Origin of the sequence: Achromobacter spanius (genome assembly GCF_039673305.1) — a bacterium.
Classification (GTDB): Bacteria; Pseudomonadota; Gammaproteobacteria; order Burkholderiales; family Burkholderiaceae_B; genus Achromobacter; species Achromobacter spanius_F.
Genome location: NZ_JBDJLJ010000008.1, coordinates 114,113 through 167,825, shown reverse-complemented (window position 1 = coordinate 167,825; position 53,713 = coordinate 114,113). Strand labels below are relative to the sequence as shown.

The following is a 53,713-nucleotide window of genomic DNA, read 5'->3' as shown; positions in this document are numbered from 1 at the left end:
CGGCATGGGCGTCGGGCGCCAGGCCGCGCCCGCGCGGGACGCCGGATCTTTCTATCCAACGATCCAAGATGGTCGAGATTCCCCATGTGCAAGCAACACGAATTCCTACGCATGTCCTGCCTGGCCGCCGCCATGGCCGCCTCGTTCTCCGCCTGGGCGCAGTCCGCGCCTGACGGCGTCGCCACGCTGGACCCCGTGGTGATCACGGGCGTCGCGCCCAGCGCGCCGCTGACCTTCACGACCGATCCGAAGCTGCCGCGCCAGCCGCTGCCGGCCAGCGACGGCACCGACTACCTGAAGACCATCCCGGGCTTCTCGGCGATACGCAACGGCGGCACCAACGGCGATCCGGTGCTGCGCGGCATGTTCGGCTCGCGCCTGAACATCCTGACCAACGGCACGTCCATGCCCGGCGCCTGCCCGGCGCGCATGGACGCGCCCAGCTCCTATATTTCGCCGGAGAATTTCGACCAGCTCACCGTCATCAAGGGACCGCAGACCGTGCTGTGGGGGCCCGGCGCGTCGGCCGGCACGATCCGCTTCGACCGCGACACCCCCCAGTTCACCGAGGCCGGCGTGCGTTTTGACGGCAGCCTGGTCGGCGGCTCGTTCGGACGCAACGACCAGACGGCGGACCTGACCGTGGGCAACGAAAAGGTCTATACGCGGGTCACGGCCAACCACTCCCATTCGCAGGACTACAAGGACGGCGACGGCAACACCGTGCCCTCGCGCTGGGACAAATGGAACGCGGACGTGACGCTGGGCTTCACGCCCGACGCGGACACGCTGTACGAACTGACCGCCGGCACCGGCGACGGCGAGGCCCGCTATGCCGGCCGCGGCATGGACGGCTCGCAGTTCAAACGCGAAAGCTTCGGCCTGCGCTTTGAAAAGCGCAACATCGGCACGGTACTGGACAGGGTGGAGGCTCAGCTCTACTACAACTATGCCGATCACGTCATGGACAACTACACGCTGCGCGCGCCGGATCCGTCCAGCGCCATGTCGATGGCCATGGCCGCCGACGTGGACCGCGCCACCTGGGGCGGTCGCGTCGCCGGCACCTGGACGCTGTCGCAGGACCTCAGCCTGGTCACGGGGCTGGACTTCCAGCAGAGCCGCCACCGTTCGCGCAGCGGAACGGACACCATGTCGTATCGCAGCGAGCCCTGGGTCAAGGACGCCGACTTCTCCAATACCGGCGTCTTCGGCGAGCTGACCTGGCGCGCCGCGGCCGACAGCCGCGTCATCGGCGGAGCACGCGTGGATTGGGCTTCGGCCAAGGATTTCCGCCAGACCACCAGCGGCATGATGATGCCCATGCCCAATCCCACCGCCAACGAGCGCCGTAGCGATACGCTGCCCAGCGGTTTCCTGCGCTACGAGAAGGACCTGGATTCGCTGCCCGCCACGGTCTACATCGGCCTGGGCCACGTCGAGCGCTTTCCGGACTACTGGGAACTGTTCTCGCCCGACAGCGGACCCGCCGGATCGGTCAACGCCTTTCAGGGGGTCAAGCCGGAAAAGACCACGCAGCTCGACTTCGGGGCGCAGTACAAGACGGAAACCCTGGACGCGTGGTTCTCGGGCTACGCGGGCTACGTGAACGACTTCATCCTGTTCAGCTACACGTCGGGTGGAATGATGGGCCCGTCGTCGCAGGCCACCAACGTCGACGCCCGCATATTCGGCGGCGAACTGGGCGCGTCCTACGCCGTGGCGCGGAACTGGAAGCTGGGCGCCACGCTGGCGTACGCCTGGGGTCAGAACCGCAGCGACGGCCGCGCGTTGCCGCAGATCCCGCCGCTGGAAGCCAAGCTCAGCGCGGCCTATGACGACGGCACCTGGTCAGCGGGGGCCTTGTGGCGGATCGTCGCGCCGCAAAAGCGCTATGCGCTGAACGAAGGCAACGTCGTCGGCAAGGACTTCGGCCCCAGCGCGGGGTTCGGGGTCTTTTCCGTCAACGCGGGCTATGCCGTGAGCCAGCAGGTCAAGCTGTCGCTGGGCGTGGACAACCTGTTCGACAAGACCTACAGCGAACACCTGAACCTGGCCGGCAACGCCGGGTTCGGCTATCCCGCGAATACGGCCGTCAACGAACCGGGGCGCAGCGTGTGGGCTCGCGTCAGCATCAAATACTGACGCGACCCGCCCAGTGTGCCGCCCATGGAGCCGTCCGCCCATGGGAAAGCACATCGGGCACGCTACTTGCTCAGTCCATGGCGCATCGCCTTTCATTGTCCTCTGGAGAAGCGTCATGGAAGACTTCAAATACACGTTCGTCCCCGGCACCACCACCGTCCTGAGCAGCGCGGAACGCCGGGCGCAGCGCACCCTGGCGGCGGCCGAGCAACTGCTGCACCCGGAAAGGGCGACGCCCGTGTCCATGTCGTCGGTGGAGGCCGAGCTTGTCAGCTACGTCAAGCAAGCCTATCGGCCGCGCGCCGCCTGGTAGGCGCTGCGCGGACTGACGGGAACGGGGCGCCTGCGGCACAAAGGGCGGCCCCGTCCGCGGTTCATTCCCGCGGTTTATTCGATCGGCGCCCGCATCACCAGGGCGGTGATCGTGTGGTTCTTCCAGAACATCTGGTGTATCCGGGGCAGCAGCGCCTGCAATTCGGATTCGGTCACGGCGTTGAACGTCACCAGCACCGCCGGCCGCGCGCCTTCGCTGGGCACGCGCCGGATGGCGTCCAGTTCCGGAAAGCCGTACTTGTGCAGGAACATCCGGATATCGTCGTCGGACGTGCTGTCTTCCACATGATTGATCAGCAGGGCAGCCATTGCCGGTCTCCGCAAGTCAGAATTTCTCGGGCACGTACCTGAACGGGTGGTCCGGCTCGACGTAGCCCTTGGGTTTCTGCCGCTTGGGCAGCTTGATCTTGTCGTGGGGCAAGTCGGTGTAGGGAATGCGCTCGAGCAAGTGGCTGATGATATTGAGCCGCACGCGCCGTTTGTTGTCCGAACGCGCGACGAACCAGGGCGCCGCCGCCGTGTCCGACGCCTTGAACATGTCGTCCCGCGCGCGCGAATAGTCGTACCAGCGGCTGTACGAATCCAGGTCCATCTTCGTCAGCTTCCAGATCTTGCGCTCGTCGTTGATGCGCGCCTGCAGGCGGCGGGTCTGCTCCTGTTCGCTGACTTCCAGCCAATACTTGAACAGCAGGATGCCGGAATCGATCATGACCCGTTCGAAGAGGGGCACGCCTCTCAGGAAGGTTTCCACCTGCTCGTCGGTGCAAAAGCCCATGACCCGCTCCACGCCGGCGCGGTTGTACCAGCTGCGGTCGAAGATGACGACTTCGCCCGCCGCCGGCAGGTGCGGCATGTAGCGCTGCAGGTACATCTGGGACTTTTCGCGCTCGGTGGGAGCGGGCAGGGCCACCACCCGGAAAATCCGCGGGCTGACGCGTTCGGTGATCGCCTTGATGGTGCCGCCTTTGCCGGCGCCGTCGCGGCCTTCGAAGACGATGCAGACCTTGGCGCCCGTATGAACGACCCACTGCTGCAGCTTGACCAGTTCCACGTGCAGTTGAGCCAGCTCTTCTTCGTAATCTTTCCTGGAAGGGCCGGCCTGCGCCGTCGGTTCGGGTTGATCCTTGTCCTGCTTCTTTTTGGCCATCGTCGCGCTCCCGAAGGTGTTGCACGAGTGAAACGCATCATGATGCGGTTCGTTTGAATATATTGCCGATTCGCGCCGCCGGGTAGACCCGTTACGTGTGGAATTACGGGGACGTACCGCGCTGCGCCATAGCGGAAATACCGAAATGCAAGATGGGCGGGCACGACGCTTGCTGAACGCGTCGACGGCCGCGGTCCCGCAGACCGCCAGCGAACTCAGGGTGACAGCCATGCAACCTTCCTCTCCCAATCCGCCCGCGACTTCCGGGGAGCCCGGGTCAGCGCCCGGATCGCCGCCCGACACCGCCCGGCCCCTGCCGGCCAAGGACGGGTCCGCGCCCGTCAAGCCGTCGGACGCCAGTGACAACACGCAGGGCAACGAGGTCCACGACGAAGACCTGGAGCCCACCGACGCCACCGATGAAGACAACGACTCGGACAGCGCCGGGCGCCATTCCTGAACCGCCACGGGAGAGAACCATGATGGAAAAGACCGCAACACTGGGCTGGGCCGTCCTGCTGGGCGTCCTGTCGAACGTATCCTCGGTGTCCGCCCAGGGGGCGCCGCAGTCCGTGACCGAAGTCCGTGTCGACGTCGCGAAGGTGGACGCGGGGTATCGCGCGTCGAAGATCAGCGGCGCGACGGTCTACAACGGCAAGAAAGAAAAGATCGGCACGGTCGACGACCTGATCCTGGGTCCGCCGGACTGGGTGCCCTATGCCGTCCTGTCGGTGGGCGGCTTGCTGGGCGTGGGCAACCATCTTGTGACCGTGCCGTTGTCGAAGATTCAGGTCGCTGGCGACCAATTCGTCCTGCCCGACGCGACCAAGGACACGCTCAAGGCGCTGCCGGAATTCAAGTACATGAAGTAGCCCGACGGCGACGCGCCCCAAATCGGCCCCACCTTGCAGGAGCCCGTATGAAGAAGGATGATGACTTGCCCCGTTCCGGATCCCGCTCCCCGTCGCTGGCGCGCCAGCTCAAGGACATCGACGACCGCCGTCCCGATTTCCCCGGCGAGCACATCATCGTATTCGGCGTGGGCGTGCTGCTCATGCTGGCCGGCATGCGCAGCCGCACCGTGCTGCGCCGGACGCTCATCACGGCCGCCGGCACCGCGCTGGTGGGCCGCGCCGCCAGCGGCACCGGCGGCATTGCCAAAGTCGCGCGCGTCGTCAAGCGGCTGGGTTGACGGCGTGCACAGGAGCCTGCCATGGCATCGAGAACCATCTGGAAAGGCGCGATTTCGTTCGGCCTCGTCCACATTCCGGTAGGCCTGCACACGGCCACGACGGAGTCGGGCGTGGACTTCGACTGGCTGGACAAGCGGTCGATGGATCCGGTGGGCTACAAGCGCATCAACAAGCGCACCGGCAAGGAAATCGACAAGGACAACATCGTCAAGGGCGTGGAATATGAAGACGGCCAGTACGTCATCATTTCCCCCGAAGAGATTGCCGACGCCTACCCGAGGACGACGCAGACCATCGAAATCCAGCAGTTCGTCGATGCGGCGGGCGTGTCGTTCGTGTACCTGGAGCGTCCGTACTACGTGGCGCCCATCAACAAAGGCCAGAAGGTGTACGCCTTGTTGCGCGACACGTTGGCCAAGACGGGCAAGATCGGCATCGCCAAGGTGGTGATCCAGACCAAGCAGCACCTGGCGGCGCTGATTCCGTCGGGCGACGTGCTGGTGCTGAACCTGATGCGCTGGGGCGACGAGGTCAAGTCGCTGGAGGGCCTGGACCTGCCCAAGGCGGGAGCCAAGGGCATGAGCCCCAGCGCCAGCGAATTGAAGATGGCGAAGATGCTCGTCGAAGACATGTCCGGCGAATGGGATCCCGAACAGTACAAGGACGAGTTCAAGGCCGCCGTGATGAGTCTGGTGGAGAAAAAGGCCCGCGCCGGCAAGACCGAGACCGTCATCGAGCCGCAAGAGGAATCTCCCGCGTACGCCGACAACGTCATCGACCTGACCGAATTGCTGCAGCGCAGCCTGAAGGGCGGCAGGTCGGCCGCGGCGCCCAAGTCGACGGCTTCCGCCGCCAGGAAGACAGCTGCCCGCAAGGCCCCGGGCAGCAAGGCGCCCGCGAAGGCGGCGAAGTCCGGGGCCAGGCCGGCGGGCAAGACAGCGGCCAAGGCAGCGGCGAAAGCTCGCAAGGCGGCCTGACCATGGCCGATACGCTGAAGAAATATCGCGAGAAGCGGGATTTCAAGGTGACGTCGGAACCGGCCGGCGGCGGCGAGGCCAACGCGGACGCCCGCACGTTCGTCATCCAGAAGCACTGGGCCAGCCGGCTCCATTACGATTTCCGTCTGGAACTGGATGGCGCCATGAAGAGCTGGGCGGTGCCCAAGGGTCCCAGCTACGACCCCGCCGTCAAGCGCATGGCCGTCCAGGTCGAGGACCACCCCATTGCCTACAACCAGTTCGAGGGGCAGATACCCGAAGGCCAGTACGGCGCGGGCAAGGTCGTCATCTGGGACGAGGGCCGGTGGGCGCCGGTCGGCGATCCGCGCAAGGGCTATCGCGCCGGCCACCTGAAATTCGACCTGCAGGGGATGAAGATGCAGGGAAGGTGGGCGCTGATCCGGCTCAAGGGCAAGGAAACGGAAAAGCAGCCGCCGTGGCTGCTGATCAAGGACCGCGACGAGTACGCCCGGGCCGAGCGCGAATTCAGCGTGGTGGACGAAATGCCCGACAGCGTCGTGCCGCTGCGGGGGGAGGGCACGCGCGCAGGCAAGGGCAAAGCCAGGCCCCAACGCGCGCGCAAGGCCCAACCGGGCACCGACCAGGCCGCGCTGCCCGGCGTGGCCGCGGAACTGCCCGCCATGCTCACGCCCCAGCTGGCCACCCGGGTGGCCGGCGGGCCGCGGCACGCCGAGGACTGGCTGTACGAGATGAAATTCGACGGCTATCGGCTGATGGTGCGCATCGACGGCGCCGACGTGCGGGTCTACACCCGCAATGGGCACGACTGGAGCGCGAAACTGCCCCACCTGGCCGAGGCCTTCCGCGGCCTGCCCGCGAAATGGGCCTGGGTCGACGGCGAAATCGTCATGCTGGACCGCGACGGCATTCCCAATTTCCAGGCGCTGCAGAATGCCTTCGACGGCCAGCGCACCCAGGACATCATCTTCTATGCGTTCGACCTGCCGTTCATCGGCGGCAGGGATTTGCGGCAGGAACCGCTGCGCGTGCGCCGGGCGCTGCTCAAGCAATTGATGGACACGTCGAAGGACGATCACCTGCGCTATAGCGAGTCGCTCGACGCGCCGCCGGGCGACCTGGTGGCGTCCGCCTGCAAGATGGGCCTGGAAGGCATTATGGCCAAGCGCCTGTCCTCGGCCTATGTGTCGCGCCGGGCGGATACCTGGGTCAAGGTCAAATGCGCCCGGCGCCAGGAGTTCGCCATCGTCGGTTACACCGCGCCCAAGGGCGCGCGCGCGGGCCTGGGCGCGCTGCTGCTGGCCGTCAACGAGCCGGACGGCACGCTGCGGTATGCGGGCAAGGTCGGCACGGGATTCGACGACCAGACCTTGATATCCCTGCAGGCGCGCCTGGCGCGCATCGAGACGGATGAAAAGCCGGTTGCCGGCGGGGCGGGGGGATCAGGGGTGCATTGGGTCAAGCCCGAACTGATCGCCGAAGTCTCGTTCGGCGAATGGACCGGCGGCGGCCATATCCGGCATTCGGTCTTCCGCGGGTTGCGGCAGGACAAGCCGGTAAGGGCGATTTCTCGGGAGAAGGCCGTGCCGGTAAAGGATATCGAAGGCGGCGACAGCGCCAGCAAGCCCGCTGCGGCGAAGCGGGCATCGCCTGCGGGCGCCAGGTCCGGCAAGACCGGCAAGCTCACCCACCCGGACCGCGTCATCGATCCGTCCACGAAACTCACCAAACTGGACCTGGCCCGTTACTACGGGCTGATCGCGCCTCTGCTGCTCGAGCACCTGAAGGGCCGCCCCGTGTCATTCCTGCGGGCGCCGGCAGGCATCCAGGGCGAGTTCTTCTTCCAGAAGCACCTGGAGGCGGCCATGCCGGGCGTGAAGGCGCTGCCCGCAAGGCTGGACCCGGACCATCCACCGCTGCTGGAAGTGCCCACGCAGGAAGCCATCATGTCCGCCGTCCAGATGAACGTCGTGGAATTCCACACCTGGAACGCGGTCAAGACGTCCATCGGCAAGCCGGACCGCATGCTGTTCGACCTGGACCCGGGCGAGGGCGTGGACTGGGCCACCATGCAGCAGGCCGCGCACCTGCTGCATGTGCTGCTGCAGGAGATCGGCCTGCGGGCCTGGCTCAAGACCAGTGGCGGCAAAGGGCTGCACGTTGTGGTGCCGCTGCGCCGGCAATACGGCTGGGACGCGGTGAAGGGATTTTCCCACGCCATCGTCCAGCACCTGGCCCGCACGCTGCCGCAGATCTTCGTGGCCAAGAGCGGGCCGAAGAATCGGGTCGGAAAGATCTTTGCCGACTACCTGCGCAACGGGTTCGGCGCCACGACCGTGGCGGCCTGGTCGGCGCGCGCCCGTCCCGGGCTGGGCGTGTCGGTGCCCGTGGCCTGGGACGAACTGGACAAGATCAAGGGCGGCGCGCATTGGACGATCAGCGATATCCATGCGCGCCTGGATACCGGCAACACGCCCTGGGACGACTATGCGCCGCAGGCGGCGGGCCGCGCGATGGCGGCGATGGAGTTCGAGCCGTAAGCGCACAGGCCCGCGAAACGCGGCGCGCGGCGGGGCGGCAATTGCACTTTGTTGCATCCGGGCAGCGGCGCGTAGGCAAAATGCCTTGAATGTCCCCACGGCGCAGCAGGGTTTCCCACAGGAGGCTTCCGATGCCAGCCAACGCCACCCGCACAGGAATCATGGACAGCCCCGAAGGCTACGGCATCGTCAGCCGCACCCTGCATTGGCTGATGGCCGCACTGCTGCTGTGGCAGTTCGCCAGCGCGGCCGCCCGGCAGTTCATGCCCGACACGCCGGTCGAGGATTTCTTCTGGTTCTCCCATACCTCGCTGGGTTTCCTGCTGTTCATCCTGGTGCTGGTGCGCGGCGCCTGGGCGCTGGCCAACGCGCGCCGAAGGCCGAACAGCGGCCTGGCGGCGCGTTGCGGCCATGTGGTGCTCTATCTGCTGATGCTGGCGATCCCGACCCTGGGCCTGTTGCGCGCGTACGGCAGGGGGCGCGGCTACTCCCCATTCGGCATCGAGCTGTTCGCTCCCAGGGACCGGGAGATCGACAGCCTGGTCCAGCTGGCGAATTCGTGGCACGGCTTGTTGGGATGGACGCTGATCGTGCTGGCGGCCGGCCATGTCTGTATGGCGTTCCTGCACCGCAAGCCGAACGGACAGCGCGTCCTGTCCTATATGACCAAAGGACAATGACGGACCGGCGGCCGTGCCGGCCCGCACTGGAGGGGCTCATGCAGCGGGAAGAACTCTTGGCCATGATGATCTCGGTTTCCGCGCCTGCTCCCAAGCTGGACGAATGGGACCGGGTGCTGTCGATCTACGCCGGCTACCTGGAGGGCGTGGCGTCCAAGCTGTCCGAAAGGGAGTTGGGCAACTTCATCGGCGCGGGCGCCATGTTCTACCGGACGCTGTGCCAGGCCGACGCCTATCGGCGGGAAGCGGTCTGGGGCGGACGCAAGAAAGACGGCTAGCCTGGCGCCGGTCCGGGGTGCCCGGCGGCGGCGCCATCGGGAAAAATTTACCAGCGAGGGTGGAAATCGCGCGCGCCGCCAGGCGCCCGCCCGACCACGCGGGTACGGCGCTTGCTGCGGCCAGCTGAGTCGCCCGCAAGGCGCGAACGCTTCGCGCCAGGGATCGCCAGCCAGAAGGACAGCCATGCTACGCAGACGGGTAAGGAAGCCGACCGGGAGGCACGAGGCCTCCCAGGCGCCTGCGCTGGCCGCCGGCGCAGACCTTGCCGCCCAGTCCTTGCCTCAGGGTGGGGGGCCGGCCGCCGAGGCCAGGGAGGGTCACGCCATCTGGGCGATCGGCGACGTGCATGGCTGCTGCCAGTCGCTGGACGCGCTGCTGGCCAGCGCCGAGATCGCGGACGATCCTGACTGCAGGCTGTGGTTCGTGGGGGATCTGGTCAACCGGGGGCCGTCGTCGGCCGACACCCTGCGGCGCGTCATGGCGCTGGGCGACCGCGCCACCGTCGTGCTCGGCAACCACGACCTGCGCGCGCTGGCCATCGCTGCGGGCTGCCAGCGGCGGAGCCCGAACGACACCATGCTCGACCTGTTCGACGCGCCCGACGCCGGCCAGCTCCTGGACTGGCTGCGGACCCGGCCGCTGATGCATGTTCACGGCCGTCACGTCCTGGTGCATGCGGGGGTGTTTCCCGGCTGGAACGTGCCGGCGGCACTGGCCTGGGCCGGCGAGGTGGAAGCCCTGTTGCGGGGCAGCCAATGGCGACGTCACATGCGAACCCTGTGGGGGCCGGCGCCGCTGGCATGGAGCGCAAAGCTGGACAGAGAAAGACGCCTGCGCTTCATCGTCAGCGCGTTCACGCAGATGAGGCTGTGCACGCGCCGCGCCTCCCTGGCGCCCGGCGCCAAGTCGGTGCCGGGCCGTTGGCCGCGCGAGACGGTGCCCTGGTTCGACCTGCCGCGCCGCACGGCCGGCGACAGGACCATCCTGTTCGGCCATTGGGCGACATTGGGCCTGCTGGTGCGGGCGGACGCGGTCTGCCTGGATACGGGGTGCGTCACAGGCGGTCCGCTGACGGCGTACAGGCTGTCCGACCGCAAACTGCTGCAGGTCGCGCGCGAGGCGCTTGCCCAGGTTGCATGAGCGCCTAGGCCAACAGCCGGTAAGCCAGGCCCAGGATGAACAGCAGGGCGGTGCCTATCGCCCAGAACGCCAGCGACAGCCAGGCGCTCAGGGGAACCGGCGCCTGCGGGCCGGGGGCGGGCGGCCGTTCCCGCACGCCGGGCAGCAGGTCTTCGTTGGCCGCGCAAGGGAAGGGGGGCAAGGCCCGGCTTGCGAGATTGCCGGCGGTAGCCTGCGGCGCCCCGAAGGACACCATGATGTTGCCGACTGAGGTCGGCGAGGGAAGGGGGTCCGGCGAGCTCATGGCGAGCCTCCGCGATCGAGGACTACGTAAGGAAAGGGCGAGATGGCCACAGCAAGCCGCGTGCCCGCGCCGTGGACACTCGCCCAGGCGGGGGCGCGGCGCCGCTTCCCCTGATCCCGTCAAACACTTACGATACCGGCAGGCGCCAAGCGGTTTCCGCCGCGCTTGCCCGAATCGACTGGAACGTGACGGCCGCAATTCAAACACGGAGCATTCATGAGCGATTACCCCGATACTCTTCTTTTGATCGATAACGAATGGCGCGAGGCCCGCGGCGGCGCTCGCATCGATGTAGTGAACCCCGCCTCCGGCCAGAAGATCGGCCAGGTGGCCAGCGCCAGCCGCGAGGACCTGGACCTTGCACTGGCGGCGGCCCAACGCGGTTTCGAAACCTGGCGCGACGTGTCGGCCCATGAGCGCTGCGCCATCATGCGCAAGGCCGCCGCGCTGCTGCGCGAACGCGCCGACTCCGTCGCGCGCCTGCTGACGCAGGAACAGGGCAAGCCGCTGTTCGAAGCCCGCGGCGAAGTCCTCGCCGGCGCCGACATCATCGACTGGTTCGGCAACGAAGCCCTGCGCGTCTACGGCCGCATCGTGCCGTCGCGCAATCCGGCCGCCCAGCAACTGGTCATCAAGGAGCCGGTCGGCCCCGTCGCGGCGTTCACGCCGTGGAACTTCCCGGTCAACCAGATCGTGCGCAAGCTGGGCGCGGCCCTGGCCACGGGCTGCTCCTTCCTGGTGAAGGCGCCCGAGGAAACCCCGGCTTCCCCCGCCGCGCTGCTCAACTGCTTCGTCGACGCCGGCATCCCCAAGGGCGTCCTGGGCCTGGTCTTTGGTTCGCCGGCCGAAATCTCCAGCTACCTGATTCCGCATCCGGTGATCCGCAAGGTCACCTTCACGGGCTCCACGCCGGTGGGCAAGGAACTGGCCGCGCTGGCCGGGCGCCACATGAAGCGCGTCACGATGGAACTGGGCGGCCACGCCCCGGTCATCATCGCCGAAGACGCCGATGTCGAACTGGCTGTCAAGGCCTCGGGCGGCGCCAAGTTCCGCAACGCGGGCCAGGTCTGCATCTCGCCCACGCGCTTCCTGGTGCACAAGAACGTCAAGGCCGCCTTCGAGCAGGCGTTCGTGGCCCACGCGGAAAAGCTCAAGCTGGGCGACGGCCTGACCGAAGGCACGACGCTGGGCCCCCTGGCCAATGACCGCCGCCTGGCGGCCATGGACAAGATCGTCAAGAACGCCAGCGAAAAGGGCGCCCGCCTGGCCACCGGCGGCAAGCGCATCGGCGGCGCGGGCAATTTCTTCGCCCCGACCATCCTGACCGACGTGCCGCTCGAAGCCGACATCTTCAACGAAGAACCGTTCGGCCCGATCGCCGCGATCCGCAGCTTCGACACGCTGGACGAGGCCATCCGCGAAGCCAACCGCCTGCCGTTCGGGCTGGCCGCGTATGCGTTCACCCGCTCGATCAAGACGGTGCAGGAACTGACGCGCCGCCTGGAAGTGGGCATGCTGTGGGTCAACCAGCCCGCCACGCCGTCGGCGGAGCTGCCCTTCGGCGGCGTGAAGGACTCCGGCTACGGGTCCGAAGGCGGCCCCGAGGCGCTCGAGGCCTACCTCGTCACCAAGGCGGTATCAGTCGTCGGCGTGTAAACGCCGGATCGGCGCGCCCCGGGTCCGCCGCAGGCGGATCCGGCGGACTGCCTCGATGGGTTCCCGGGGCGCACGCCGCCGTTGCAAAATGCGTGGAAGCGCAGCAGCGTGCGTGCGGCGCGCGGCAATGCGGCCCCGGTAATCTGCTTTGAAGCGCCCGTCGGGGCGTCGAATTGATAAGGGTGCTTACGCACCGTTGCCTGTCCCTGCCGCAAGGCTTGGGTAATGTCTGTTTGATATGTCTAACCCGGAGATAGACGCATCAATGCATTCCTCGCCGTCCTACAAAACGATTGCCCAGGCCCAATCCCGCTCACACCGTTCGCTGACCTGGCTGCAGGAGCGCAAGCAGTTCGTCAAGGCGCTGCTGTCCAACCCCGCCGCGATCGGGGCGGTGGCGCCCTCGGGCGCGGCGCTGGCGGCCGCCATCACCGAATCGATCGAGCCCAAGTCGGGCAAAGTCCTTGAATTGGGCTGCGGCACCGGGGTCTTCACGCGCGAAATGCTGCGCAAGGGCGTGGCGCCGTCCAGCCTGGTCCTGGTCGAGCAGGATTCCGAGATGAGCTCCAGCCTGCGCAGCCAGTTTCCAGAGGCGGCGGTGCTGCAGGTGTCGGCGCAGGACCTGTCCCGCGACAGCCACCCCGAGCTGCACGGCATCGACGCCGCCATCTGTGGGCTGCCCCTCAGGAACATGAGCGGGGCGCACCACCACAAGCTGCTCACCGCCGTGTTCGAGGCCATGCGCCCGGGCGGATCCATGCACTTCTTCACGTACGGCGTGCGTTGTCCCATTTCCGCGGGCGTGCTCGAGGATTGCGGCCTGTTTGCGCGGCGTGTGCGCTTCGTCCCGCTCAACCTGCCGCCCGCGTCCGTCTACAGCCTAAGCCGCCAGCCCTGACCTGGCGCAGCCGCGCCGGCGAACATGGCCGGGCAGGGCGCCAGCCTCGGCCTGCGAATTAAGGTAAGGATCTGTTGCCGCCAAATCCGGCGTGGCCGTTCACGCGCAGAATGAAAAGCGGCCTTCGAGGCGACACCTGGTGCAAGCGCGATCAGATCTGCGCGCTGCCGCGCCGGCGTCGCATCGCGGCTCCCGCATCCCTCCAGTTCGCCGGCCATCCGATTTCCTCACGTGCATACGGCGTCAGCCGGGCCGGCGCCCGCGGGTGTGTTTTTCCTGATTCAGGTTTTGCTGCATCCATTTCCGGAGAGCATCGTGAAGAGAAGAACATTCCTGACCACCGGCGCCAGCGCGGTCGCCGCCCTGTCCACCCAATCGGCGTTTTCCCAGTCTCCGCCCGTGCCGGGGCAGCCCCTGGCCCCGGTCGACCTGGCGGCCGCCGCGGCGCGCGTGCGCGCCCAGTTCCTCAAGGATTTTGACCCGGCCTACATCGAGAACGTCATCATCCCCCATTTCCTGGTCAGCGTTTACCAAGGCGAGCGTCCCGTGCTGCCCATGATCGACGTCAGCCTCACCAAGGAAAACGCCTTGCCGAACGATCTGTGGGGCTTGCTCAGCAAGACCTGGCGGCCCGCCCCGCAGGATGGCGTCACCGTCTTTCTGCAGGGGCTGGAAAAGCGCGGCCCCGACAATCTGCGCAAGCGGATCTACATGTCCGCCGTCACGCCCGACCTGTACCGGAGCCAGTACGGCGACAAGATCACGGCCTTCTTCGACAAGCTGCTGGGCGACGCAAACGCGGGCAAGCCCTTGATGCGCCCCTACCTGGAAGGCTATTGGGACCTGTACTGGGACCTGCACCTCGGGGTGAAGAACGAGGGCATCCCCGACCGGGTGCGGGTTATTGGAGAGGCGTTCAACACGGTGCTTGCGTACCGCGATCCGACGCAGCGCATCGTCTACGAGAACTACATGACGGTGCGTACGCACCTGGATTTCCTGAAGACCTGGATCGACCAGAAGCTGGCTGACATTGCGTCAGGCAAGATCCCGAATCCCGAAAAGACGTTTGCCTGGTACTGGATGAAGAACGGCGAAGAGAGCGAGCATTTCAGCCACAAGGACGTGGTGTTCGAGTGCTTCCATAATTTCGTCGCGTTCAGCCAATGGGGCAATACGCTCTACAACGTCATGCTCAAGCTGAGCCGCGACGCGGGGGACGCCGACACCAAAGCCTGGTTCAAGAAGACCATGCAGGGCAATTACGACGACGGCAAGGACGCCGCCTTCACGCCGCTGGAGCGCTTCGTCATGGAGCTGTTCCGCACCATATCGCCCAACGGCGGCAGCATCTCGGCGCTGGAGGAAACCCGGCCGCCGCGTTTTGAACGGCACGGCTACATCGTCAGCCCGCATACGTCGACCAGCAAGGACCCGGTGCAGTGGAAGAACCCGGAAGCCTTCGATCCCTCCCGCTACGAGACCGCGCCGACCAGCCAGAATGTCGACCAGGCCCATATCGAAAAAATCGGCCTGGCCAGCTGTCCTTTCCATCCGACCGCCTTTGCCGTGAAGGACGGTCGCAAGGCCGAAATGCGCAACAGCGCCTTCGGCACGGTGTTCGGGGTGGCGGACGGCAAGCCCATGCCCGTGTGCGACTATGCCGGGTTCGCGCCGTTCGGTTTCGGCTACCGGCGCTGCCCCGGCGAACAGCTCACCATCCATGCGATCGAGGATTTCCTGCGCAAGGTGTGGAAGGACAAGATCGAATTCGTGAAGCTGGATATCGTCAATCCGGAGCCGCTGCCCATCGGACCGACCACGGTGATCGGCGACAACGTGGGCTTCGTCAGGGCGGGCTGACCGGCGCAGCCCGCCGCGGTTCGTCCGGGTACCGGCAGGCTTGCGGCCTGCCGGCACCGGCGCATTGGGCAAACGCGCGGTCAGCTCAGGAAGGTGAGCATGCCGTTGCTCAGGTCGTACATCGAGCCGACGATCTTGATTTTCCCTTCCTTTTCCAGGCCGGCAAGGATGGGGCTGTTCTTGCGGATGGCCTCTACCGTCTGCAGGACGTTGGTCCTGGCCACGGCATCGACGAACGCCGCGTTCTTGCCGCTGCGTTCGCCCGAATACTTGGTGGCGTCAACCGCGGGCTTGATTACGTCCAGCAGGCCGGTCAGGTGACCCAGCTGCACGTTGTCGATCGCGCCGGCTACCGCGCCGCAAGCGGTGTGGCCCATCACGAGCACCACCTTGGCGCCCGCCGCGGCGCAGGCGAACTCCATGCTGCCCAGCAGATCATTGTTGGAAATGTTTCCGGCGATCCGGCCGTTGAAGGTATCGCCGATGCCCGTGTCCAGGATGATCTCCGCCGGCGCGCGGGAATCGATGCAGCTCAGGATCACGGCCGCGGGGAATTGCCCCGACGCGCTGGACCGCTTCTGCGCCAGGTAGTCGTGCTTTTGCGGCTTGCCCGCGCGAAAGCGGGCGTTGCCTTTCTTCATCATGTCGATGACCTGATCCGGGGTCATTGCGTCCCGCTGCGCCCGGGTCAGCGACGCAGCGGTGGCGTCTTGCGGCGCCAGCGCCACGCCCGCCATCACCGCGGCCGTTCCCGCGCCCACGCCAGCCTTCAACCACGTCCGGCGCGCCGGATCATGAGGGTGCCCTGCCATGCAACAATCCTTGATCGCTTCCATGAAGTGTCCCCTAAATGCAGCCCACAAAGACAGACCGCGGGGCGCGGCTGTTCAGTTCCGGGCCAGCCATGTGCGACTGATTTATGGCGCATACATTCTGTTCCTGTTCGCCAAGCCAAACAATATTTCCGTGTGAAACGGCGGGGAGGCGGGGAGGGGCCGCCCGCAAGCGGCCCTGATTTCCTTGTATTCCCGCCGGATGAGTGGCATAGTTTTTTCGCACGATACGGCCCCGGCGGTTCCAGGGGCGATCCAGCCAACAGTTATACGAAAGGTGCCCCATGAGATACCTGTACATCGTATTGATTGTGTTGCTAACGGCCGTCGTACTTTCGTTCAAGATCCAGAACTTCGATTCCGTCACGCTGTCGCTCTGGACTTCCACCGTCACATTGCCGGCCTCGGTCCTGGTCATCGGCGTGTACATACTGGGAATGTTCACGGGCGGATTCCTCCTCAGCCTGTTGCGTTCCGCATTCCGCGGCGCCGCCAATCGCGCCACGTAGCGATTCCCGAAAGATTCGACCCAGCAAGTCGCCGCTCGCGCCGCTTCCAGGCGCGGACGCGTACCAAGGAGCAATCTCGAATGAAAAGGCTATCCCTAGTTCTCACCACATGCCTGCTGGCCGGCTGCGCCGGGACCGTCGCCACCAAGAACGACCTGGCAACCTACGGAACGCCTCCCAGCGAGGACGACCTCTACCAGTACATGTCGTCGCTGCGCGACACCTTGCCTCCCACGCGCTATGTCAGCTACCGCGACAAGGGCTATGCGGACTCCGTCAAGAAGGGAACCTATACCGGTGAAGACGGAAAGCCGGCGGCCGGCTGGATCTACGCCTTCGAGGTCGCCGGCTACGACCAGGTCGGGCCCGGGCAGCCGCAGTGGACCGCGCGGCGCGTCGTGTTCTTCAATGGCCGCGCGATCGGCGGCTTCGACGGGAATGGGAATTTCATGCGCAGCGGCGCGCAGCCGCCGGCCTCGACCGCGCCCGCGGCCACGCCGGCGCAGCCCCGCTAAGCCCGGATTCATCCACATTCTGTCGTACCGGAGAACGAATCATGCACAAGCATCAACAGGCAAAGCGAAGCCCCCTGAGCGTAGCCGCCGCTGGCGCCATTCTTGGGCTGGCGACCATCCTGGCGGGCTGCGCCAATCCGTCGGCCTCATCGCGCGTCTACACCTTTGACCAGGCGCAGCGCGCGCAGACGGTGACGCTGGGATATGTCGTCGGCGTGCGGCCGGTGACCATCCAGGCCGCCCAGACCTCGGGCCTGGGCGTCATGGCCGGCGGCGCACTGGGCGCGGTTACCGGCAGCGCCATCGGCGGCGGATCCGGCCGTCGGATCACGACCGTGGGCGGCGCGGTGGGCGGCGCGATGGCCGGCAATGCGATCGAGAACGCCAGCGCCCGCCGCGCGGGCCTGGAGCTCACCGTGCGCCTGGACAGCGGGGACCTGCGCGTCATCACGCAGGAAGCGGACGTGCCCCTTTCCACGGGCCAGCGTGTGCAGATCGTGACGCAGGGCGGCGTGAGCCGGGTGGTGGGCATCTGACAGGCCGGCCTAGACGCCCCGGTTCACCGCGACGCGGAGGCCGGGGCCAAAATCGGCGGCGGGTTCCCGCATGGAAAACTGGATGCGCAACCCGTGAATGTGCGCGATACGGCGGGCAATGGAGACCCCGAGGCCGCTGCCGGGCTCCTCGTTGCCCGCTGCCCGCACGAATCTTTCCCCGAGTCTGGGCAGGATCTCGGGCGATATTCCCGGACCCTCATCGTCCACGATGATCTGCGAGGCCGTGAACGTGATGCGGACGCGAGAGTTGCGCGGACCGTAACGGATTGCATTATCCAATAGGTTCTTCAGCATGATGGTCAGCGCCGTTTCGTCGCCTGCCATCGGCAGCGGCAATTCGCCCGGCCCGGGCCATTCGACGGCGATGTCTATATCCCGCCGGTTCGCGATCCAGACGCAATCGCCCACCGCTTGCTCGGCCACGGTCCGCCAGTCGACGGTCCTGTCGAAACCGCTGTGGTTCGTGCTGTCCAGGCGGGCCATCGTCAGCAACTGCGATACCAGACGGTCCAGTCGCTCCATGCTGCGCGTGACGCTTGTCTGAGCAACCCGCCGCTGAGCCAGGTCTTCCGTGCGCTGCACCACGTCCCATTGGGCCTGCAGGGCCGCCAGCGGCGTCCGCAGTTCGTGCGCCGCATCGGCGGTGAGACGGCGCTCCTGATCGATCAGCGCCGCGACGCGCGTCAGCAGGCCATTCATCGCTCCAACGAGGACGCGAAGTTCACCGGGCACCTCCGAAATTTCCAACAGTGTTGCGTCGTCCGGCTTGCGTCGCTCCAGCTGCTGCGATAAGTCGCGAACCGGCCGTATTGCCCGACGAACAGCAAAGATCAGCAGGCCGATCAGCACTGGAAGCGCCACCAGCCAGGGCAGGATCTGGCTCGCGATGTAGGCGATGACCAGGTCATGGCGCTCACCGATGCGCTGTCCCACGGCGATACGTGTCTGGCCGGATGAATCGTTCAGATAGACCAGCCGCCAGGGCTGGCCATCGACGGTGCTTTCGGAGAATCCCTCGCGCCCGTCGCCACGCGGGAACTGCTGCGCTTCCGGGTCCAGCACCAGTGGCGGATCGTCGCCGCGCCAGATCGCGACGGACAGGTCACCCAGGCCAACGTCGCCGGAGTCGGCCGGGGCCGGCGCGCGGGCGGGTATGGGCGCCGATGTTGCCGAGGGCGGTATCAGCCCCGCGATGGCAATTGTCTGCTGGGCCAACCGCAGCATGTCGGTGTCGTAGAGCTCGTTGATCTCGTGGGAGGCTCGCCAGTAGGTACCGGCTATGGCGATCAGCCACGCCAATGGTGCGGCAACAAGCACGGCGACGATCAGCCTGCGTTGCAAGGTCATGGATCGACGTCCACCTGACCCAGTGCGTACCCGGATCCCCGCACGGTGCGGACGATCTTGGGGTGGATTTTCTTGCGCAAATGGTGCACGAACACTTCGAGCGCATTGCTTTCCAGATCCGCGTCCCAATCGTAGAGCTTGTCGCGAATGAAATCGCGCGTGAGGACGCGATTGGGATGCGTGAGGAACAGTTCCAGCAGCAAGGCTTCCCGTGTTGTCAGGTCCACCTTTTGTCCCTTCCAGCGCACCTCGTGCAGCGCGGGCTGGTAGTCGAGGTCGCCGTGGCTCCATACTGGTTCGGGCTTGCCCGCCACACGCCGAGTCACCGCACGCAGGCGGGCTGCCAGTTCGTCCAGTGTGATCGGCTTGATCAGGTAGTCGTCCGCGCCCGCGTCCAACCCGGCGATGCGGCTGTCAACGGCCTCGCGCGCCGTCAGTATGACGACGGGCACGGTTCGCCCACCGTTGCGCCACCGCGTCAGCAGCGCCACGCCGTCTTCTCCGGGCAGCCCCAGGTCCAGCACGACCGCGTCGTAGTGCACCATGGCGATTGCCTGATCTCCGTCCGCGCCATTTGAAAACCAGTCGACCGCATAGCCCAGCAGCCGCAAGCCGGATTTCAGGCCATCGCCGATCAGCGGGTCGTCTTCAATGATGAGAATTCTCATTTGATGCCTTTGCACTGCACTCGACGGAGATTAGCACCGCCTGGCGATTAATTTGTCATTAATGTTCGTTGCCTAATCTGCGCCCCATCATTTGGAAACCGACGGTCCCGAGATGGAAGCCAGCATGGCGTTTATCAAGTTTTCGCTCGATGCAGCAAAGCAATCGATCCCTTCGCCGCTACAGGCAACGCCCTCGACGCTGCATATCCACTCGTCGGACGATCCCCTGCGCGCCGAAGTGGAGTCCTATATCCGGCAACGCTATCAGCAGCGCTTCGGCGCAAAGCTGAACGAATGGCTGCCCACGCTGGTAAGCGTGCGCAAGAATGGAGAAATCCTTGCTGCCGCGGGATACAGGGGCGCTGAAGCGCCCCTGTATCTCGAGCGGTATCTCGCCGCGCCCATCGAACAGTATCTCCACGATCAGGGCGCGCCGGTGGCGCGCAGCCTGATCGTGGAGGCGGGGCAATTCGCGGCGGTGCGGCCTGGGGCGGGACGGCTGCTCGTGCCCATGCTGGCCCGCCATTTGCACCAGCTGGGATTCCGCTGGGCGGTGAGCACCCTGACGCGCGAACTGCATCACATGTTCGCCCGAATGGGCATGGCGCACCAACCCATTTCCGCCGCCACGGCGCGACACCTGAACGAGCAGGAGCGCCAGGCCTGGGGCAACTATTACGCCCATGCGCCACAGGTCTTCGCCGGCCGCCTCCAGACCATCGTTGAGCGGTTTCGGGAGCTCGATGCATGAATACCGATGATTTCATGTCGCTGCTGCGGGATCCTCTGCGGGCGGGCAGTCTTGCAGTTCAGGGCGCTTCGGGGTCATTGGACTACCCGGGCCTGATGGAACGGGTCGATGCGTGCGCCGGACGCCTGGCCGCCCAAGGGGCGCGGGTATTCGCATCGGTCCTCGATAACGGCGCCGATTGGATCGTCCACGATCTGGCGTGCCTGCAGGGCAGGGTGGTCCACGTGCCGCTGCCGCTGTTCTTCACGCCGGCGCAGTGGTGCGGCGCCATCGAAGCCGCGGGCGTGAATGTGGTCGCGGGGCTCGCCTCCATGCTGCCCATGCTGCGTCCGGCCGGATTTGAGCTTGTGGACGTGTCGCCCGGCATGCCGGCGCTGTTCCGACGGCCGGACCCCGACTTGCCATTGCCCGCGGGCACATCAAAGATAACTTTTACGTCCGGATCCACGGGCGCGCCGAAGGGCGTATGCCTCGGCGCGCGAGAAATGCTCGCGGTAGCACGCGGCCTGGCCTCGGTCACGAGTCCGCTCGGCATACGCCGGCATTTCACCGCCTTGCCGCTGGCGGTTCTGCTGGAGAACATTGCGGGCATGTACGCGCCCTTGATGGAAGGCGCCACAATGGTGACCCATCCCTTGGCGGAAACCGGCCTGCAGGGATCATCCCGTTTCGATCCCGGCAAATTCAGTGCCGCGCTTTCCGGATCGCAGGCGCAGAGCGCCATCGTGCTGCCGCAGATGCTGCGCGCCTACTCGTCATGGCTGAGGGCGACGGGCGGGCACGCGCCGGATAGTCTGCGACTGATGGCCGTGGGTGGCGCGGCCGTGGGCAACGAGTTGCTTGCCGACGCGCGGGCGCTCGGGCTGCCTGTCTACGAAGGGTACGGGCTGTCGGAAGGCTGTTCGGTCCAGACGCTGAATCTGCCCGGCGCGGATTGCCCGGGTTCGGCCGGCCGCCCGCTGCCGCACGCGCGGTTGCGCATCGCCGCGGACGGCGAAATCGAGATTGCCGGCAGCCTGGCCCTCGGCTACCTCGGGCAGCAGCCCGCACGCGAGCGCTGGCTGCCGACGGGAGACCTCGGCAGTGTGGACGACCGGGGGTTCCTGCATGTTCAAGGCCGCAAGAAGAACCTCTTGATCACCGGATTCGGGCGCAACGTGTCGCCGGAATGGATAGAGCTCCGCCTGGCAAGCCAGCCGGCAATCGCACATACCGTCGTGCTGGGCGAGGGCCAGGGCGAACTGGGCGCCGTGATCTGGCCGCAGCCCGGGGCCAGCGAAGCCGCGATCCGCGCCGCCATTGATCAAGCGAACCGCGCGCTGCCCGACTATGCGCGCATAGGGCCCTGGATGCGCGCGCGGGCCGACTTCACGGTGACGAGCGGCCTTGCCACCGCCAATGGCCGTCCGCGCCGCGCCGCGGTCGCCGCCATGCATGCCGACCTCTTTCCGCGCAATTGCGCGCAACCGACGCCATAGACCAATCATGACTTTCTTCGAACAATTGCTGGACCAAACGCGACAAGGCCGCGAATCGCTGGTGGCCATTCCCATCATCCAGGAATGCCTCCGCGGCAGTGTGTCATTGCCCGCCTACATCGCCTTTCTGCGCGAGGCATATCACCATGTCAGCCACACGGTTCCCCTGATGCATGCCTGTCGCGCGCGCATTCCCGCCCGCCTGGGCTGGATGCTGCAGGCGATCGACGAGTACATCGACGAGGAAACGGGGCATGACGGCTGGATACTGAATGACCTGCGCGCGCTTGGCCAGGAACCGGAAGCCATCCGCCGGGCGGGACCGGGCCCCGAGACCGAGGTCATGGTGGCCTACGCCTATGACACGATCGCCCGCCGCAATCCGCTGGGATTTTTCGGCATGGTGCATGTGCTTGAGGGCACGAGCGTCACGCTCGCCTTGAACGCGGCGGACCAGATCCAGCGGGCTCTTGCACTGCCGGCGTCCGCATTCAGCTATCTACGTTCGCATGGCACGCTGGACCAGGAACACACCGCGCATTTCGCCGACCTGATGAACCGTCTCGACAATGCCGATGACCAGGCCGCGGTGATTCATTCGGCGAACATGTTCTACCGGCTCTATGGCGCGATTTTCCGCGCCTTGCCACGTGCGACGGCGCAATCGGAGGACGCATGAGCCCAAGAGACGCATCCGTCGTATTGACAGGCGCCGCGGGCGGCCTGGGCAGCGCGATCGCCCGCCGACTGTTTGACGAAGGTGCCTGCCTGCTGCTGGTCGGCCGCAATTCCGGGCCGCTCCTGGCCCTGGCCAGATCCCTGAACGGTGCGGCGCGCGACCGCTCGCGGGTGGACGCCCTGGTCGTGGATGTGACCAAGGACGAGGGGCGTCGCGCGATCGTCGACGCCGCCGCCGCCCGCAATGCCAATGTACTGATCAACAATGCGGCAGTCGCCGCGTTCGGGCCGGCGCAGGATCTCCGGTCGGAAGAGGCGCGCCGCGTTGCGGAGACCAATATCGTGGCGCCCATGATGTTGATTGCGGGGATGCTGCCGCTGCTTCATGCCCGGGAACGCGCCCAGATCCTGAACATCGGGTCGACGCTGGGCAGCCTGGGCGTCCCCGGATTCTCGGTGTACGGGGCGAGCAAGGCGGCGCTTCGGATCTATACGGAAGCGCTGCGCCGGGAGCTTGCCGGCTCGACCGTTCGCGTGCAGTACTACGCGCCCAGGGCGATCGACACACCTTTCAATTCGCAGCAGGTGCAAGCCTTCAACCGCGCGACGGGTTCGGCCAGCGACTCGCCGGAAGCGGTGGCGCACTGCATTTCGCGCATGCTGCAAAGCAAGTCGCGCCAACGCCACGCCGGCCGGGTCGAAGCGATCGCGGCGCGTCTTAACGGCGTGTGCCCCGAGTGGCTCGACGGCGCCTTCGGCAAGCACCGCCGCGCATTGACATCCTTGAAATCTCCTTCAGGAGCCTCCTCATGAATCTGACTACGCTTTTCCGCGCAACCGTTGCCGGCCTGCTGGCAGGCATGGCGCTGTCCAGTTCCGCGGTCGCCGCCGCGCCCGCGGCCGATCTCGACCAGGGGATACACGCATTGCAGAATGACTGGGCGACCATCCAGTACACGGTGCCCGCCGACAAGCGCGCCGCGCGATTCGAAGCGCTATCGCAGCAGGCGCATGAACTGACGGAGCGATATGCGGGCCGGGCGGAGCCGCATATATGGGAAGGCATCATCCTGAGCTCATGGGCGGGGGCCAAAGGGGGCTTGGGCGCGCTGGGCCTAGCCAAGCAGGCAAAGGCGGAGTACGAGACGGCGATAGGAATCGACAGCAAGGCGCTTGGCGGGTCAGCCCTGAACAGCCTGGGCGTGCTGTATTACAAAGTGCCGGGCTGGCCCGTTGGATTTGGAGACAACAAGAAAGCCGAGGCGCTGTTGCAGCAGGCTCTGGCGGTGAACCCGGACGGCATCGACCCCAACTTTTTCTACGCGGATTACCTGGTATACCGGAATCGCAAGGCAGAGGCCGTCCCGTATCTTGAAAAGGCCTTGAAGGCGCCGCCGCGTCCCGGACGCGAAGTTGCCGACGAAGGCCGGCGGGCGGAAGCCCGGGCGTTGCTGGAAAAGGCCAGGTAGACCAGCGTCCCGACCGCGCAAGACGTCAAATTCAACGCTGGCCGACGTCGCTGCCCGGTTCGGGCCGTTGCGTAGCCGGATCGCCCCTTCACCCGCAGCTCATTTGCCGCAGGGCTTGCACGTTGCGGATCTCCAGCTGCCTGCGTTTCACCTTCACCAAGGACGCGCCTTGCAGGCGCGCGAGCACCCGGCAGACGGTTTCCACCTTCATTCCCAGGTGGTTGGCGATGTCCTCTCGGGTCATTTTCAGGGTGAATACCACGGGGGAATAGCCATTCGCGGACATCTGGTCGGAAATCCCGATCAGGAAGTCGGCGACGCGCTCTTCGGTTTTCATGCATCCCAGGATCAGCGACAACCGGCGGTATTGGTCGATATCGTGCGCGATAAGCCTGTTGAACTGCTGGGCGCAGGCAAAGTCGTCACGGCATTTACGCATGATGTCGCTGAAAGGCAGGATGCAGACCATAGAATCTTCCAGTGCGATGGCATCGCAGCGATGCGTGCCGGTTTCGATGGCATCCAGCCCCAGCAACGCCCCGGCCGCGGGAAACGCCATGATTTGCTCCAGCCCCGCGCGATTCGTGACCCGTATCTTCACGGAGCCGGAATGCAACTCATACAGGTTCAGCAATGGGTCGCCGGCGCGGTAGACGCATTCTCCCCGATGGATACGCCGGCGACAGCGGACGGCGCTGGAAACCGGAGACGAAAAACCATCGCCGGTGGAATGGCAAAAGCGCGCGAGGATGCACCGTTCGCAGTCGCGCGGCAGGGCCGCCGGCAGGGGCCGCGCATTGGAAAAGACAATGGGTGAGTCCATGGCCGCGCCTCACTGGATTGGAAATGCGGGAAAGACGCCACAGACAGGGAGCGTATCGCTCTTGCCGGGTTAAGCGTAGTATCGGATGCGCCGGCGGCTATGGCTATCAGCAGGGATCGCCAGTTTTTGCCGGCCGATGCTTACGCGCGTAGGAATATTCCTACGTCTTCCATCAAGGGCCGGATGTGTCCTGATCGTCGATGAGGCGATGCCTGATTGCGTAGCGCACCAGATCGGCCTGGTTTCGAAGATTCAACTTGACCAGTATCCGGCTCTTGTAGGTGCTGACGGTTTTGACGCTCACGAACAGCAGCCGCGCGATGTCCGAATTGCTCAGGCCCGAGGCAAGATGCCGGAAGACCGACAGTTCCCGATCCGACAGAAGCAGGTGGGGCAGCGCGGCCCCATCGCCATAGCGCTCGAAAGCGATGCTCTCCGCCAACGATTGGCTCAGGTAGCGCCCGCCGGCGGCGACCTTGCGTACCGCCTGAACCAGTTCCTCGGCGGCGCTGTCCTTGGTCAGGTAGCCCGCCGCGCCGGCTTTGATCGCCTGGACGGCGTATTGCTGTTCGCCGTGCATTGTCAGGACCAATATCGGCACCGCCGGATAAGCGCCTTTTATCTGCCGGATCAGGTCTACGCCATCCCGGCCAGGCATGGACATGTCCAGCACCAGGAGGTCCCAATTCCGTTCGCCCAGCAGTTTCAGCGCTTCGCTGCCGTTTCCCGCTTCGCCCTGAACGGAAATGTCCCCCGCCTGCTCGAGCAGGCGCCGCAGGCCTTCGCGCAGCAGCGTGTGGTCATCCGCCAGCATGACGGTGATCATGAGGCCTCCCATTGCGAGGCGGATTGCTGGGCGGGCATCCCCACGTCCAGACGGAACCCGCCTTTCTTGCGGGTATTGATTGTCACTTCGCCGCCAAGCAGCCTGACCCGCTCGCGTATCCCTTGAAGGCCGAGGGACATGGGCAGCTTCTTGGCCAGGCTTTCCGGCGTGGCGCCCACGCCATTGTCCTGCACCGTGAGCTGGCAGCGCGACGCGTCGCAGACAAGCCGGACGTGAACCTTCGTCGCCTGGGCATGCTTGGCAATATTGGTCAGCGCTTCCTGGACGACGCGAAAAAGGGTGGTGGCCACCTGCTTGTTCGGCTCGGCCGGCCCGATTTTTATCTCCGCATCGGTGTCGATGCCGTATCGGGACACGAAGTTGGCGACCAGCCACTCGACGGCGGCGGCCAGGCCCAAGTCGTCGAGCATGACTGGCCGCAGATCGGAAGCGATACGACGCAGGGACGCAAACGTGCCCTTGATGAGAAGGCGCATCGCCCGCACGCGATCCCGCGCATTGGCGTCATTCGGCCCAAGGCCTGCATCCAGCTGTGACAGCTCCATCGTCAATGCAGTCAGGCTCTGGCCCAGGTCATCGTGCAGTTCGCGGGCAATGTGTTTTTTTTCCTGTTCGCGCACATGCAGCAAGGCATTGGACAGTCGGGTGAGTTCATCGCGCGAGGCGCGCAGAGCCTGGTCGATGCGTTGGCGTTCGGTGATGTCGCGCAGGAAGACGGACAGGAACGCGCCCGATTCCGTACGCGCCTGCGAAATCGAGGCTTCCATCGGGAACTCCTCTCCGTTGGAGCGAAGTCCCCACAGCGGCGCGCCCATGCCCATCTGGCGATCGGACAAGCCCGTTTCCATGAAACGCCTGACGTGTTTCACATGGACCGCGCGGAAACGCGCGGGGATAAGGATATCCAGGCTGGCCCCGATGGCCTGCCCGGCGTCATACAGGAAGACGCGCTCCGCCGCGGCGTTGAACATCACGATGCGCTGAAGCTCGTTGATCGTGATGATCGGCTCGGTCGCGGACTGGATGATATCGAGCAGCGGAGGCGCGCTGGGCGAGTGCTTCATCGCAGGAGACAGGGTGTTTCCCGTTATGCCGGAACAGGTGCTCGGCCCATTGCAACACACATTTCCGCACCGGGCGACCGCTGCGTGCCGGGGTGCGTCAGAAGCACTAGTGCGTTCGGCGGTGCGTCACCGCTTTTCCGATGCGCGCGCGTCAGTCCATCGAGGAAAGCATGGGATCGTTCGCTGCGTCCATGCCCCCGGCAGCGAGGGTCTGGTCCCGGAAACGGCACAGGGACGCGTCGCACTCTTCGGCCAGCACATCGTATTGCTTCAGCAGCAGGATCGATCTGGGCTTGGCGCCCGCGATGGCCGCAACGTCGTCGACAGCGCGAAAGCCGCCATAGCCCGACATGACGCAAATGACCGAATACGCCTTGATCAACCGGCCCTGCGCAAGCAGGAATGACCGCATGGGAGCGGCCAGCGACCGCATCCACACTGGCGCGATCAGGACGAGGTGGTCGAATTGGTCCAGGGAAGGGCCATCAAAGCGGAAGTCCGGGTTGCGCTTGAATAGACAGTCGACGACGCACCGAAGATCGCCGATCAGCCCGATCCGCGGCGCGGCATCCCGCACTTCATGGACCGGCCATCCGCTTATCGATGCCAGGCGCTGGGCCACCGTCCGCCCCGTGCCGGTGCGGGAATAGAAAACAATGCCGATCCGCATGGCGATGCCTCCTGGCCGCGGCTGCAGCCTCAAGATTCCTGGGCGAGCAGGGCCCGCAGAATGTCGCGCCTGCTGACCACGCCGACCAGCTTGCCTTGGCGGGTGACAGGCACGCGCTTGATGCTCCGTTTGAGCAGCACATCGGCGATTTCGGCCAGGTCGGCCGATTCATCCACCGTGATCGCGGGACTGCTCATCACGGCCGCAGCCGTCTGCTCGCCCAGTTGCAGGCTATGGAGAAATTCCAGGTTCAGCGCTTCGCCCTCGGCCAGCAGCGACAGCCAATGATCCATTTTTTTCTGGTGCGCGCTGTCCTGGCGGCGCACCAGATCCCCTTCGCTGACCACTCCGATCAGTGCGCCGTCGTCACCCGCCACCATGACCGCGCTGATGTTCTGGTTCAACATGGCATGCATAATCTGGGAAACCGGAGTTCTGGCGGATACGCAATAGGGAGCCGCGGTCATGAGGTCGCGCGCATTCATGGCAATTCTCCAGGGTGGCGGGGCGTACCCCGGCGTGTGTATTCGTTCGTCCTATGGTGATCTCCCGGACAATGGCGATCTTGATTTTGGTCAAGCAAGAACGCGGCGGCTGCGCCGAACGCCGACGGAGCGTGCGAACCTGCCGGCAATGAGAGTCAGCGGAGAAAATCCATGGCAACGAAGCTGCGAGTTCACTTTTTGGGCGCCGCCGGCACGGTCACCGGCTCACGCCACCTGCTCGAAGCCGGCGGGCGGCTGATTCTGCTGGATTGCGGGCTGTTCCAGGGCGTGAAGGCGCTGAGGCTGCGCAACTGGGCGCCATTTCCCGTCGCGCCCTCGAAAATCGAGGCCGTGGTGCTGTCGCATGCCCACCTCGACCATTCGGGCTATCTGCCCAGGCTCGTCCGGGAAGGTTTCACGGGCCCGATCTACTGTTCCGAGGCCACATCCGACCTGTGCCGGCTGTTGTTGCTGGACAGCGCCCATCTTCAGGAAGCCGACGCGGACTACATGAACCGGCACGGCCTGTCGCGGCATCGGCCCGCGCTGCCGCTCTACACCGTGGCCGATGCGCATCGGGCTATCGCCGCCTTGCGGCCGATCCCGTTCGAAACGTCGACCGAGCTGCCGGCAGGCTTGCGATTCCGGCTCGTCCGAGCCGGGCACATCTTGGGCGCCGCCATCATCGCGGTGGAACACGAGGGGGGACGCCTCGTGTTTTCGGGTGATCTTGGCCGCTACGACGACCCGCTGATGCCGCCGCCCGAGCCCGTGGCGGATGCGGATTACCTGATCGTCGAATCCACCTACGGCAACCGTCGCCATAGTACGGAGAGCGTTTTGGACGCGCTGGCCGCCATCATCCGCCGCACCGTCAAGCGCGGCGGGACCATCGTCATCCCTTCATTTGCGGTCGGCCGCGCGCAGTTGCTGCTGTTTCACCTCTGGCGACTCAAGCAGGCGGGGCGCATCTCCCGCGATCTGCCGATATACCTGGACAGCCCGATGGCCAGCGGCGCAGTCGAGGTCTACCTGCGGCACAGCGCCGACCAGCGGCTTGCGGGCGCGGATGCGAAGGCCGCGTATGGCGTGGCCTCCTGCGTGAGCGACGTGGAACAGTCCAAGGCGCTGGACCGGTCACCCATGCCCAAGATCATCCTGTCCGCGAGCGGAATGGCGACGGGCGGGCGCGTCATCCACCATCTGAAGCACTACGTCGCCGATCCGCGCAACACCGTCCTGTTCGCCGGGTTCCAGGCGGTGGGAACCCGGGGCGCCGCGATGCTGGACGGCGCCAGGGCGGTCAAGATCCATGGTGAATACGTCCCTGTGCGCGCCGAGGTGGATAACCTGTCCATGTTGTCGGCGCACGCCGACGCCGACGAGATACTGCGGTGGCTGGGCGGTTTCTCCAGGGCGCCCAGGCAGACGTTCATCGTGCATGGAGAACCTGGCGCGGCCGATGCCCTGCGCCTGCGCATCAAAGACGAGCTTGGCTGGCGCTGTCATGCGGTGGAGCCGGCGGAGACGGCGGATCTGGATTGAACGCAGGCGTCGCGCGCTGGGGTTTGCGCCCGGCCCAGATCCCAAGCCGCACGTTTTGCCATGCCGGCCTCGCCGGGGGACAGCTTGCTAGTTGATGACGACGACGGGAATGTGGACGGTCTGCAGCACTTTCAGGACTACGGACCCGAGCAGCAGGCTGCCCGCCGCGCCGAGCCCCCGGGATCCCATGACGATGTGATCGAACTTCTGTTCGGCGGCATATGCAGTCAACGTCGCCGCCACAGGCCCCACGCGTAGCGCGGTTTGGTATGTCAGGCCGGCCTTGTCCAACGCAATCCTGGCCTGCGCAAGGGCGGCCTTCGCCTCGTCCTCGTAGTAATCCTGGATCATTTCCTTCGAGATAAAGGCATGCACCGTCCCTGAAACAATGGGCAGTTGCACATTCAGGAGATGGATCGAGCAGGGACCGGATTCCCGAACCTGATCAATTACGTAGTTCACTGCGCGCAGGGCGTTGGCAGATCCGTCGATGGGTATGAGCACGTTTTTCACGATGGTCTCCAGGTTGGGATGTCCGGATAGCACAGCCAGGGCTGGCGGGACTCCATCATGACGCGGACGCCCCCGCGGCAATTGACCGCCGTCAATTTCGGGGCGCATTTCGCAGGTCCGTTGAGGGAGAGACTCGGCCCCCGCCGTGCCAGGCGCAGCGCAAAGCGTTCAGCCTGCCGTCGTCCCCGTTTTTGGATTGACTATGGTCAATATCGGGGCGACGCAACCGCGCAAGATGGCAACGAGGGCGCGCTCGCCGCCACGCCCACGTACCTGCGGCCTCGGGAGATCACGATGTTTCGTCGAATCGCCGTCCACCTGGACCATGGAGCCGACTGCCAGCGCCGACTCGACTTCTGCCTGCGCATCGCCAAGGCGCATGACGCCCACCTGACCGGGATTTTCGCGAGTTACGTCTCGCCAGGGTACTTCCATGATGAGGCGGGGCTCTGGGTCCAGGCCATGGACAAGGCTGTCCTGGTTCACGAGAAGGCCCGCAGCGCCGTCCAGACGGCATTCAGCCAGGCCGCTCAGGATGCCGGCGTGGCTGCATCCTGGCGCCAGGGCGAGGAGGGCACGCCCGCGGAATGCGCGTCCGGGTATGCGCGCCATTCGGACGTGCTCGTCGTCAGCCAGCAAAACAGGCACGATCCTCAGGCCGCCATAGGGAACGATTTTGTCGAGCAGGTCCTGCTGTCGACCGGACGCCCGGTCATCGTTCTGCCGACCTCCGGCACCTTTCATTCACTTGGCGACCGGGTGCTGTACTGCTGGGATCGCGGGCGGGAATCCGCGCGCGCTCTCGCCGACGCGGCGCCGCTGCTGCGCAATGCCGCCGCGCTGCGGGTACTGAGCCTGGACGAGGGGCGGGAGGCGAAGGGCGACTGTGGGATTCCCTTCGAGGACTTGGCCGCATATTGCAGTTGCCACGGCTTTCCGCTGCCCGTGCATGAGGCCCGGGACACGCGCGATATCGACATCGGCGACGCGATCCTGACATCGGCGGCGGATTTCGCGGCTGACCTGATCGTCATGGGGGCCTATGGGCACAGCCGCATGCGCCAGCTGGTCATGGGCGGCGCCACGCGCTCGCTGCTTGCCGCCATGACCGTGCCGGTCCTGTTTTCTCATTAGGCGCGCTCGGCACCCTGGGCCCGGGAGGGAGCATGTATCACCGCATCCTCGTTGCCGTCGACAGCAGCCACGCGTCCGACCGCGCACTGGCCGAAGCCATTGAGAATGCCAGGGCTCCGGGCGCCAGGCTGCTCATCGTGCATGTACTGGAGGACGTGCCGGGCGCCATTGCCGCCAACCCCTATGCGGACGATTACGTCCGGGGGCTGCGGGAGCATATGAAACGGGCCGGCGCAACATTGCTGGAGCGCGCCCGCGCCCGGGCAGCGGCCGCGGGCGTTCAGGCGGAGACCCTATTCCATGACGAGGGGGCATTGCCGGTTCCCGCGCGGATCGTCCAGTCGGCCCTGGACTGGGAGGCGGATCTGATCGTCATGGGCACGCATGGGCATCACGGCGTCAAGCGGGCGATGCTGGGCAGCAGCGCCGAAGGTGTCGTGCGGAGCGCTCCCGTCCCCATATTGCTGGTCCGAACGCCATGAAAGCCATGGTGCTGCGGGAGCCGGGTTCGCCCCTGGTACTGGAAACCCTCCCTACGCCCGAGCCGGGCGCTGGGCAGGTCCTGTTGCGGGTACTGGCCTGCGCAGTCTGCCGCACCGACCTGCATGTTGTCGACGGCGAACTGCCCAACCTTGCCTGCCCCGTCATTCCGGGCCATGAAGTCGCGGGCATCGTGCAGGCGGTGGGACCGGGGGTCGACGCAGCATGGCTCGGCCGCCGTGCTGGAGCAGCCTGGTTGGCGCGAACCTGCGGTCATTGCGAGTTCTGCCTGTCCGGCAGTGAAAATCTGTGCGGCGACGCGCTGTTCAACGGATACACGCGGGATGGCGGCTTTGCGTCCCACATGCTTGCGGACGCGGACTATTTGTTCGCGTTGCCGCAAAAGGCGGCTGCGGCGCAGGTGGCGCCGTGGCTCTGCGCCGGCCTGATAGGCTGGCGGGCGTTGCGCGCGGCGGGAAGCGCGCGGCGACTGGGAATTTACGGCTTCGGATCGGCGGCGCAACTCGTGACCCAGGTGTGCCGGCGGCAGCAGAGGGAAGTCTATGCCTTTACGCGGCGCGGCGACGGTCCGGCACAACGCCACGCCCTTGCGCTGGGCGCGATCTGGGCGGGCAATAGTGATGAGCCCGCGCCCGAGCCGCTGGATGGCGCCGTCATCTTTGCCCCCGTCGGCGGGTTGGTTCCAAATGCGCTGCAGGCCGTGCGCCGGGGAGGCAGGGTGGTCTGCGCCGGCATTCACATGTCGGACATACCGGCGTTTCCGTATCGCCTGCTCTGGGGCGAGCGATCGCTGTCCTCAGTCGCCAACCTGACGCGCGAAGATGGCAGGGAGTTCCTGGGCAGCGCGCAAGCCTGGAACCTGCACACCGATATCTGCACATATCGCCTTGAAGACGCGAACCTCGCGCTGGACGACTTGCGCGAGGGCCGCCTACAGGCGACGGCCGTCCTGCTTCCTTGAAACAATGGCGCATGGCCGAGCGGCGCCCGGTATTGCCAAAGCCATCAGCAAGGCATAACGCACCGGGGAATACATAGCCCGCGCCGCCGCCAGGCGACGGCACGCTAGGACGTGCCTTTGGGGGACCGCACGAGCAGGACGGGCACGGATGCGCCGCGCATGATCCCCTCCGCGCTGCTACCCAGGACCAGCCGGCGCGCGCCCCGTCGGCCATGCGTGCCGATGACGATCAGATCCGCTTTCCAGGCGTCCGCCTCGTCGAGCACGCGCTGCTGCACGGTGCGATCCAGGTTCTCGTACAGCGCGTAGTCCGCCTCGATGCCTGCTGCCCGGACGGTTTCCTGGGCGGATTCCAGCAACTTTTTCCCATTGGCGCGCATCAGGTCCAATAGTTCGCCGGCGTGATAGCTGTAGGCGTCCACGGTCAGCGCGAACGACAGCTCATCAATGACGTGTATCAGGCGCAACCGGCCTTGCGTGAGTCCGGCGATTCGTATCGCCTCTTTCAGTCCGACTTGGGAGGTTTCGCTACCGTCGATGGGAACAAGGATTCGGTTGTACATGCTGATCTCCGGAAGAGGGGCGTGCAGCCAGTATCGATCTCCATGGACATCCAATATTGATTCCGGTCAATTTGCGAGTCTGCTGATCCAGAGTGTGCGGTCGATGGCTGCCCGCGGGCGGCAGGGCCTGCCGCTTGCGATGTCCCCATGCAGGACGGGTCTCTTAAGATTCGCTTCATCCTGTCGCGTATAGTCTGCGCATGCGCATCCTGTTGGCCGAAGACGATGAATCCCTGGGCGAGTCGATCGCGTCCTGGCTGGTGCTGGACGGCTACGTCGTCGACCGCGTCGCCCGCGGCGACCTGGCCGAGACGGCCCTTGTCACGCACGACTACCACTGCGTCCTGATCGACCGCGGCCTGCCCGGGCTCACGGGCGACGAGCTGCTGCGCCGGCTGCGAGCGCGGCGCGACAACGTGCCGGCAATCATGATCACCGCGCGCGACGCCGTGCCCGACCGCATCGAAGGCCTGGACCTGGGCGCCGACGACTACCTGGTCAAGCCGTTCGACCTTGAAGAGCTCTCGGCGCGCATACGCGCCGCGGTGCGCCGGCGCGACGGCCATGCGGAACCCGCGCTCAGCCACGGCGGCGTGACGCTGGACGTGGCGGCCAAGCAGGTTCGCTTCCACGGCGTGCCGGTCGAACTCACCGCCCATGAATTCGCCATCCTGCATGCCCTGATCCGGCGGCCCGGCCACATCGTGTCGCGCGCCCAGCTTGAAGAAGCGCTCTACGGCTGGGGCGACGAAGTCGAAAGCAACACGATCGAAGTGCACATCTACAACCTGCGGCGCAAGCTGGCATCCGACCTGATCAAGACAGTCCGGCGCCAGGGCTACCGCCTGGCGGACTGACATGCGCTGGCGCAGGAAATCCCGGCCGCAACATGGCTATTCGCTGCGCCGCCGCCTGGTATCGACCACGCTGGGCTCCAGCATCCTGGTGGGGCTGGTCAGCACCCTCATCGTGCTGGCGATCGCCCGCAAAGAGGTCAATGACGCCTACGACGACTGGCTGAAAGAGGGCGCCCGGCTTGTGCTGGCCCTGGGCGAAGGCAGCATCGGCCGCGATTCGGGCGAGGGGAAGCCCGGCGATGCGCAGCCGTCGCTACGGCTGGATTACCAGCTTGTCTCGCGCAGCGGCCAAGTGCTGCTGCGCGGCGAAGACGCGCCCAAGCGGCCCTTCGTCGACCCGGACCGCCGCGGCGACCGCTATTACGACGTGCGCGCCGACGGCGAAGACTGGCGCGTCTACGTCCGCCATCACGACACGCTGGGCTTTTCGGCGCAGGTGGGGCAAGAACTCGACGACCGCACCGATCTGATCTGGGACATGCTGGAATCGCTGGCCTGGCCGCTGGTCGGCCTGTGGGTCCTGCTGGGACTGATCAACTGGCTCCTGATCTGGCGGTTGCTCAAGCCGCTGGAACGCATGGCGCGCGGCATCGAAGCCAAATCGCCCGCCGACCTGTCGCCGGTGGCCGACGACAGCCAGGCTTACGAGGTCCGGTCGGTCGTGGCGGCCCTGAACCGGTTGCTGGGGCGGCTGGACCGCGCGCTCGAAGGCGAACGCCGGTTCACCGCCGATGCCGCCCACGAACTGCGCACGCCGCTTGCCGCGCTGGCCTCTCGCATACAGGTCCTGCAACGCAGCCATCCGGCCGAGCAGGCGCCGGCGCTTGCGGCGCAGCTGCAGCGCCTGCGCGCCGACATGATGCGCGCGACCGCCCTGGTCGAAAACCTGTTGCAGCTTGCGCGCCTGGATCCGCAGTCCGCCGACGCCTTGCCCCGCGAACGCATTGCCGCGCAGGCCTTGCTGCAGGATGCCGCCGATGCCTGCGCGCAGGGCGCTGCGGCGCGGGGCGCGACCATCACGGTGGACGTGCGCGAGCCCGAGCTGTATGGCAACCGCGACGCGCTGTTCACGGCGTTGCGCAACCTGATCCACAACGCGATCAGCTACGGCCGCAGGAACGGGCAGGTGCTCGTGGCCGCGGAACGGATCGGCCAGCACGTGGCGCTGAGCGTGAGCGACGACGGCGACGGGGTGAGTCCGGCTGACCTCGAGCGCCTGACGCAGCGTTTCTTCCGGGTGCTGGGAAGCGATGTGCCCGGAAACGGCCTGGGATTGTCCATCGTGGCGCGCGTGGCCGAAGTGCACCGGGCCGAGCTGCGCTTCGGCCCGGGCCTGAACGGCCGCGGGCTTGGCGTGACGCTGCTGCTGCCCGCCGAGGGCGTGCGCTGACTGCGCTTGCGAAAGCCTGGCCCGCAGGACTAAGGTCCTCTTCATGTTCGGGTCGTCAAATAGGGCTGTGTTCAACAATCAAGCGCATCCCGCGCAAGGAGTCCCCTCATGAGCCAGATCTCGCGTCGCTCCCCCTTCACCCGCACCTTCCTGGCCGGCGCCGCGCTAGCGGCCGCCCTGGCCGCGGGCGCCGTCCACGCCCAGGGCTACACCGGCCCCAGCACCGGCGCACCGGCGTCGCAAGGCTACAGCGGCCCCAGCACGGTCGCCGTCACGACGGTCAAGGAGCTGCTGGCCAACGGGCGCGACGACCAGAACGCCATCCTGCGCGGGCGCATCGTCTCGCACGACGGCGACGACCACTACACGTTCGACGACGGCACCGGCCAGATCCGCGTCGAGATCGACAACGACGACTTTCCGGCCGGCCAGAAGGTCGACGACAAGACCCAGGTCGAACTGCGCGGCGAACTCGACCGCGACCGCAAGGGCGTGGAATTTGACGTCGACAGCGTGCGCGTGATGTAAGCGGGCAGGCCTGCCGCCGCGGCGCGCCAGCGCCTGCGGGCGGATCGGTGCCGGCAGCGCGTAAGGCGGGGCGCCGGGAAGAGGGGGGCCGCCTGGGCAGGCGGCGGGCGCCGGTCCCCGGGCGGCCCGCCGTCAGATGCGTTATCTTGTCGGACTGGCGAATGGGTTTGCCGCGGCCGAACTTGTGCTGCGCGGAATTGCCCCCATATTCACCAGGGCGCCTGGATTTTGTACCAGCGCCACGCCAGTTGCCTTCCCGGCAACCCGAACCGCTACCGGATGCCTGTTTGTCGTGAACCCCGTAATTCCTCCCGTTGCCGCCCAGTTGCCAGAAGCCTCCATTCGCGCCACCGTCCGGCTGCCCATCCGCCTTGTCGACGGTTCCGAGGCGCTAGCACTCGCCTATAGCTTTCACGGGCTGGCCGATGGCCGCGATCACCTGGCGCTCCGGTTCGGGCAGCCGGGCGCCAGGCCGCTGGTGCGCCTGCATTCCGAGTGCCTGACCGGCGATGTCTTCGGTTCGTTGCGCTGCGACTGCGGCCCGCAGCTGGAGGAAGCCTTGCGCCTGATGAGCCAGGAGGGCGGCTATCTGCTGTACCTGCGCCAGGAGGGCCGCGGCATCGGCCTGTACCCCAAGCTGGACGCCTACCAGCTGCAGGAACAGGGCCACGACACCTATTCGGCCAATCTGGAGCTAGGCCACGGCCTGGACGACCGCGACTACACGCCGGCCGCCCAGATGCTCAGGGCGCTGGGCGTCGAGGACCTCGAACTCCTGACGAACAATCCTGACAAGCAGACGCAACTGGAGCGCATGGGCATCCGCGTCAGCGGCTGCCGTTTGACCGGCGTTTTTCCCAACGCGCACAACAAGGCCTATCTGCGAGCCAAGGCGGAGCGTACCCAGCATCGGATCGAACTAGGAGAAATCGAAGATTGACGGCGAAGCCATTCAGGGCTGTCCTGAAGGCTTTCCTTGTGTACCTGGCGGGAACCCCTTGTGCAAGGCGAGAATCTCTGTATTGCCATCGGTGAATGCCGGATGGCGCAATCGCACTAAAGGATCATGCCCCGGCACGATATGGTCCGGAGACTCAGCAAACTTCAGCAGGGTTTCGTAGCCTGCCAGCATCTCGGCCACGTTCAGAACAATGGGAAATGGCGCGTCCAGCCTCATGTTGTCGTAATAGTGGCTGGCGTCGGAGGCCAGCACGATCCAGCCGCGCTCAGTATGCACACGCACGGCCTGAAGCCCCTGCGTGTGGCCTCCGATGTGCAGTAATTGCAGGCCCGGCGCGATCTCATCGTGCCCGTGATAGAACGCAACACGCTTGTCGTACACCCCACGCACGACATCGACCACGTCTTCAACCGCGTAGGCATGACGCAGCATGTCGAAACGCATGTTGCAGCCGCAGGCGTACTGCAACTCGCTCTCCTGCAGATGCAGCCGCGCCTGGGGCAGTTTTCGGATGTTGCCGGCGTGATCGTAGTGCAGGTGCGTGACGATGACGTCCCGGACGTCTTCAGGATTGATGCTCAACATCTTCAGCGCTTCGATCGGACAGCGCAGGAATTCGCGCCCGCGAGCTTGCGCCGCGGCCGCGTTGAATCCGGTGTCGACGAGCCATACGCGTTGCCCGCTTCTGATGACCCACACGAAATAATCCATCGGCATCGGACCGTCGTGAGGGTCCGGAGGGGTGATGAAGTTCTGCGTACGGTGTCTGGCCACGGTGGCATAACGCAATGCGTAGACTTCGTGGTTGGGCAGGTTCATGTGGCTTCCCTGTCTTTGCGTATCAGTTCGAGTTCTGGCTTCAGGTAGTGCATGAGGCGCTGCGGGTTCTCGACCATCGGAAAGTGCCCCAGATCGGGCATGGCGCTGAAGCGCGCGCCCGGAATGAGCGCCGCGACGCGTTGCGAGTCATCGGGACTTGCCGAGTAATCGTAGGCGCCTGTCAGCAGCGATACCTGGAACTTGCTGGCATTCAGACCGCTCAAGTGCGCGGCGGCGTCGAAGTCCTCGCTGTAGAACCAGAGATCGTTGGCGTAGACGCCAAAGCCGCCTTGCGCGTATATCCAGGCCGCTTCGCGGCGGGCGTCCAGCGTAGACGCGGGACCCATCAGCCCGCGTACATAGGCGGGATTGTGCGCGGCCTGGTTGACCTCGGGATGGCACAGCATGGGAGAACGTCGGCCGGTCGCTTTGTAGGGCGCCTCAAGCGCCACGACGCCGGCAACTTCCGAAGGACGTTGCGCGGCAATGACCAACGCCATTGCCGCGCCCATTGAACAGCCGAGCAGAACGGCGGGTTCACCCGCCAATTGGCGCATGACGGCCAGGCAGATGCGGAGATAGCTTTCCCGGCTGAGACCGGCGTCAATCCAGGCCTGGCCGGGCAGGGGCATGCTGCGGCCGTGGCCTGGCATGTCAAACGCGATCATGCGCCATTGCCGGCACAAATCCGCATCCGCCATCAAGGCGTGATACTGGCGCGAGTCGGCGCCTGCCGTGTGCAGCATGAGCAGCGGCGGGCCGTCATCCGGGCCGCTGGTTTCATAGTAAATGGACGCTTGCGTAGTCTGGAGGTCGAGCGTGGCGTAATTGCCGGAGATAACACTGCGGTCCAGCAAAGGAGAAGGCGTGAGCGCCACCTGGCCACGGAAAATCTCAAAGAGCCGTTCCAGTGCGTGCAAGGCTTGGGCAACGGCTAACGTGTCTCCCTTGACCTGCATGCCTTGGGCGTAACGTTGGGCTGCGGTGAAAGAGTGGTAGCCGACCGGGGGACTGGACTCCAGCAACCTGCGCCATGTGTCGGGAGGCGCCGTAATGACGATGCACTGCGCAGGCGTGGCAGGCCGACCGCTCCAGGCCATGATCCTTGCGTCCTGATCGGAGCCGGACTGCAGCCAGATGGCGCATTGCAGGCCCCTGGCGGCCGCCTGGAATTCGCTATCCTGATGCGCCAGGTCCACCCTGGCTCTCAGTTCCTGAACGATCATTTTCACTTGTGGTTGTCTCCTCTTGTTGGCGCCTCAGTACCTCAAGCGCGGTGCGTTCCGCATTCACGATGTGGCTCTGGGCCGCCGCTTGAGCGCCAGCTGGATCCCGCGCCAGGATGCGCTCGAAAATGTGATCGATTTCGGCCATGCTTTCGGGCAGGCGCTCGGGCCGGGCGAATGACGTGGCGCGCAGCAGATTGATGCGCGACAGCAGGCCGGGCAACATGTCTTTAACCAGATCGTTTCCACAGCCCGACAGCAGCACGTCGTAAAAGTCTCGCTTGGCCGCCAGAAGCAGCGACTTGTTGTTGCCTTTGGCTTGGCGATTCAGCGCCTGAACGGCCTTTCGAAGCCGCTCGACGTCGGCGTCGCTGGCCAATCGGGCGAATTCATGGGAGGCAAAGCCTTCGAGCAGCGCACGCAGCGCATACAGATCGCGGGCCGCTTTTTCGGTGATGCGGACCACCGTCGGGCCGCGGTGCGGTTCGATGGAAATCAATCGTTCGGCTTCCAGCGTGCGCAGCGCCTCGCGCAGCGTGCTGCGGCTGATGCCCAGCTGCTCACAGAGTTCAACTTCACGAAGGCGTTCGCCGCCCTTGATGCGGCCGTCCATGATGGACGTGCGCAGGAATTCCTCGACGCGGGTGCGCAGGGTGGATGGCTTCTCGAAAACGGCGCCGGTGGAACTTGGCATGGTGTCTCTCGCTTAACTTGGCGGCAGGCTCAGGTTTCCGGCCAGGCGCGTGGCCTGACCGGTGCGAGCTGCCGGTTCAACGTAAAGACGAAATATATCCCGCCGGCGAGCCATGTTCACAGTCCGAGGTAGGCTGCGCGCACCCGGTTGTCTTCCAGCAGGGCGCTGCTTGGACCCGACAACACCATCGAACCGGATTGCAGCACGTAGGCATGTTCAGCCACCGACAGCGCCAGCCGGGTGTTCTGTTCCACCAGCAAAATGGTCAACCCGCTGCGATGGATGTCGATCATGGCCTGGTGCATTTCCTCGACCACCTTGGGCGCCAGGCCATGGCTGGGCTCGTCCAGCAGGAGCAGGCGGGGATCGAGCATCAACGCGCGGCCGAACGCCACCATCTGCTGTTCCCCGCCAGACAGCGTGCCGGCCTGCTGGCGGCGGCGTTCGAGCAGCCGCGGAAAAAGGGCATAGACCTGTTCGCAACGGCTCCTGAGGCCCGCGCTGTCCTTGCGGCGGGTATATCCCCCCAGGTAAAGGTTTTCCTCCACGGTCATTTCCGGAAAGACGTGACGGCCTTCAGGCACGTGGGCGATGCCCATTTCCGGTATGCGGTGGGGGGGCAGGCGCGAAATGTCCTGGCCATCGAATACGATGTTGCCGCTGACCCTGTCCAGCAGGCCGGATATGCAGCGCAACAGCGTGCTTTTTCCTGCGGTATTTGCGCCGACGACGGCGATAAAGCCGCCTTGCGGCACTTCCAGCGACACATCATGCAGCACCGGGCTGCGGTCGTAAGAGGCGGTCAGCCCCCGGATCTGCAGCAGGCTCATGCGGCCACCTCCACCTGTTCCATCGATTTTCCCAGATACACCTCGATCACCGTGGGATTGGCCGCGATCTCGGCCGGGCTGCCCTCGGCGATTTTCTGGCCAAACGACAACACCAGGATGCGGTTGCATAACCGCATGATGGCGCGCATGTGGTGTTCGACCACGATGAACGTAATGCCCGATTCGTCCCGCAATGTGCGGATCAGATCCAGCAAGGCGTCCATTTCGGACTCGTTCAACGCTGCCATCACCTCGTCCAGCAGGAAGACTTTCGGGTCGGTGCAGAGTGCGCGGGCAAGTTCCACCCGAGCCTGCTCCGGAAAGGACAGATCGCCGGCGGGCTTGGCCGCGATGGCCGACAGGCCCACGCGATCCAGGTTGTCGCGCGCGACCTGCCGTGCGCGGCCCACGTCGTGGCGCAGCAGGCCGCCGACCAGCACGTTGTCCAGCACCGTCATTTCAGGAAACAGCGCCACGTTCTGAAAGGTCTTCGTCATGCCCAGCCGTGCGATCTGGTGGGGACGCAGCCCGCTCACGTCGCGGCCTTCCAGTTCGATACGCCCCCCCTGGCTGGGGTACAGGCCCACCAGCAGGTTGAACAGGGTCGTCTTGCCGGCGCCATTCGGACCGATGAGACCCAGGATGTCGCCGCGGGCCACGCTGAACGAGACGTCGTCGACCGCCTTCAGGCCGCCAAAGCGGCGCTGGATATTCGATACCTTCAGGATGTCAGGCATGCTGGCTCCGTGTCAGGTTGCGCAGCCGCGCCCACAATGCGGACAATCCGCGCGGCTCGATCAGGATGATGGCAATCAGGATCAGGCCGAACGCCAGTTGGGACACGCCCGCGGTATGGCCCGACAGCCAGTCGTTGAACACCTCTTCCAAAGGAATGATGACCAGCGCCCCGATCAGCGGTCCCGCCACCGTGCCCACGCCGCCAATGATGCAGATCAGCGCCACGCGCACCGAAATGCCTACCAGGGAGAACACCGTGTCCGGGTCGAAGAAGTAAATGAACTGCGCATACAGCGTGCCGCACGCGCCCATCAGCGCCGCGGATATGACGGCGGCCAGGATGCGCGTTTGCGCGGTGTTCACGCCGATGACCTCCGCGGCCTGCGGATTGGCTTTCACGGCGCGCAGGCGGTAGCCCAGGCTCGATCGGCTGATCAGCGCGAAAACGATGGAAGTGATGAGCGCGGCGCCCAGCATCAGGTAGTAATAGGGGATGCTGGATTTAAACTGCATCTGCGCGAAGCCTTCCGAGAACGGGATGGACAGTCCGACGGGCCCGCCCGTCACCGACGCCCACGTATTGGCAATGGCGCGCAGCACTTCGCCGAACGCCAGCGTGGCCAGCGCAAAGTAGTGACCGCGCAGGCGCATGGTGGGCAGGCTGAGCAGGGCGCCCGCGATCCCGGCCACCGCCATGGCGGCCACGATGCCCAGCCAGGGCGAAATGCCGTAGCGCATCAGCAAAAGGGTGGAGGTGTAGGCGCCCAGCCCAAAAAAGGCGGCGTGCCCCAACGAGATCTGGTTGGCCAGGCCGCCCACGATATTCCAGGACTGGCCCATCGCGGCGAACAGCAGCACCAGCGTCAGGACGCGGATGCCATAGCCCTGATCTTCCATCAGCCATGGAGCGGCCAGGGCGATCAGCAGCGCCGCAGCCCACGGCAGAAATTGTCGATAGAGCGCCATCATGTTGCCTTTTTCAAGAGACCTTCCGGGCGTACCGCCAGGACGAGAATGAAGATTGCGAACAGCACCAGGTTTTGAAGCTGCATGGGCAGCACCAGCGAGGACAACGACTGGATTACGCCAACCGCGACGCCGCCCACGACCGCGCCCATGACGCTGCCCAGCCCGCCCAACACCACCGCCGTGAACATCAGCACGCTGAATTGCGCGCCAACCGTGGTCGATGCCGTGAGATAGGGCAGGATGATGCCGCCGCCCAGGGCGGTCAGGCCCACGCCAAGCCCGAAGGCCAGCTGGTGCACGCGATGGGTGGATATGCCTGACAGCCGGGCTGCCATGGGGTCTTGCGCCGTGGCTCGCACCGCCATGCCCCACCACGTCTTCTTCAGCACCCACCACAGCGTCAGCCCGGCCACCGCCGCCACCACGAAAGCCAGCAGATACGGCGCGCTCAGCAAGATCGGGCCGACCGCCAGGGCTGTCATCTGATACGCCGTCTGCACCGAGCGGAACTCCGATCCGAACAGGATCAGCGCCAGGTTCTCCATGACGATGAGCAGCCCCACGGTCAGGAAGATCTGCGCCACGGCGGGCGCTTTGAGCACGCGGTTTATCAGGAACTTCTGCGTCAGCACGCCAAGCACGAATGCCACGGCGAAGGACAGCAGCGACCCCAGGAGCGGATCCACACCCAGCAGTTTCCAGGCGAAGTACGCAACGAACATGCCCACCATCAGGAACTCCGCCTGGGCGAAGTTGACAATGGAGACCACCCCGAAAACGAGCGTGAGCCCGATCGATATGACTGCGTACACCCCGCCCAGCAGAATGCCGTCCACCAGCGCCTGCAAGAATTGCATGACTGTCCTCCGTTTGCGCGGGACGCGTTCAGCTTGCGGTGATGACGCGGCCCTTGGCCAGCGCCTGCGGCCAGACCGACACCAGTTCGTTGTTCTGCCACTGAACCATGATGGGCTGGGCCAGGGTGTTCAGGCCATTGGCGTCGAAATGCACGCCGCCGCCGGACATCACGCCAGACCAGCCCTGGTCGTATTTCTGCGCGCGAAGCGCTTTGGACACAGCCTCGGGCTTGTCCGACGCGGCCACTTCAAGCGCCTGCGCCAGGACGCCCGCGCAGACGGCGTGCTCCAGCGCCTCGTGCGGCATGAAGGTGCCGAAGCGCTTGCGGTAGCGCTCGGTGTATTCCGGCGCCTGATCGTAGTTGGCTGGCGCAATCGACAGCACTGCCTGGGAGTACTGGCCCAGCGCCTTGGCAAAGTCGGGAATCACGTAGCCGGCCGCCCCGCCAACAACGGGGACGGTCAGGCGCTGCTGGCGCATGACCCGGATGATCAACAGGCTGTCGTTCAGATACGAGATCGGAAACACGATCTGTGCGTCCGAGCCGCGCAGCTTGCTGATGAGCGGCGTGACATCGGTGATGCCCAGCGGATAGGCCTCGTCCAGCACAATCTGGGCGCCCGCCGCCTTGGCCGCGTTGCGCACGCCCACGGCCTGGGATGTTCCATAGGCGGTGTCCTCATACAGCAGCGCGATTTTCTTGATGTCGGATGCCCCGGCCACCACTGACGCGGCGTAGTCGTATTGCGCCTTGCCAAGCACCGATCCCTTGGACACCACCTGGAAGATGTGTGTGAAACCGCGTTCAGTCAGCACATCCGAGAACGACATGGTGAGCAGGGGAATGCCGCGGCGCTCGGTGACCTCGGAGACGGCCAGCGTCAGCGATGAGGCATAGGCGCCGATGATGGCCACGCAACGGTTTTGCGTGATCAGGCGCTGGGCGACGGTGGCCGCGGTGGTGGGTTGCGAGGTGGCGTCCGCGATGATCAGTTTCAGTTTCGCCCCGCCCAGCGCCTTGATGCCGCCGGCCGCATTGATTTCGTCGGCTGCCAGCTCCAGCCCCTGACGGGAATTGATGCCGAACTGCGCATTGGCGCCGGACAAGGGAAGGATCACGCCGACGTTGATTTCAGCCGGCGCCGCGAGCGTGCGGCCGGGCAGGGCGGCGGCGAGGGCGGCCGCGCCCAGTCCGGCAACAAATTCCCGGCGTCCGGGGGATAGGGCCTGCTTGGCTTCTTTTTCCATGCTTGTCTCCTGGCTTTTGTGGGTGTGGGCGCACGGCAGCCAGCCCGGCGCTTTGGCGCATTATTGTGCTCATTTTTTAAGCAGTCAAGAAGATTGTCGGACAATCAGACTGTTGACGCGACGCCAAAGATTGCCGGACAATCCGACAAACGACACGCAGCAAACCCATTTTGCGTGGCGCTTCAACCACGAGGAATCCATGGCAGACACCAAATCCGAAACCCAAGCCTTGTTCGACCAAGGACTGAACCTGCGCCGTGAAGTGCTGGGCACCGAGTACGTCGACGGGTCCCTTGCCCGGGCCAATGACTTCATGATGGCCTTTCAGCACATCACCACGGAATGGTGCTGGGGCTACACCTGGGGTCGCCCGGGCCTGGAGAAAAAGACGCGCAGCATGCTGAACCTGGCGATGCTCACGGCGCTGAACCGACCCGCGGAAATCAAGCTGCACGTCAAGGGCGCGCTGAACAACGGCGTCACCGTGGAAGAGATCAAGGAAATCCTTCTGCAAGCCACCGTCTACTGCGGCATCCCCGCGGGCCTGGATGCATTCAAGGTCGCCAACCAGGTGCTGGAAGAGGAAGGAGCGTTCAAGGAGCAGCAGCCATGAGCGCGCCGCGGGAACGCGTAGGCCTCATCGGGATCGGCAGCATGGGCTGGCCGATGGCGGCCCGCCTGGTGCAGGCCGGCCATGCGGTAACGGTTTTCGATGCCGTGCCCGGGCAAGCCGCGAGATTCGCTGAGGAAGTAGGGGGCCAGGCCGCCGTAACGTGCGCCGCACTGGCCGCACAGAGCGACATCATTTTTACGATGCTGCCCACCAGCGCAATCGTCGAGAAGGTGTTGAACGGCGCCGAAGGCGTGCTGGCGGGCTTGCGCCCGGGCAGCGTTGTCGTCGACATGAGTTCCGGCGTGCCCGCCCATACGCAACGGCTGGCGGCGGCCGTGGCAGCCGCGGGCGGCGAGATGGTGGATGCGCCCGTGTCAGGCGGCGTGCCGCGCGCGCGCACCGGCGAACTTGCCATCATGTTCGGCGGTCCCGCTGCCACGCTTGAGCGCGTGCGTCCGGCGCTTGCCGCCATGGGGACGTCCATCACCGCGGTTGGCGAAGTCGGCAGCGCCCATGCCATGAAGGCATTGAACAACCTGGTGTCGGCGGGCGGCTTCCTGATTGGCGTCGAGGCCATGCTGATCGGCCAGCAGTTCGGTCTGGACCCCAACGTGATTGTGGACGTGCTGAATGCCTCCACCGGCATGAACAATTCAACGCAGAAGAAGTTCAAGCAGTTCGTCCTGTCGCGTCAGTTCAACTCGGGTTTCGGCCTGGACCTGATGGTCAAGGATCTGGGTATCGCGCTGGGAATCGCCACCGACACCGGAACGCCAACGCCGTTCGCCTCCTTGTGCCGCGAACTCTGGGCGTCGGCGGGCAAGACCCTGGGGCCCGGACAGGATCACACGGCGGTGGCCCGCTTGTCCGAACTGCTGGCGGGCGCAGAACTGGCCGCCAAGCCGGAATAGCCAGCTTCATTTCGACGCGGGCGCGGCAATCGTCGCCCCGCCTTTTCAACCTGCATCACAAAAACCGCCAGGACAAGGCGGAGGATCGGCTATTGCCGACAGAAACAGCGAGGAGCAAGACATGAAAAGGATTTTTCTAGCCACACTGGGGGCTGGCCTGATCGCCCTGGCCGGGAGCGCATCCGCTGAAGGCTATCCAACGCGGGCCATCTCGATGGTGGTGCCTTACGCCGCAGGCGGATCGACCGACGGCCTGGCCCGCATCGTCGCCCAGGCGATGGGCGAGAATCTGGGGCAGACGATCGTGGTCGAGAACCTGGGCGGCGGCGGGACCATGATCGGCAACCAGCGCGTGACCCGTGCGGAGCCCGATGGCTATACGATCACTTTCGGCAATATGGGGTCGCTGGCGATCGCGCCGTCGTTGTATCCCAAGAGCAAGTTCGATCCTCGCCGGGACATGACCGCCGTGGGGCTGGTGGCGACCGTACCGATGGTGTTGTCGGTCAGTAAGAAAAGCGGCATCGCCACATTGCCGGACTTTGTCGCACGGCTGCAGAAGAACGGCGCTGACGTGAACTTCGGCAATGCAGGCAACGGGTCGACCAGTCATATCTCGGCTGCGTACTTCATGCATGTCACCAGGACGCAAGGCATGCAGATCCCGTACCGGGGTGCCGGACCGGCCATCGCGGACCTTATCGCCGGCACCGTGGATGCCGTCATTGACCAGACAGTCACGATGATCCCGCTTCACGAGGCCAAGCGGGTCACGGCACTGGCGGTGGCCAGCGCAAGCCGCCTGCCTCAAATCCCCGACGTGCCGACATTTGCCGAGGCAGGCGTGCCAGACTTCAACATGAGCGTTTGGAACGGCATCGCGGCGCCCGCCGGGACGCCGCCTGCCGTCATCGCCCGACTGGAGCAGGCACTGGCCGCGGCGCTGAAAAATCCGGGTGTGCGGGAATCGCTGGACAAGCTGGCGGCGCAGGCGCCAGCCGAGAAAGAGCAGGGCGGGGCAGCTTTTCAGGCGCTTATTGCCCGCGATGTACCCCGCTTTGCACAGCTGATCAAGGACGCGAACATTACGGTGAACTGAGAGTACGGTGATCTGAGGCGGGGGGATGCGGTTGGAGTGCTGCATGGAGTGCTGACGCCAGGCAAGCTGGCCGCCGCAATCGGCCCGCTCGGCTATGATGCCGTCAGCGCGGTCGTGCCCAGGATCGCGGCAGTTCTGACCCATGCCGGTCCTGCCCGCCCTGACGACCGCAATTCTTCGACTCAACTCCTTCTGCTGCCCCGCCAGTCGCCGTCTATGAAGATCATCAACAAATCGAGCAAGTTGGCTCACGTCCTGTACGACATCCGCGGACCGATCATGGATCGGGCCAAGCAAATGGAGGACGAAGGCCAGAAGATCATCAAGCTGAATATCGGCAATCTGGCGGCGTTCGGTTTCGATGCCCCCGAAGAGGTCCAGCTCGACATGATCCGCAACTTGCCGAATTCGGCGGGTTACTCGGACAGCAAGGGCAATTTCGCGGCGCGAAAGGCGGTGATGCACTACTCGCAGGAGCAGGGCATCAAGGGCGTGACGCTGGAAGACATCTATCTCGGCAACGGTGCCTCCGAACTGATATCAATGGCCACCAACGCGTTGCTCGACGATGGCGACGAGTTGCTGGTGCCGATGCCCGACTATCCCCTCTGGACGGCCGTCACCAGCCTGTCCGGCGGCACGCCGGTGCACTATCTGTGCGACGCGAGCCAAGGCTGGATCCCCGACATGGCCGACATCCGCAGCAAGATCACGCCGCGCACGAAGGGCATCGTGGTGATCAACCCCAACAACCCCACCGGCGTGCTGTATCCGGAATCGGTGTTGAAGGAGATCGTCGAGGTCGCGCGCGAGCACGGCCTCGTGATCCTCGCCGACGAGGTGTACGACAAGGTTCTGTACGACGACGTCAAGCACACCGCGATCGGCAGCCTGTCGACCGACGTGCTGACGCTGACCTTTAATTCGCTGTCCAAGAGCTATCGCGCCTGCGGTTATCGCGCCGGCTGGCTGATCGTCTCGGGCGACAAGAGCGTTGCCGAGGACTACATCGAAGGCCTGGACATGCTTGCCAACATGAAGCTGTGCGCCAACGTGCCCGGCCAGTGGGCGATCCAGACGGCGCTGGGCGGCTACCAGAGCATCAACGATCTGGTGGGCGAGGGCGGCCGGTTGCGCAAGCAGCGCGACCTGGCCTACGAACTCATCAGCGCAATTCCGGGCGTGACCTGCGTCAAGCCGCAGGCTGCGCTCTACATGTTCCCCCGCCTCGATCCCAAGGTCTATCCCATCAAGGACGACCGCCAGTTCTTCCTGCAGCTGCTGGAAGCCACGCGCGTGATGCTGGTGCAGGGCACCGGCTTCAACTGGCACGCGCCCGATCACTTCCGCATGGTGTTCCTGCCGTACGAACACGATCTGCGTGACGCGATCGGCCGGGTGGCGGCGTTCCTGGAAGACTACCGCAATCGCCACGCGGCGGGCGCGCCGGCCGAGGCGGCCGCTGTGACCCTGTAGGGGTCTAATTTTGGTAGACACCCAGACAGGTTGAATCTAGCTGGTACAGATCGACATGGGTGTCCGCCGAGCGCAACGGCCTCAGCCATACGAGTTATGCGCATAATGTGTATTATGTAAAGTACGATTTATGAATCCAGAGTGTGAACCCGCCCCTCGGTTCCTCTTCTTGGTCCCTCGGACTTTTCAAGCGCAAGCGATGCCGCGCATTCCTTGCCGCTCAACCATTCACGCGATCTCCGTGCCTCCATGTCGATCCGTTCAGCATTTCCCGCACTGGCAGCGGCGCTGTTGTTTGGCGCCAGCACGCCACTGGCCAAGACCCTGGTCGAAGGCGTCGCGCCGCTGCTGCTGGCGGGACTTCTCTACCTGGGCAGCGGCTTGGGCCTAGGGATTCTGCTGGCGCTACGCCACATTGTCCGCACCAAAGATCCGGCGGATGCGCCTGTCTTGCGCATTCCTCGGTCAGATCTTCCCTGGCTGGCGGGCGCGATCATTGCGGGCGGCGTTCTCGGCCCTGCTCTCCTGATGCTTGGATTGACCCAGACGAGCGGCGCCTCCGCTTCGCTCTTGTTGAATGTCGAAGGGGTGCTCACGGCAATCATTGCCTGGGGCGTATTCAAGGAAAACGCCGACCGCCAGATCGTGCTGGGCATGATTGCCATCGTTCTCGGTGGCGTCCTCCTGTCCTGGGAACCGGGCGGCGCGGCCCTGTCACTTGGGGCGCTGCTGATCGTGGGAGCCTGTCTTTGCTGGGCGGTGGACAACAACCTTACCCGTCGAGTCGCGAGCAATGACGCCATGCTGATCGCGGGAATAAAGGGGTTGGCCGCCGGAGCGGTCAGTACGACTCTGGCGCTGCTCGGTGGCGCCGAGCTTCCGCCGATTGCCGTGGTGGGCGCCAGTCTCGCGGTGGGATTCCTTGGGTATGGCCTAAGCCTGACGCTGTTCGTCTTGGCGCTCCGGACGCTGGGAACCGCCAGGACCGGCGCCTACTTTTCAGTTGCGCCACTCTTCGGCGTCGCCATCTCCTTTATCTTGTGGCCCGAGGATCCCGGCCTGCTTTTCTGGCCTGCCGCCGCGTTGATGGCGCTTGGCGTATGGTTGCACGTGCGTGAACGGCATGCGCACGAGCACACTCATGAAGTTTTGGAGCATAGCCACAGGCACGTGCATGACGAGCACCACCAGCATGCACATCCCTTCGCTTGGAACGGCATGGAGCCACACACTCACCCTCATCGGCATGACGTGCTGACGCATACGCACCCGCACTATCCGGATATTCACCATCGGCATCGCCACGCGCCTGGGCACTCGAAGCGACCGTAGATTTTGTCACTGACGGGGGAATGTCGCGTAGTAGGCAATCTTCAGCAGCCATGAGCCCTCCGAGAGCCGCTAGCCGTAAGACGGGAGGTCAGCCATCGATGCGAAGGGCGATTCGGACTCAACAGACCGGCAAATCGGCATGCTTCCAACCTTCAATTCCTCCCGCCATGTAGCATGCGTGTATGCCTCGAGCCCTGAGTACCAGTGCGATGCTCTGGCTGATTTCGTGGCCATGGACGCAATACACGATTACGTCTTGGGCTTGGTCGAACTCGCACTGCCACTGGGCAACCAGGGAAGGATCCCTCCATTCGGCGCCCGGGATTCTGTCGTGCGCAAGTTCGAAAACAGGCCTGCGCCGCACATCGAGAACGACTGCCCTCTTTTGGGCTGCCGCTTCGGACGGCAGGATTCGCAACATGGTGCTGGCGGCATCCATGGTTCGAGCGTACGCGCAAGCTACTGCATCCCATCGTATCTGCGCCAGGAACGCGTCGACGTACGCGGACGCCCTGGCTCCGAAGTCGAGGTGATAGGCGTGTTCATACATGTCGAGCGCGAGCAGTAGCGATGATCCGGCGAGCAGTTGGGTATGATCGCCCGCCCAGTGATTGATCAATCGGGCTTCACGCGACGACCAGGCCAGGATCGCCCAGCCTGCCCCTCCGCCCATTGCCTCGGCCAGCGCCTTGAATTCGGAGTGCCAATTGCCGACGGATCCGAAATCACGTTCCAGGGCTACGGAAAACCCGCCTTGCGGAATGACGCCATTCCCCCCCAAAGCGTCAAAGTACGCTTCGTGCAGGAATACCGAATTGGCGGCCAGCAATTCTTCCCGCTTGGCTCCCACGAGCGCAAACCCGCGCACAGTTTGCCCACCCGCGCTTTCCAGCCGTTTGCGGATCAAATTCAATTTCGAGACCGCGCCCAGATAGTTGTTGTCGTAATGGCTGCGCAGCAGCTTACCGCTCAACCCCGGGATGCGTTCGGGATCGATGGGCAGCGGTTTCGGCATCACGTCCATGATTGCTCTCCTGTGTTGCATGGCGCTCGCGGTTGCATGGCTGACTGGGCCCCTTGCGGGGGAATCCGATACATGGCGCCGCCTCAAAGGGTGAGTTTCAAGACGAGGCCAATGGCGGCGCAGAGCGCAATGACCTCGATCACACCTCGTTTGAACTTGAACAGCGCGATGGCGGCTCCGAGTACGATCAGCGCCGAACCGATGTCGAACCGCCCTGCAAGGCCGTCCGGCCACAGGACGTGATAGCCGAAGAAGAGCGCCAGGTTGAGGATGACCCCAACGACCGCCGCGGTGATGGCTACAAGCGGCGCGGTGAACTTCAGGTCTTCCTTGGTCGCTTCGACCAGCGGGCCGCCCGCCAGAATGAACAAAAATGACGGCAGGAAGGTGAACCAGGTGACGATCGTTGCCGCCAGCACGCCGGCCAGGAACAACGGTTCTGGGCCCAGGAGCGCCTGGGTGTAGCCACCGACAAAGCCTACGAACGCAACCACCATGATGAGGGGGCCGGGCGTGGTTTCTCCCAGGGCCAGTCCATCGATCATCTGGATCGGGGTCAACCAGGCATAGGTATCGACGGCTCCTTGATAGAGGTAAGGCAGCACCGCGTAAGCGCCGCCAAAGGTAAGAAAGGCCGCTTTCGTGAAGAACCATCCCATCTGCGTGTACGCGCCCTGCCAGCCATATAGGGCCGCCAGCACCGCCATGGGCGCGACCCAAAGCAAAGCCCCTGTTCCCAAAATCGCAGCCAGTCGCGGCCAGCGAAACCTGGCGTGGTCCGGCGTGGGGGTGTCGTCGTCAATCAACGCCGGACCGGCTCCCTGTGCGCCGGAGCCGTGTCGTGTGCTGGTACGAAAATGGTCCGGCCATTTCTTTCCGCCGGCGAAGCCGATCAGCGCGGCGGCCGCAACGATCAGCGGAAATGGCACATGCAGCGCGAAGATGGCCACAAAGGCTGCGCCTGCGATGCTCCATAGAACGGGACTCTTGAGCGCGCGTGATCCGATCCGGTGCGCCGCATGGAGCACGATCGCCGTGACGGCCGGCTTGATGCCGTTGAAGATCCCGGCGATGACCGGGATGTCGCCGTGCGCCACATAGACCCAGGACAATCCGATCAGGATAAAAAGCGAAGGCAGCACGAACAGCACCCCGGCAATGATTCCTCCCGAGGTCCGGTGCAGCAGCCAACCGATATAGGTAGCCAGTTGCTGGGCCTCCGGTCCGGGCAGCAGCATGCAGTAGTTCAGCGCGTGCAGGAAGCGCCGTTCGCTTATCCAGCGTCGGCGTTCGACCAATTCGGTGTGCATGATGGCGATCTGACCCGCCGGTCCGCCGAAGCTGATGAAACCCAGCTTCAGCCAAAACCAGAATGCCTGACGAAAGGCGACCTGCCGGGGAGCATCCGCCGTCGCCGAGACGGGACCGGCACGCGGTGCGGCGCGTTCTTGCATGCGGGTGTTCATTTGCCGTTCTCTTTTCTAAAGCTGGCCGCCAAACCGTCGAACACGCCGCAGGCCAGGGCAAGCAACTGATCGTCGTCGGCGATGGTGTCGCGCAGTCCGGCCAGGACCTGCTCCACCCCCGCCGCCTCTGCGGGCTGCACTCCCCCGACATCCAGGTAGTGCACGATGGCGCCCAGGCGTTTCAACGCCGCGCTTTGCAGGCCAAAGGCCGTCAATAGTGTTTCGAAGGTCACCCTGGGACCGGCATGCGAGAACGTGGCGCCGTCAAAGTCGAAGCCCAGCGCGTCACCCGGGCAAGCGGCTGGCGACTGGAGCCAGATGAAACGGGCTTCGGGATCGATATGCCTGCGGATCAACCAGGCGCTGGCCAGACGGTCAACCCACGGCCGCGCCCGCGTGGCCCAGCGGCGGCCCTGGAAATCGGCAATCCGCAGACGGGACACCGCCGCGCCGGCCGCATGCGGCTCATCGGGCGACAGGGCCCGATTGGCGCCCTCTTCCAGTTCCAACAACGCGGCGTCCGCCTGCCGTTGGGCCTCGGCGGCGAAAAAGTCGATGGAGGCAATCTGGGCGTACCGTTTGCGCAGCTTGCGGGCGAGCTTGAGCATATCCATTGCCTCGGCGAGCGTCAGCGAGGCCTGGGCCTGCGCCACCTCCTTCATCAGCTCGGCGTAGTCCGTCGACCTGTCGAAGAGAATGCGAAAGTCGCGCTCGTCGTCTTCCGTGCTGGCGGCAGCCCGCAGCAAAAAGGCGCTTCCCCCGTTTTCGCGCACGTCTTGCGAGATGGAGGCGAGGCCATCGCCTTTTATTTCGGGCAGCAGGTAGACGCCGTCTCGCAGCACGGCGGCCCCACACGATTTCAGGGCTCGCCAGGCGCGCATGCGAGCGGTGGCGTTTTCGGTGGGCAGGGAGAGGACGAGGATGAGCCAGTTCATGGAAACAGCGTACTCCTGGCTAGTCGCGTACGCTACATAAATGTAGATTACACAACTACATATACCTTGGCGCAATTCCTGGCTCAATAGTTCAATAATCGTTGTATGATCGAATCATGAACGAAGATCAAGCTATCTCAGCGCTCGGCGCCCTTGCCCATCCTCAACGACTGCGGACTTTCCGCGCACTCGTGGTGGCCGGCTTGCCAGGACTCATGCCTAGCGTCCTGGCAGACCAGCTCGGGGTCGCGCGCAACACGCTTTCCTTTCACCTGAAGGAGCTTGCGCATGCGGGCCTGGTCAGCGTCGAGCAACAGGGGCGCAATCTGATCTACCGCGCCGATTTCTCGAAGATGAATGGATTGCTCGCCTATCTCACCGAGCATTGCTGCCAGGGAGCGCCCTGTGAGGCTTCCGGCCCCGCGGCCTGCACGACCTGCTAACCAGGAGTTCTCCATGAAGCGCTTTCACGTCCATTTGCACGTCGATGACCTGGGAGAAACGTCCTGCTGCTACGCCCGCAGCGAGAAATACTGGATCACCGATCCACAAGGATTGGCGTGGGAACACTTCCACACGCTGGACGCCATTCCCGTCTATGGCGAGTTGCACAGCGCGCAGGTCAACCAGGTGGCGGCGCCCGGCTGCTGTTCGCCATCGATCAAAGCTGAGATGCCAACCGGTTGCTGCACCC

General features: G+C 65.1%; 60 protein-coding genes (1 of these 60 only partly in view). 36 read left to right on the top strand and 24 right to left on the bottom strand.

Annotation, left to right across the window (positions count from 1 at the left end; all coding sequences use genetic code 11):
• Positions 1–84 precede the first annotated feature (84 nt).
• A complete protein-coding gene (locus ABE485_RS10345; protein WP_346515203.1) occupies positions 85–2,145 on the top strand; it encodes a TonB-dependent copper receptor in 2,061 nt (686 codons plus the stop codon).
• 115 nt (positions 2,146–2,260) lie between these two features.
• On the top strand, positions 2,261–2,458 hold the full coding sequence (locus ABE485_RS10340; RefSeq protein WP_346515202.1) for a hypothetical protein: 198 nt from the start codon (positions 2,261–2,263) through the stop codon (positions 2,456–2,458).
• A 74-nt stretch (positions 2,459–2,532) separates the two neighbouring features.
• Here ABE485_RS10340 and ABE485_RS10335 read toward each other — a convergent pair whose 3' ends face one another.
• Both ABE485_RS10335 and ppk2 read right to left on the bottom strand, forming a co-directional pair.
• Positions 2,533–2,787: an RNA-binding protein gene (locus tag ABE485_RS10335; protein ID WP_346515201.1), complete on the bottom strand. Its 255-nt coding sequence runs from the start codon at positions 2,785–2,787 to the stop codon at positions 2,533–2,535.
• 16 nt (positions 2,788–2,803) lie between these two features.
• Positions 2,804–3,625 carry a polyphosphate kinase 2 gene (ppk2, locus tag ABE485_RS10330; RefSeq protein WP_346515200.1) on the bottom strand — a complete coding sequence of 274 codons (822 nt, stop codon included), beginning with the start codon at positions 3,623–3,625 and terminating at the stop codon, positions 2,804–2,806.
• Positions 3,626–3,854: 229 nt separating this feature from the next.
• On the opposite strand from ppk2, the gene ABE485_RS10325 reads away from it, so the two are divergent.
• The 8 genes from ABE485_RS10325 to ABE485_RS10290 all read left to right on the top strand — a co-directional run bounded on the left by ABE485_RS10325 (position 3,855) and on the right by ABE485_RS10290 (position 10,434).
• Positions 3,855–4,085 (top strand): hypothetical protein, encoded by a 231-nt coding sequence (locus ABE485_RS10325; RefSeq protein ID WP_346515199.1) that lies wholly within the window; start codon positions 3,855–3,857, stop codon positions 4,083–4,085.
• 19 nt (positions 4,086–4,104) lie between these two features.
• Positions 4,105–4,497, top strand: coding sequence for a PRC-barrel domain-containing protein (locus ABE485_RS10320; RefSeq protein WP_346515198.1), 393 nt, complete (start codon positions 4,105–4,107; stop codon positions 4,495–4,497).
• A gap of 47 nt (positions 4,498–4,544) precedes the next feature.
• On the top strand, positions 4,545–4,817 hold the full coding sequence (locus ABE485_RS10315) for a hypothetical protein (RefSeq protein ID WP_346515197.1): 273 nt from the start codon (positions 4,545–4,547) through the stop codon (positions 4,815–4,817).
• 21 nt (positions 4,818–4,838) lie between these two features.
• Positions 4,839–5,795, top strand: a complete 957-nt coding sequence (locus ABE485_RS10310) for a Ku protein (RefSeq protein ID WP_346515196.1) — start codon at positions 4,839–4,841, stop codon at positions 5,793–5,795.
• A 2-nt stretch (positions 5,796–5,797) separates the two neighbouring features.
• Positions 5,798–8,335, top strand: coding sequence for a DNA ligase D (gene ligD, locus ABE485_RS10305; protein ID WP_346515195.1), 2,538 nt, complete (start codon positions 5,798–5,800; stop codon positions 8,333–8,335).
• A gap of 131 nt (positions 8,336–8,466) precedes the next feature.
• Positions 8,467–9,015 carry a cytochrome b gene (locus tag ABE485_RS10300; protein ID WP_346515194.1) on the top strand — a complete coding sequence of 183 codons (549 nt, stop codon included), beginning with the start codon at positions 8,467–8,469 and terminating at the stop codon, positions 9,013–9,015.
• A gap of 38 nt (positions 9,016–9,053) precedes the next feature.
• Positions 9,054–9,293: a DNA-3-methyladenine glycosylase gene (locus tag ABE485_RS10295; RefSeq protein ID WP_346515193.1), complete on the top strand. Its 240-nt coding sequence runs from the start codon at positions 9,054–9,056 to the stop codon at positions 9,291–9,293.
• Positions 9,294–9,477: 184 nt separating this feature from the next.
• A complete protein-coding gene (locus tag ABE485_RS10290; protein WP_346515192.1) occupies positions 9,478–10,434 on the top strand; it encodes a symmetrical bis(5'-nucleosyl)-tetraphosphatase in 957 nt (318 codons plus the stop codon).
• A 4-nt stretch (positions 10,435–10,438) separates the two neighbouring features.
• Here the strand turns inward: ABE485_RS10290 and ABE485_RS10285 are convergent, their stop codons facing one another.
• The gene (locus tag ABE485_RS10285; RefSeq protein WP_346515191.1) at positions 10,439–10,717 is read right to left on the bottom strand and encodes a hypothetical protein; all 279 of its coding nucleotides are present in this window, start codon (positions 10,715–10,717) and stop codon (positions 10,439–10,441) included.
• A gap of 216 nt (positions 10,718–10,933) precedes the next feature.
• On the opposite strand from ABE485_RS10285, the gene ABE485_RS10280 reads away from it, so the two are divergent.
• The 3 genes from ABE485_RS10280 (at position 10,934) to ABE485_RS10270 (ending at position 15,134) form a co-directional block, all read left to right on the top strand.
• Positions 10,934–12,373 (top strand): NAD-dependent succinate-semialdehyde dehydrogenase, encoded by a 1,440-nt coding sequence (locus ABE485_RS10280; RefSeq protein WP_346515190.1) that lies wholly within the window; start codon positions 10,934–10,936, stop codon positions 12,371–12,373.
• A gap of 265 nt (positions 12,374–12,638) precedes the next feature.
• Positions 12,639–13,271 (top strand): class I SAM-dependent methyltransferase, encoded by a 633-nt coding sequence (locus tag ABE485_RS10275; protein ID WP_346515189.1) that lies wholly within the window; start codon positions 12,639–12,641, stop codon positions 13,269–13,271.
• 315 nt (positions 13,272–13,586) lie between these two features.
• Positions 13,587–15,134, top strand: a complete 1,548-nt coding sequence (locus ABE485_RS10270) for a hypothetical protein (protein WP_346515188.1) — start codon at positions 13,587–13,589, stop codon at positions 15,132–15,134.
• An 80-nt stretch (positions 15,135–15,214) separates the two neighbouring features.
• Here ABE485_RS10270 and ABE485_RS10265 read toward each other — a convergent pair whose 3' ends face one another.
• Complete coding sequence (locus tag ABE485_RS10265; protein WP_346515187.1) at positions 15,215–15,946, bottom strand: carbonic anhydrase family protein; 732 nt, start codon at positions 15,944–15,946, stop codon at positions 15,215–15,217.
• Between the two features lie 305 nt (positions 15,947–16,251).
• Between ABE485_RS10265 and ABE485_RS10260 the strand changes: the two genes are divergently transcribed.
• The 3 genes from ABE485_RS10260 to ABE485_RS10250 all read left to right on the top strand — a co-directional run bounded on the left by ABE485_RS10260 (position 16,252) and on the right by ABE485_RS10250 (position 17,527).
• Positions 16,252–16,476, top strand: coding sequence for a DUF1049 domain-containing protein (locus tag ABE485_RS10260; protein ID WP_346515186.1), 225 nt, complete (start codon positions 16,252–16,254; stop codon positions 16,474–16,476).
• A gap of 80 nt (positions 16,477–16,556) precedes the next feature.
• Positions 16,557–16,991, top strand: a complete 435-nt coding sequence (locus tag ABE485_RS10255; RefSeq protein ID WP_346515185.1) for a hypothetical protein — start codon at positions 16,557–16,559, stop codon at positions 16,989–16,991.
• Between the two features lie 41 nt (positions 16,992–17,032).
• On the top strand, positions 17,033–17,527 hold the full coding sequence (locus ABE485_RS10250) for a glycine zipper 2TM domain-containing protein (protein ID WP_346515184.1): 495 nt from the start codon (positions 17,033–17,035) through the stop codon (positions 17,525–17,527).
• Positions 17,528–17,536: 9 nt separating this feature from the next.
• Here ABE485_RS10250 and ABE485_RS10245 read toward each other — a convergent pair whose 3' ends face one another.
• Together ABE485_RS10245 and ABE485_RS10240 are read right to left on the bottom strand one after the other, a co-directional pair.
• On the bottom strand, positions 17,537–18,895 hold the full coding sequence (locus ABE485_RS10245; RefSeq protein WP_346515183.1) for an ATP-binding protein: 1,359 nt from the start codon (positions 18,893–18,895) through the stop codon (positions 17,537–17,539).
• Positions 18,892–19,563 carry a response regulator gene (locus ABE485_RS10240; protein ID WP_346515182.1) on the bottom strand — a complete coding sequence of 224 codons (672 nt, stop codon included), beginning with the start codon at positions 19,561–19,563 and terminating at the stop codon, positions 18,892–18,894. The genes ABE485_RS10245 and ABE485_RS10240 overlap by 4 nt, the downstream gene beginning before the upstream one ends.
• Positions 19,564–19,687: 124 nt before the next feature.
• On the opposite strand from ABE485_RS10240, the gene ABE485_RS10235 reads away from it, so the two are divergent.
• Genes ABE485_RS10235 through ABE485_RS10215 form a run of 5 tightly spaced genes read left to right on the top strand, consistent with a single transcriptional unit; the run spans position 19,688 to position 23,939 of the window.
• Positions 19,688–20,314 (top strand): thermostable hemolysin, encoded by a 627-nt coding sequence (locus ABE485_RS10235; protein ID WP_346515181.1) that lies wholly within the window; start codon positions 19,688–19,690, stop codon positions 20,312–20,314.
• Positions 20,311–21,792 carry an AMP-binding protein gene (locus tag ABE485_RS10230; RefSeq protein WP_346515180.1) on the top strand — a complete coding sequence of 494 codons (1,482 nt, stop codon included), beginning with the start codon at positions 20,311–20,313 and terminating at the stop codon, positions 21,790–21,792. The genes ABE485_RS10235 and ABE485_RS10230 overlap by 4 nt, the downstream gene beginning before the upstream one ends.
• A 7-nt stretch (positions 21,793–21,799) precedes the next feature.
• Positions 21,800–22,471 carry a TenA family transcriptional regulator gene (locus ABE485_RS10225; protein WP_346515210.1) on the top strand — a complete coding sequence of 224 codons (672 nt, stop codon included), beginning with the start codon at positions 21,800–21,802 and terminating at the stop codon, positions 22,469–22,471.
• Positions 22,468–23,283: an SDR family oxidoreductase gene (locus ABE485_RS10220; protein WP_346515179.1), complete on the top strand. Its 816-nt coding sequence runs from the start codon at positions 22,468–22,470 to the stop codon at positions 23,281–23,283. The genes ABE485_RS10225 and ABE485_RS10220 overlap by 4 nt, the downstream gene beginning before the upstream one ends.
• Positions 23,284–23,330: 47 nt before the next feature.
• Positions 23,331–23,939, top strand: coding sequence for a hypothetical protein (locus ABE485_RS10215; RefSeq protein ID WP_346515178.1), 609 nt, complete (start codon positions 23,331–23,333; stop codon positions 23,937–23,939).
• Positions 23,940–24,027: 88 nt separating this feature from the next.
• Here ABE485_RS10215 and ABE485_RS10210 read toward each other — a convergent pair whose 3' ends face one another.
• The 5 genes from ABE485_RS10210 to ABE485_RS10190 all read right to left on the bottom strand — a co-directional run bounded on the left by ABE485_RS10210 (position 24,028) and on the right by ABE485_RS10190 (position 27,828).
• Entirely contained in the window at positions 24,028–24,762 is a 735-nt protein-coding gene (locus ABE485_RS10210) for a helix-turn-helix domain-containing protein (protein WP_346515177.1), read from the bottom strand.
• 172 nt (positions 24,763–24,934) lie between these two features.
• The gene (locus tag ABE485_RS10205) at positions 24,935–25,588 is read right to left on the bottom strand and encodes a response regulator transcription factor (protein ID WP_346515176.1); all 654 of its coding nucleotides are present in this window, start codon (positions 25,586–25,588) and stop codon (positions 24,935–24,937) included.
• Complete coding sequence (locus ABE485_RS10200) at positions 25,585–26,673, bottom strand: PAS domain-containing sensor histidine kinase (RefSeq protein ID WP_346515175.1); 1,089 nt, start codon at positions 26,671–26,673, stop codon at positions 25,585–25,587. The genes ABE485_RS10205 and ABE485_RS10200 overlap by 4 nt, the downstream gene beginning before the upstream one ends.
• 151 nt (positions 26,674–26,824) lie before the next feature.
• On the bottom strand, positions 26,825–27,343 hold the full coding sequence (locus ABE485_RS10195; RefSeq protein WP_346515174.1) for a flavodoxin family protein: 519 nt from the start codon (positions 27,341–27,343) through the stop codon (positions 26,825–26,827).
• A 29-nt stretch (positions 27,344–27,372) separates the two neighbouring features.
• Positions 27,373–27,828, bottom strand: coding sequence for a CBS domain-containing protein (locus ABE485_RS10190; RefSeq protein WP_346515173.1), 456 nt, complete (start codon positions 27,826–27,828; stop codon positions 27,373–27,375).
• A 171-nt stretch (positions 27,829–27,999) separates the two neighbouring features.
• Here ABE485_RS10190 and ABE485_RS10185 point away from each other — a divergent pair, with 171 nt between their 5' ends.
• Positions 28,000–29,373 carry an MBL fold metallo-hydrolase gene (locus tag ABE485_RS10185; protein WP_346515172.1) on the top strand — a complete coding sequence of 458 codons (1,374 nt, stop codon included), beginning with the start codon at positions 28,000–28,002 and terminating at the stop codon, positions 29,371–29,373.
• A gap of 87 nt (positions 29,374–29,460) precedes the next feature.
• On the opposite strand, the gene ABE485_RS10180 is transcribed toward ABE485_RS10185, so the two are convergent.
• On the bottom strand, positions 29,461–29,886 hold the full coding sequence (locus ABE485_RS10180) for a universal stress protein (RefSeq protein WP_346515171.1): 426 nt from the start codon (positions 29,884–29,886) through the stop codon (positions 29,461–29,463).
• Between the two features lie 294 nt (positions 29,887–30,180).
• Between ABE485_RS10180 and ABE485_RS10175 the strand changes: the two genes are divergently transcribed.
• From ABE485_RS10175 to ABE485_RS10165, 3 genes are read left to right on the top strand one after another with little or no spacing between them, the layout of a single operon-like run.
• Complete coding sequence (locus tag ABE485_RS10175; protein ID WP_346515170.1) at positions 30,181–31,020, top strand: universal stress protein; 840 nt, start codon at positions 30,181–30,183, stop codon at positions 31,018–31,020.
• A 32-nt stretch (positions 31,021–31,052) separates the two neighbouring features.
• Positions 31,053–31,502: a universal stress protein gene (locus ABE485_RS10170; RefSeq protein ID WP_346515169.1), complete on the top strand. Its 450-nt coding sequence runs from the start codon at positions 31,053–31,055 to the stop codon at positions 31,500–31,502.
• Positions 31,499–32,482: a zinc-dependent alcohol dehydrogenase family protein gene (locus ABE485_RS10165; RefSeq protein ID WP_346515168.1), complete on the top strand. Its 984-nt coding sequence runs from the start codon at positions 31,499–31,501 to the stop codon at positions 32,480–32,482. Before ABE485_RS10170 ends, ABE485_RS10165 begins: the two co-directional genes overlap by 4 nt.
• Positions 32,483–32,586: 104 nt before the next feature.
• Here ABE485_RS10165 and ABE485_RS10160 read toward each other — a convergent pair whose 3' ends face one another.
• Positions 32,587–33,045, bottom strand: a complete 459-nt coding sequence (locus ABE485_RS10160; protein ID WP_346515167.1) for a universal stress protein — start codon at positions 33,043–33,045, stop codon at positions 32,587–32,589.
• Positions 33,046–33,245: 200 nt separating this feature from the next.
• Between ABE485_RS10160 and ABE485_RS10155 the strand changes: the two genes are divergently transcribed.
• From ABE485_RS10155 to ABE485_RS10140, 4 genes are all read left to right on the top strand, one after another.
• Positions 33,246–33,902, top strand: coding sequence for a response regulator transcription factor (locus ABE485_RS10155; protein WP_346515166.1), 657 nt, complete (start codon positions 33,246–33,248; stop codon positions 33,900–33,902).
• A 1-nt stretch (position 33,903) separates the two neighbouring features.
• Entirely contained in the window at positions 33,904–35,292 is a 1,389-nt protein-coding gene (locus ABE485_RS10150; protein WP_346515165.1) for an ATP-binding protein, read from the top strand.
• A 108-nt stretch (positions 35,293–35,400) separates the two neighbouring features.
• Positions 35,401–35,820: a YgiW/YdeI family stress tolerance OB fold protein gene (locus ABE485_RS10145; protein WP_346515164.1), complete on the top strand. Its 420-nt coding sequence runs from the start codon at positions 35,401–35,403 to the stop codon at positions 35,818–35,820.
• A 358-nt stretch (positions 35,821–36,178) separates the two neighbouring features.
• Positions 36,179–36,760, top strand: coding sequence for a GTP cyclohydrolase II (locus ABE485_RS10140; protein WP_430795412.1), 582 nt, complete (start codon positions 36,179–36,181; stop codon positions 36,758–36,760).
• Between the two features lie 12 nt (positions 36,761–36,772).
• Here ABE485_RS10140 and ABE485_RS10135 read toward each other — a convergent pair whose 3' ends face one another.
• The 8 genes from ABE485_RS10135 to ABE485_RS10100 all read right to left on the bottom strand — a co-directional run bounded on the left by ABE485_RS10135 (position 36,773) and on the right by ABE485_RS10100 (position 44,163).
• Positions 36,773–37,600 carry an N-acyl homoserine lactonase family protein gene (locus ABE485_RS10135; protein WP_346515163.1) on the bottom strand — a complete coding sequence of 276 codons (828 nt, stop codon included), beginning with the start codon at positions 37,598–37,600 and terminating at the stop codon, positions 36,773–36,775.
• Positions 37,597–38,826 (bottom strand): alpha/beta fold hydrolase, encoded by a 1,230-nt coding sequence (locus ABE485_RS10130; RefSeq protein ID WP_346515208.1) that lies wholly within the window; start codon positions 38,824–38,826, stop codon positions 37,597–37,599. Before ABE485_RS10130 ends, ABE485_RS10135 begins: the two co-directional genes overlap by 4 nt.
• Entirely contained in the window at positions 38,777–39,520 is a 744-nt protein-coding gene (locus ABE485_RS10125) for a GntR family transcriptional regulator (protein WP_346515162.1), read from the bottom strand. Before ABE485_RS10125 ends, ABE485_RS10130 begins: the two co-directional genes overlap by 50 nt.
• 116 nt (positions 39,521–39,636) lie before the next feature.
• A complete protein-coding gene (locus tag ABE485_RS10120) occupies positions 39,637–40,350 on the bottom strand; it encodes an ABC transporter ATP-binding protein (protein WP_346515161.1) in 714 nt (237 codons plus the stop codon).
• The gene (locus ABE485_RS10115) at positions 40,347–41,087 is read right to left on the bottom strand and encodes an ABC transporter ATP-binding protein (protein WP_346515160.1); all 741 of its coding nucleotides are present in this window, start codon (positions 41,085–41,087) and stop codon (positions 40,347–40,349) included. Before ABE485_RS10115 ends, ABE485_RS10120 begins: the two co-directional genes overlap by 4 nt.
• Positions 41,080–42,057, bottom strand: coding sequence for a branched-chain amino acid ABC transporter permease (locus ABE485_RS10110; RefSeq protein ID WP_346515159.1), 978 nt, complete (start codon positions 42,055–42,057; stop codon positions 41,080–41,082). The genes ABE485_RS10115 and ABE485_RS10110 overlap by 8 nt, the downstream gene beginning before the upstream one ends.
• Entirely contained in the window at positions 42,054–42,914 is an 861-nt protein-coding gene (locus ABE485_RS10105; RefSeq protein ID WP_346515158.1) for a branched-chain amino acid ABC transporter permease, read from the bottom strand. The genes ABE485_RS10110 and ABE485_RS10105 overlap by 4 nt, the downstream gene beginning before the upstream one ends.
• Positions 42,915–42,942: 28 nt before the next feature.
• A complete protein-coding gene (locus ABE485_RS10100) occupies positions 42,943–44,163 on the bottom strand; it encodes an ABC transporter substrate-binding protein (RefSeq protein ID WP_346515157.1) in 1,221 nt (406 codons plus the stop codon).
• Positions 44,164–44,362: 199 nt separating this feature from the next.
• On the opposite strand from ABE485_RS10100, the gene ABE485_RS10095 reads away from it, so the two are divergent.
• The 5 genes from ABE485_RS10095 to ABE485_RS10075 all read left to right on the top strand — a co-directional run bounded on the left by ABE485_RS10095 (position 44,363) and on the right by ABE485_RS10075 (position 49,594).
• A complete protein-coding gene (locus ABE485_RS10095; RefSeq protein ID WP_346515156.1) occupies positions 44,363–44,776 on the top strand; it encodes a carboxymuconolactone decarboxylase family protein in 414 nt (137 codons plus the stop codon).
• Entirely contained in the window at positions 44,773–45,687 is a 915-nt protein-coding gene (locus ABE485_RS10090; RefSeq protein ID WP_346515155.1) for an NAD(P)-dependent oxidoreductase, read from the top strand. The genes ABE485_RS10095 and ABE485_RS10090 overlap by 4 nt, the downstream gene beginning before the upstream one ends.
• Before the next feature lie 121 nt (positions 45,688–45,808).
• Positions 45,809–46,786, top strand: a complete 978-nt coding sequence (locus ABE485_RS10085; RefSeq protein ID WP_346515154.1) for a Bug family tripartite tricarboxylate transporter substrate binding protein — start codon at positions 45,809–45,811, stop codon at positions 46,784–46,786.
• Between the two features lie 216 nt (positions 46,787–47,002).
• The gene (locus ABE485_RS10080) at positions 47,003–48,262 is read left to right on the top strand and encodes a pyridoxal phosphate-dependent aminotransferase (protein WP_346515153.1); all 1,260 of its coding nucleotides are present in this window, start codon (positions 47,003–47,005) and stop codon (positions 48,260–48,262) included.
• Positions 48,263–48,511: 249 nt separating this feature from the next.
• Positions 48,512–49,594: a DMT family transporter gene (locus ABE485_RS10075; RefSeq protein WP_346515152.1), complete on the top strand. Its 1,083-nt coding sequence runs from the start codon at positions 48,512–48,514 to the stop codon at positions 49,592–49,594.
• Between the two features lie 118 nt (positions 49,595–49,712).
• Here ABE485_RS10075 and ABE485_RS10070 read toward each other — a convergent pair whose 3' ends face one another.
• The 3 genes from ABE485_RS10070 to ABE485_RS10060 form a co-directional block, all read right to left on the bottom strand.
• Positions 49,713–50,618 (bottom strand): Fe-Mn family superoxide dismutase, encoded by a 906-nt coding sequence (locus ABE485_RS10070; RefSeq protein WP_346515151.1) that lies wholly within the window; start codon positions 50,616–50,618, stop codon positions 49,713–49,715.
• 83 nt (positions 50,619–50,701) lie between these two features.
• The gene (gene chrA / locus ABE485_RS10065) at positions 50,702–52,084 is read right to left on the bottom strand and encodes a chromate efflux transporter (protein WP_346515150.1); all 1,383 of its coding nucleotides are present in this window, start codon (positions 52,082–52,084) and stop codon (positions 50,702–50,704) included.
• Positions 52,081–53,019, bottom strand: coding sequence for a chromate resistance protein ChrB domain-containing protein (locus ABE485_RS10060; protein ID WP_346515149.1), 939 nt, complete (start codon positions 53,017–53,019; stop codon positions 52,081–52,083). The genes chrA and ABE485_RS10060 overlap by 4 nt, the downstream gene beginning before the upstream one ends.
• A 116-nt stretch (positions 53,020–53,135) precedes the next feature.
• Between ABE485_RS10060 and ABE485_RS10055 the strand changes: the two genes are divergently transcribed.
• Both ABE485_RS10055 and ABE485_RS10050 read left to right on the top strand, forming a co-directional pair.
• Positions 53,136–53,462 carry an ArsR/SmtB family transcription factor gene (locus ABE485_RS10055; RefSeq protein WP_346515148.1) on the top strand — a complete coding sequence of 109 codons (327 nt, stop codon included), beginning with the start codon at positions 53,136–53,138 and terminating at the stop codon, positions 53,460–53,462.
• 13 nt (positions 53,463–53,475) lie between these two features.
• Positions 53,476–53,713: the 5' portion of a hypothetical protein gene (locus ABE485_RS10050; RefSeq protein WP_346515147.1), read on the top strand. It continues 32 nt past the right edge of the window; 238 of the gene's 270 nt are visible here — the first part of the coding sequence; it begins with the start codon at positions 53,476–53,478; its stop codon lies beyond the right edge, outside the window.

Coding starts and splice junctions, on each gene's coding strand:
- ABE485_RS10345 (WP_346515203.1), top strand. CDS start 85: ATGTGCAAGCAACACGAATTCCTACGCATGTCCTGCCTGGCCGCCGCC.
- ABE485_RS10340 (WP_346515202.1), top strand. CDS start 2,261: ATGGAAGACTTCAAATACACGTTCGTCCCCGGCACCACCACCGTCCTG.
- ABE485_RS10335 (WP_346515201.1), bottom strand. CDS start 2,787: ATGGCTGCCCTGCTGATCAATCATGTGGAAGACAGCACGTCCGACGAC.
- ppk2 (WP_346515200.1), bottom strand. CDS start 3,625: ATGGCCAAAAAGAAGCAGGACAAGGATCAACCCGAACCGACGGCGCAG.
- ABE485_RS10325 (WP_346515199.1), top strand. CDS start 3,855: ATGCAACCTTCCTCTCCCAATCCGCCCGCGACTTCCGGGGAGCCCGGG.
- ABE485_RS10320 (WP_346515198.1), top strand. CDS start 4,105: ATGATGGAAAAGACCGCAACACTGGGCTGGGCCGTCCTGCTGGGCGTC.
- ABE485_RS10315 (WP_346515197.1), top strand. CDS start 4,545: ATGAAGAAGGATGATGACTTGCCCCGTTCCGGATCCCGCTCCCCGTCG.
- ABE485_RS10310 (WP_346515196.1), top strand. CDS start 4,839: ATGGCATCGAGAACCATCTGGAAAGGCGCGATTTCGTTCGGCCTCGTC.
- ligD (WP_346515195.1), top strand. CDS start 5,798: ATGGCCGATACGCTGAAGAAATATCGCGAGAAGCGGGATTTCAAGGTG.
- ABE485_RS10300 (WP_346515194.1), top strand. CDS start 8,467: ATGCCAGCCAACGCCACCCGCACAGGAATCATGGACAGCCCCGAAGGC.
- ABE485_RS10295 (WP_346515193.1), top strand. CDS start 9,054: ATGCAGCGGGAAGAACTCTTGGCCATGATGATCTCGGTTTCCGCGCCT.
- ABE485_RS10290 (WP_346515192.1), top strand. CDS start 9,478: ATGCTACGCAGACGGGTAAGGAAGCCGACCGGGAGGCACGAGGCCTCC.
- ABE485_RS10285 (WP_346515191.1), bottom strand. CDS start 10,717: ATGAGCTCGCCGGACCCCCTTCCCTCGCCGACCTCAGTCGGCAACATC.
- ABE485_RS10280 (WP_346515190.1), top strand. CDS start 10,934: ATGAGCGATTACCCCGATACTCTTCTTTTGATCGATAACGAATGGCGC.
- ABE485_RS10275 (WP_346515189.1), top strand. CDS start 12,639: ATGCATTCCTCGCCGTCCTACAAAACGATTGCCCAGGCCCAATCCCGC.
- ABE485_RS10265 (WP_346515187.1), bottom strand. CDS start 15,946: ATGGCAGGGCACCCTCATGATCCGGCGCGCCGGACGTGGTTGAAGGCT.
- ABE485_RS10260 (WP_346515186.1), top strand. CDS start 16,252: ATGAGATACCTGTACATCGTATTGATTGTGTTGCTAACGGCCGTCGTA.
- ABE485_RS10255 (WP_346515185.1), top strand. CDS start 16,557: ATGAAAAGGCTATCCCTAGTTCTCACCACATGCCTGCTGGCCGGCTGC.
- ABE485_RS10250 (WP_346515184.1), top strand. CDS start 17,033: ATGCACAAGCATCAACAGGCAAAGCGAAGCCCCCTGAGCGTAGCCGCC.
- ABE485_RS10245 (WP_346515183.1), bottom strand. CDS start 18,895: ATGACCTTGCAACGCAGGCTGATCGTCGCCGTGCTTGTTGCCGCACCA.
- ABE485_RS10240 (WP_346515182.1), bottom strand. CDS start 19,563: ATGAGAATTCTCATCATTGAAGACGACCCGCTGATCGGCGATGGCCTG.
- ABE485_RS10235 (WP_346515181.1), top strand. CDS start 19,688: ATGGCGTTTATCAAGTTTTCGCTCGATGCAGCAAAGCAATCGATCCCT.
- ABE485_RS10230 (WP_346515180.1), top strand. CDS start 20,311: ATGAATACCGATGATTTCATGTCGCTGCTGCGGGATCCTCTGCGGGCG.
- ABE485_RS10225 (WP_346515210.1), top strand. CDS start 21,800: ATGACTTTCTTCGAACAATTGCTGGACCAAACGCGACAAGGCCGCGAA.
- ABE485_RS10220 (WP_346515179.1), top strand. CDS start 22,468: ATGAGCCCAAGAGACGCATCCGTCGTATTGACAGGCGCCGCGGGCGGC.
- ABE485_RS10215 (WP_346515178.1), top strand. CDS start 23,331: ATGGCGCTGTCCAGTTCCGCGGTCGCCGCCGCGCCCGCGGCCGATCTC.
- ABE485_RS10210 (WP_346515177.1), bottom strand. CDS start 24,762: ATGGACTCACCCATTGTCTTTTCCAATGCGCGGCCCCTGCCGGCGGCC.
- ABE485_RS10205 (WP_346515176.1), bottom strand. CDS start 25,588: ATGATCACCGTCATGCTGGCGGATGACCACACGCTGCTGCGCGAAGGC.
- ABE485_RS10200 (WP_346515175.1), bottom strand. CDS start 26,673: ATGAAGCACTCGCCCAGCGCGCCTCCGCTGCTCGATATCATCCAGTCC.
- ABE485_RS10195 (WP_346515174.1), bottom strand. CDS start 27,343: ATGCGGATCGGCATTGTTTTCTATTCCCGCACCGGCACGGGGCGGACG.
- ABE485_RS10190 (WP_346515173.1), bottom strand. CDS start 27,828: ATGAATGCGCGCGACCTCATGACCGCGGCTCCCTATTGCGTATCCGCC.
- ABE485_RS10185 (WP_346515172.1), top strand. CDS start 28,000: ATGGCAACGAAGCTGCGAGTTCACTTTTTGGGCGCCGCCGGCACGGTC.
- ABE485_RS10175 (WP_346515170.1), top strand. CDS start 30,181: ATGTTTCGTCGAATCGCCGTCCACCTGGACCATGGAGCCGACTGCCAG.
- ABE485_RS10170 (WP_346515169.1), top strand. CDS start 31,053: ATGTATCACCGCATCCTCGTTGCCGTCGACAGCAGCCACGCGTCCGAC.
- ABE485_RS10165 (WP_346515168.1), top strand. CDS start 31,499: ATGAAAGCCATGGTGCTGCGGGAGCCGGGTTCGCCCCTGGTACTGGAA.
- ABE485_RS10160 (WP_346515167.1), bottom strand. CDS start 33,045: ATGTACAACCGAATCCTTGTTCCCATCGACGGTAGCGAAACCTCCCAA.
- ABE485_RS10155 (WP_346515166.1), top strand. CDS start 33,246: ATGCGCATCCTGTTGGCCGAAGACGATGAATCCCTGGGCGAGTCGATC.
- ABE485_RS10150 (WP_346515165.1), top strand. CDS start 33,904: ATGCGCTGGCGCAGGAAATCCCGGCCGCAACATGGCTATTCGCTGCGC.
- ABE485_RS10145 (WP_346515164.1), top strand. CDS start 35,401: ATGAGCCAGATCTCGCGTCGCTCCCCCTTCACCCGCACCTTCCTGGCC.
- ABE485_RS10135 (WP_346515163.1), bottom strand. CDS start 37,600: ATGAACCTGCCCAACCACGAAGTCTACGCATTGCGTTATGCCACCGTG.
- ABE485_RS10130 (WP_346515208.1), bottom strand. CDS start 38,826: ATGATCGTTCAGGAACTGAGAGCCAGGGTGGACCTGGCGCATCAGGAT.
- ABE485_RS10125 (WP_346515162.1), bottom strand. CDS start 39,520: ATGCCAAGTTCCACCGGCGCCGTTTTCGAGAAGCCATCCACCCTGCGC.
- ABE485_RS10120 (WP_346515161.1), bottom strand. CDS start 40,350: ATGAGCCTGCTGCAGATCCGGGGGCTGACCGCCTCTTACGACCGCAGC.
- ABE485_RS10115 (WP_346515160.1), bottom strand. CDS start 41,087: ATGCCTGACATCCTGAAGGTATCGAATATCCAGCGCCGCTTTGGCGGC.
- ABE485_RS10110 (WP_346515159.1), bottom strand. CDS start 42,057: ATGATGGCGCTCTATCGACAATTTCTGCCGTGGGCTGCGGCGCTGCTG.
- ABE485_RS10105 (WP_346515158.1), bottom strand. CDS start 42,914: ATGCAATTCTTGCAGGCGCTGGTGGACGGCATTCTGCTGGGCGGGGTG.
- ABE485_RS10100 (WP_346515157.1), bottom strand. CDS start 44,163: ATGGAAAAAGAAGCCAAGCAGGCCCTATCCCCCGGACGCCGGGAATTT.
- ABE485_RS10095 (WP_346515156.1), top strand. CDS start 44,363: ATGGCAGACACCAAATCCGAAACCCAAGCCTTGTTCGACCAAGGACTG.
- ABE485_RS10090 (WP_346515155.1), top strand. CDS start 44,773: ATGAGCGCGCCGCGGGAACGCGTAGGCCTCATCGGGATCGGCAGCATG.
- ABE485_RS10085 (WP_346515154.1), top strand. CDS start 45,809: ATGAAAAGGATTTTTCTAGCCACACTGGGGGCTGGCCTGATCGCCCTG.
- ABE485_RS10080 (WP_346515153.1), top strand. CDS start 47,003: ATGAAGATCATCAACAAATCGAGCAAGTTGGCTCACGTCCTGTACGAC.
- ABE485_RS10075 (WP_346515152.1), top strand. CDS start 48,512: ATGTCGATCCGTTCAGCATTTCCCGCACTGGCAGCGGCGCTGTTGTTT.
- ABE485_RS10070 (WP_346515151.1), bottom strand. CDS start 50,618: ATGGACGTGATGCCGAAACCGCTGCCCATCGATCCCGAACGCATCCCG.
- chrA (WP_346515150.1), bottom strand. CDS start 52,084: ATGAACACCCGCATGCAAGAACGCGCCGCACCGCGTGCCGGTCCCGTC.
- ABE485_RS10060 (WP_346515149.1), bottom strand. CDS start 53,019: ATGAACTGGCTCATCCTCGTCCTCTCCCTGCCCACCGAAAACGCCACC.
- ABE485_RS10055 (WP_346515148.1), top strand. CDS start 53,136: ATGAACGAAGATCAAGCTATCTCAGCGCTCGGCGCCCTTGCCCATCCT.